The sequence below is a fragment of the Streptomyces canarius genome (assembly GCF_014650735.1).
GTDB lineage: Bacteria > Actinomycetota > Actinomycetes > Streptomycetales > Streptomycetaceae > Streptomyces > Streptomyces olivaceoviridis.
In genome coordinates this window covers 171,459-222,579 of record NZ_BMVN01000003.1, presented here as the reverse complement: position 1 = coordinate 222,579, position 51,121 = coordinate 171,459, and the positions used below count along the sequence as shown (strand labels likewise).

73 protein-coding genes and 4 tRNA genes (2 of these 77 only partly in view) are annotated in these 51,121 nt (G+C 70.1%); 12 read left to right on the top strand and 65 right to left on the bottom strand.

Annotation, left to right across the window (positions count from 1 at the left end; genetic code table 11):
- From IE294_RS05800 to IE294_RS05640, 33 genes are all read right to left on the bottom strand, one after another.
- Positions 1 to 193 carry the 5' portion of a hypothetical protein gene (locus tag IE294_RS05800; protein ID WP_189882915.1) on the bottom strand. Its footprint begins 224 nt before the window's first position, so the window shows 193 of its 417 coding nt (coding positions 1–193); the start codon lies at positions 191 to 193; its stop codon lies beyond the left edge, outside the window.
- A gap of 314 nt (positions 194 to 507) precedes the next feature.
- The gene (locus IE294_RS05795; RefSeq protein WP_189882913.1) at positions 508 to 2,100 is read right to left on the bottom strand and encodes a terminase large subunit domain-containing protein; all 1,593 of its coding nucleotides are present in this window, start codon (positions 2,098 to 2,100) and stop codon (positions 508 to 510) included.
- Between the two features lie 3 nt (positions 2,101 to 2,103).
- On the bottom strand, positions 2,104 to 2,700 hold the full coding sequence (locus IE294_RS05790) for a hypothetical protein (protein ID WP_059261738.1): 597 nt from the start codon (positions 2,698 to 2,700) through the stop codon (positions 2,104 to 2,106).
- Complete coding sequence (locus IE294_RS05785) at positions 2,697 to 3,626, bottom strand: ParB N-terminal domain-containing protein (RefSeq protein ID WP_189882912.1); 930 nt, start codon at positions 3,624 to 3,626, stop codon at positions 2,697 to 2,699. Before IE294_RS05785 ends, IE294_RS05790 begins: the two co-directional genes overlap by 4 nt.
- Positions 3,623 to 4,966, bottom strand: coding sequence for a putative antirestriction adenine methyltransferase (locus IE294_RS05780; RefSeq protein ID WP_189882910.1), 1,344 nt, complete (start codon positions 4,964 to 4,966; stop codon positions 3,623 to 3,625). The genes IE294_RS05785 and IE294_RS05780 overlap by 4 nt, the downstream gene beginning before the upstream one ends.
- A gap of 241 nt (positions 4,967 to 5,207) precedes the next feature.
- Positions 5,208 to 5,810: a hypothetical protein gene (locus tag IE294_RS05775; RefSeq protein ID WP_189882908.1), complete on the bottom strand. Its 603-nt coding sequence runs from the start codon at positions 5,808 to 5,810 to the stop codon at positions 5,208 to 5,210.
- 5 nt (positions 5,811 to 5,815) lie between these two features.
- Positions 5,816 to 6,160, bottom strand: a complete 345-nt coding sequence (locus IE294_RS05770) for a helix-turn-helix transcriptional regulator (RefSeq protein WP_059261733.1) — start codon at positions 6,158 to 6,160, stop codon at positions 5,816 to 5,818.
- Positions 6,161 to 6,324: 164 nt separating this feature from the next.
- A complete protein-coding gene (locus IE294_RS05765; RefSeq protein WP_189882907.1) occupies positions 6,325 to 7,005 on the bottom strand; it encodes a hypothetical protein in 681 nt (226 codons plus the stop codon).
- A 119-nt stretch (positions 7,006 to 7,124) separates the two neighbouring features.
- The gene (locus IE294_RS05760; RefSeq protein WP_189882905.1) at positions 7,125 to 7,646 is read right to left on the bottom strand and encodes a hypothetical protein; all 522 of its coding nucleotides are present in this window, start codon (positions 7,644 to 7,646) and stop codon (positions 7,125 to 7,127) included.
- Between the two features lie 82 nt (positions 7,647 to 7,728).
- Entirely contained in the window at positions 7,729 to 8,493 is a 765-nt protein-coding gene (locus IE294_RS05755) for a magnesium chelatase domain-containing protein (RefSeq protein WP_189882903.1), read from the bottom strand.
- A 138-nt stretch (positions 8,494 to 8,631) separates the two neighbouring features.
- The gene (locus IE294_RS05750) at positions 8,632 to 8,835 is read right to left on the bottom strand and encodes a hypothetical protein (protein WP_059261728.1); all 204 of its coding nucleotides are present in this window, start codon (positions 8,833 to 8,835) and stop codon (positions 8,632 to 8,634) included.
- Between the two features lie 123 nt (positions 8,836 to 8,958).
- Positions 8,959 to 10,707, bottom strand: a complete 1,749-nt coding sequence (locus IE294_RS05745; RefSeq protein ID WP_189882901.1) for a DNA cytosine methyltransferase — start codon at positions 10,705 to 10,707, stop codon at positions 8,959 to 8,961.
- Positions 10,708 to 10,778: 71 nt separating this feature from the next.
- A complete protein-coding gene (locus tag IE294_RS05740) occupies positions 10,779 to 11,300 on the bottom strand; it encodes a hypothetical protein (RefSeq protein ID WP_189882900.1) in 522 nt (173 codons plus the stop codon).
- A 119-nt stretch (positions 11,301 to 11,419) separates the two neighbouring features.
- Complete coding sequence (locus IE294_RS05735; protein ID WP_189882897.1) at positions 11,420 to 12,043, bottom strand: hypothetical protein; 624 nt, start codon at positions 12,041 to 12,043, stop codon at positions 11,420 to 11,422.
- A 68-nt stretch (positions 12,044 to 12,111) separates the two neighbouring features.
- Positions 12,112 to 12,498: a hypothetical protein gene (locus IE294_RS05730; RefSeq protein ID WP_189882895.1), complete on the bottom strand. Its 387-nt coding sequence runs from the start codon at positions 12,496 to 12,498 to the stop codon at positions 12,112 to 12,114.
- Between the two features lie 71 nt (positions 12,499 to 12,569).
- On the bottom strand, positions 12,570 to 12,749 hold the full coding sequence (locus tag IE294_RS05725) for a hypothetical protein (protein WP_189882893.1): 180 nt from the start codon (positions 12,747 to 12,749) through the stop codon (positions 12,570 to 12,572).
- Positions 12,750 to 12,770: 21 nt separating this feature from the next.
- On the bottom strand, positions 12,771 to 13,190 hold the full coding sequence (locus IE294_RS05720) for a hypothetical protein (protein ID WP_189882891.1): 420 nt from the start codon (positions 13,188 to 13,190) through the stop codon (positions 12,771 to 12,773).
- 110 nt (positions 13,191 to 13,300) lie between these two features.
- Positions 13,301 to 14,128: a class I SAM-dependent methyltransferase gene (locus IE294_RS05715; protein WP_189882889.1), complete on the bottom strand. Its 828-nt coding sequence runs from the start codon at positions 14,126 to 14,128 to the stop codon at positions 13,301 to 13,303.
- A 50-nt stretch (positions 14,129 to 14,178) separates the two neighbouring features.
- Complete coding sequence (locus IE294_RS05710) at positions 14,179 to 14,478, bottom strand: hypothetical protein (RefSeq protein ID WP_189882887.1); 300 nt, start codon at positions 14,476 to 14,478, stop codon at positions 14,179 to 14,181.
- A gap of 72 nt (positions 14,479 to 14,550) precedes the next feature.
- Positions 14,551 to 14,880, bottom strand: coding sequence for a hypothetical protein (locus IE294_RS05705; RefSeq protein WP_189882885.1), 330 nt, complete (start codon positions 14,878 to 14,880; stop codon positions 14,551 to 14,553).
- Between the two features lie 54 nt (positions 14,881 to 14,934).
- A complete protein-coding gene (locus tag IE294_RS05700) occupies positions 14,935 to 16,185 on the bottom strand; it encodes a ParB/RepB/Spo0J family partition protein (RefSeq protein ID WP_189882883.1) in 1,251 nt (416 codons plus the stop codon).
- A gap of 140 nt (positions 16,186 to 16,325) precedes the next feature.
- Positions 16,326 to 16,814 (bottom strand): hypothetical protein, encoded by a 489-nt coding sequence (locus IE294_RS05695; protein ID WP_189882881.1) that lies wholly within the window; start codon positions 16,812 to 16,814, stop codon positions 16,326 to 16,328.
- Positions 16,815 to 17,016: 202 nt separating this feature from the next.
- Positions 17,017 to 17,691 (bottom strand): hypothetical protein, encoded by a 675-nt coding sequence (locus IE294_RS05690; RefSeq protein WP_189882879.1) that lies wholly within the window; start codon positions 17,689 to 17,691, stop codon positions 17,017 to 17,019.
- A 122-nt stretch (positions 17,692 to 17,813) separates the two neighbouring features.
- Entirely contained in the window at positions 17,814 to 18,866 is a 1,053-nt protein-coding gene (locus tag IE294_RS05685; protein WP_189882877.1) for an N-6 DNA methylase, read from the bottom strand.
- Between the two features lie 67 nt (positions 18,867 to 18,933).
- Positions 18,934 to 19,191, bottom strand: coding sequence for a hypothetical protein (locus IE294_RS05680; RefSeq protein WP_189882875.1), 258 nt, complete (start codon positions 19,189 to 19,191; stop codon positions 18,934 to 18,936).
- A gap of 145 nt (positions 19,192 to 19,336) precedes the next feature.
- Positions 19,337 to 19,651, bottom strand: a complete 315-nt coding sequence (locus IE294_RS05675; protein ID WP_189882872.1) for a hypothetical protein — start codon at positions 19,649 to 19,651, stop codon at positions 19,337 to 19,339.
- Between the two features lie 68 nt (positions 19,652 to 19,719).
- A complete protein-coding gene (locus IE294_RS05670; RefSeq protein ID WP_189882871.1) occupies positions 19,720 to 19,899 on the bottom strand; it encodes a hypothetical protein in 180 nt (59 codons plus the stop codon).
- Positions 19,900 to 19,926: 27 nt separating this feature from the next.
- Positions 19,927 to 20,808: a hypothetical protein gene (locus IE294_RS05665; RefSeq protein WP_189882869.1), complete on the bottom strand. Its 882-nt coding sequence runs from the start codon at positions 20,806 to 20,808 to the stop codon at positions 19,927 to 19,929.
- A gap of 56 nt (positions 20,809 to 20,864) precedes the next feature.
- The gene (locus IE294_RS05660; RefSeq protein ID WP_189882867.1) at positions 20,865 to 21,389 is read right to left on the bottom strand and encodes a hypothetical protein; all 525 of its coding nucleotides are present in this window, start codon (positions 21,387 to 21,389) and stop codon (positions 20,865 to 20,867) included.
- Positions 21,390 to 21,408: 19 nt separating this feature from the next.
- Entirely contained in the window at positions 21,409 to 21,753 is a 345-nt protein-coding gene (locus IE294_RS05655; protein WP_189882865.1) for a hypothetical protein, read from the bottom strand.
- A gap of 138 nt (positions 21,754 to 21,891) precedes the next feature.
- Positions 21,892 to 22,068, bottom strand: coding sequence for a hypothetical protein (locus IE294_RS05650; RefSeq protein ID WP_189882863.1), 177 nt, complete (start codon positions 22,066 to 22,068; stop codon positions 21,892 to 21,894).
- Between the two features lie 19 nt (positions 22,069 to 22,087).
- On the bottom strand, positions 22,088 to 22,780 hold the full coding sequence (locus IE294_RS05645) for a hypothetical protein (protein WP_189882861.1): 693 nt from the start codon (positions 22,778 to 22,780) through the stop codon (positions 22,088 to 22,090).
- Between the two features lie 66 nt (positions 22,781 to 22,846).
- The gene (locus tag IE294_RS05640; protein WP_189882859.1) at positions 22,847 to 23,068 is read right to left on the bottom strand and encodes a hypothetical protein; all 222 of its coding nucleotides are present in this window, start codon (positions 23,066 to 23,068) and stop codon (positions 22,847 to 22,849) included.
- Positions 23,069 to 23,238: 170 nt separating this feature from the next.
- On the opposite strand from IE294_RS05640, the gene IE294_RS05635 reads away from it, so the two are divergent.
- Positions 23,239 to 23,532 carry a hypothetical protein gene (locus tag IE294_RS05635; RefSeq protein ID WP_189882857.1) on the top strand — a complete coding sequence of 98 codons (294 nt, stop codon included), beginning with the start codon at positions 23,239 to 23,241 and terminating at the stop codon, positions 23,530 to 23,532.
- 70 nt (positions 23,533 to 23,602) lie between these two features.
- Here the strand turns inward: IE294_RS05635 and IE294_RS05630 are convergent, their stop codons facing one another.
- The 7 genes from IE294_RS05630 to IE294_RS05600 all read right to left on the bottom strand — a co-directional run bounded on the left by IE294_RS05630 (position 23,603) and on the right by IE294_RS05600 (position 28,901).
- Positions 23,603 to 23,857 (bottom strand): hypothetical protein, encoded by a 255-nt coding sequence (locus IE294_RS05630; protein WP_189882856.1) that lies wholly within the window; start codon positions 23,855 to 23,857, stop codon positions 23,603 to 23,605.
- A 120-nt stretch (positions 23,858 to 23,977) separates the two neighbouring features.
- A complete protein-coding gene (locus IE294_RS05625; protein ID WP_189882855.1) occupies positions 23,978 to 25,177 on the bottom strand; it encodes a hypothetical protein in 1,200 nt (399 codons plus the stop codon).
- Complete coding sequence (locus tag IE294_RS05620; RefSeq protein WP_189882853.1) at positions 25,174 to 25,599, bottom strand: hypothetical protein; 426 nt, start codon at positions 25,597 to 25,599, stop codon at positions 25,174 to 25,176. Before IE294_RS05620 ends, IE294_RS05625 begins: the two co-directional genes overlap by 4 nt.
- A 32-nt stretch (positions 25,600 to 25,631) precedes the next feature.
- Positions 25,632 to 26,474 carry a hypothetical protein gene (locus IE294_RS05615; protein WP_189882851.1) on the bottom strand — a complete coding sequence of 281 codons (843 nt, stop codon included), beginning with the start codon at positions 26,472 to 26,474 and terminating at the stop codon, positions 25,632 to 25,634.
- Positions 26,471 to 27,775 (bottom strand): conjugal transfer protein, encoded by a 1,305-nt coding sequence (locus IE294_RS05610; protein WP_189882849.1) that lies wholly within the window; start codon positions 27,773 to 27,775, stop codon positions 26,471 to 26,473. Before IE294_RS05610 ends, IE294_RS05615 begins: the two co-directional genes overlap by 4 nt.
- Before the next feature lie 100 nt (positions 27,776 to 27,875).
- On the bottom strand, positions 27,876 to 28,130 hold the full coding sequence (locus IE294_RS05605; protein ID WP_189882847.1) for a hypothetical protein: 255 nt from the start codon (positions 28,128 to 28,130) through the stop codon (positions 27,876 to 27,878).
- A gap of 483 nt (positions 28,131 to 28,613) precedes the next feature.
- Complete coding sequence (locus IE294_RS05600; protein ID WP_189882845.1) at positions 28,614 to 28,901, bottom strand: hypothetical protein; 288 nt, start codon at positions 28,899 to 28,901, stop codon at positions 28,614 to 28,616.
- Between the two features lie 199 nt (positions 28,902 to 29,100).
- Here IE294_RS05600 and IE294_RS05595 point away from each other — a divergent pair, with 199 nt between their 5' ends.
- From IE294_RS05595 to IE294_RS05585, 3 genes are all read left to right on the top strand, one after another.
- A complete protein-coding gene (locus tag IE294_RS05595; RefSeq protein ID WP_229917025.1) occupies positions 29,101 to 29,436 on the top strand; it encodes a hypothetical protein in 336 nt (111 codons plus the stop codon).
- Positions 29,437 to 29,498: 62 nt separating this feature from the next.
- Positions 29,499 to 30,110 carry a helix-turn-helix domain-containing protein gene (locus IE294_RS05590; RefSeq protein ID WP_229917024.1) on the top strand — a complete coding sequence of 204 codons (612 nt, stop codon included), beginning with the start codon at positions 29,499 to 29,501 and terminating at the stop codon, positions 30,108 to 30,110.
- A 74-nt stretch (positions 30,111 to 30,184) separates the two neighbouring features.
- The gene (locus tag IE294_RS05585) at positions 30,185 to 30,736 is read left to right on the top strand and encodes a hypothetical protein (RefSeq protein ID WP_189882841.1); all 552 of its coding nucleotides are present in this window, start codon (positions 30,185 to 30,187) and stop codon (positions 30,734 to 30,736) included.
- 130 nt (positions 30,737 to 30,866) lie between these two features.
- Here the strand turns inward: IE294_RS05585 and IE294_RS05580 are convergent, their stop codons facing one another.
- Entirely contained in the window at positions 30,867 to 33,389 is a 2,523-nt protein-coding gene (locus IE294_RS05580) for a pentapeptide repeat-containing protein (RefSeq protein ID WP_229917023.1), read from the bottom strand.
- Positions 33,390 to 33,700: 311 nt separating this feature from the next.
- On the opposite strand from IE294_RS05580, the gene IE294_RS05575 reads away from it, so the two are divergent.
- A complete protein-coding gene (locus IE294_RS05575; RefSeq protein WP_189882839.1) occupies positions 33,701 to 34,258 on the top strand; it encodes a hypothetical protein in 558 nt (185 codons plus the stop codon).
- A gap of 135 nt (positions 34,259 to 34,393) precedes the next feature.
- Here IE294_RS05575 and IE294_RS05570 read toward each other — a convergent pair whose 3' ends face one another.
- From IE294_RS05570 to IE294_RS05555, 4 genes are all read right to left on the bottom strand, one after another.
- Positions 34,394 to 34,702 (bottom strand): hypothetical protein, encoded by a 309-nt coding sequence (locus tag IE294_RS05570; protein WP_189882837.1) that lies wholly within the window; start codon positions 34,700 to 34,702, stop codon positions 34,394 to 34,396.
- On the bottom strand, positions 34,699 to 35,523 hold the full coding sequence (locus IE294_RS05565) for a hypothetical protein (protein ID WP_189882835.1): 825 nt from the start codon (positions 35,521 to 35,523) through the stop codon (positions 34,699 to 34,701). Before IE294_RS05565 ends, IE294_RS05570 begins: the two co-directional genes overlap by 4 nt.
- A gap of 70 nt (positions 35,524 to 35,593) precedes the next feature.
- Positions 35,594 to 36,352, bottom strand: coding sequence for a hypothetical protein (locus tag IE294_RS05560; RefSeq protein ID WP_189882834.1), 759 nt, complete (start codon positions 36,350 to 36,352; stop codon positions 35,594 to 35,596).
- Positions 36,353 to 36,372: 20 nt separating this feature from the next.
- A complete protein-coding gene (locus tag IE294_RS05555) occupies positions 36,373 to 37,395 on the bottom strand; it encodes a hypothetical protein (protein WP_189882832.1) in 1,023 nt (340 codons plus the stop codon).
- A 127-nt stretch (positions 37,396 to 37,522) separates the two neighbouring features.
- Between IE294_RS05555 and IE294_RS05550 the strand changes: the two genes are divergently transcribed.
- On the top strand, positions 37,523 to 37,723 hold the full coding sequence (locus IE294_RS05550) for a hypothetical protein (RefSeq protein WP_189882830.1): 201 nt from the start codon (positions 37,523 to 37,525) through the stop codon (positions 37,721 to 37,723).
- An 11-nt stretch (positions 37,724 to 37,734) separates the two neighbouring features.
- Here the strand turns inward: IE294_RS05550 and IE294_RS48980 are convergent, their stop codons facing one another.
- The 16 genes from IE294_RS48980 to IE294_RS05480 all read right to left on the bottom strand — a co-directional run bounded on the left by IE294_RS48980 (position 37,735) and on the right by IE294_RS05480 (position 45,056).
- Complete coding sequence (locus IE294_RS48980) at positions 37,735 to 37,857, bottom strand: hypothetical protein (RefSeq protein WP_268252770.1); 123 nt, start codon at positions 37,855 to 37,857, stop codon at positions 37,735 to 37,737.
- Entirely contained in the window at positions 37,854 to 38,429 is a 576-nt protein-coding gene (locus IE294_RS05545; protein WP_189882828.1) for a hypothetical protein, read from the bottom strand. Before IE294_RS05545 ends, IE294_RS48980 begins: the two co-directional genes overlap by 4 nt.
- Positions 38,426 to 38,731, bottom strand: coding sequence for a hypothetical protein (locus tag IE294_RS05540; protein ID WP_189882826.1), 306 nt, complete (start codon positions 38,729 to 38,731; stop codon positions 38,426 to 38,428). Before IE294_RS05540 ends, IE294_RS05545 begins: the two co-directional genes overlap by 4 nt.
- On the bottom strand, positions 38,731 to 39,045 hold the full coding sequence (locus tag IE294_RS05535; RefSeq protein ID WP_189883416.1) for a helix-turn-helix domain-containing protein: 315 nt from the start codon (positions 39,043 to 39,045) through the stop codon (positions 38,731 to 38,733). The genes IE294_RS05540 and IE294_RS05535 overlap by 1 nt, the downstream gene beginning before the upstream one ends.
- Before the next feature lie 70 nt (positions 39,046 to 39,115).
- Positions 39,116 to 39,247: a hypothetical protein gene (locus IE294_RS48975; protein ID WP_268252769.1), complete on the bottom strand. Its 132-nt coding sequence runs from the start codon at positions 39,245 to 39,247 to the stop codon at positions 39,116 to 39,118.
- 200 nt (positions 39,248 to 39,447) lie between these two features.
- On the bottom strand, positions 39,448 to 39,681 hold the full coding sequence (locus IE294_RS05530) for a hypothetical protein (RefSeq protein ID WP_189882824.1): 234 nt from the start codon (positions 39,679 to 39,681) through the stop codon (positions 39,448 to 39,450).
- A gap of 248 nt (positions 39,682 to 39,929) precedes the next feature.
- A complete protein-coding gene (locus IE294_RS05525; RefSeq protein ID WP_189882822.1) occupies positions 39,930 to 40,280 on the bottom strand; it encodes a WhiB family transcriptional regulator in 351 nt (116 codons plus the stop codon).
- Positions 40,280 to 40,510, bottom strand: a complete 231-nt coding sequence (locus IE294_RS05520; RefSeq protein ID WP_189882820.1) for a hypothetical protein — start codon at positions 40,508 to 40,510, stop codon at positions 40,280 to 40,282. The genes IE294_RS05525 and IE294_RS05520 overlap by 1 nt, the downstream gene beginning before the upstream one ends.
- Entirely contained in the window at positions 40,507 to 40,719 is a 213-nt protein-coding gene (locus tag IE294_RS05515) for a hypothetical protein (protein ID WP_189882818.1), read from the bottom strand. The genes IE294_RS05520 and IE294_RS05515 overlap by 4 nt, the downstream gene beginning before the upstream one ends.
- The gene (locus tag IE294_RS05510) at positions 40,716 to 41,162 is read right to left on the bottom strand and encodes a hypothetical protein (protein ID WP_189882816.1); all 447 of its coding nucleotides are present in this window, start codon (positions 41,160 to 41,162) and stop codon (positions 40,716 to 40,718) included. Before IE294_RS05510 ends, IE294_RS05515 begins: the two co-directional genes overlap by 4 nt.
- Positions 41,159 to 41,701, bottom strand: coding sequence for a Holliday junction endonuclease (locus IE294_RS05505; RefSeq protein WP_189882814.1), 543 nt, complete (start codon positions 41,699 to 41,701; stop codon positions 41,159 to 41,161). The genes IE294_RS05510 and IE294_RS05505 overlap by 4 nt, the downstream gene beginning before the upstream one ends.
- Positions 41,698 to 42,420, bottom strand: a complete 723-nt coding sequence (locus IE294_RS05500; RefSeq protein WP_189882812.1) for a hypothetical protein — start codon at positions 42,418 to 42,420, stop codon at positions 41,698 to 41,700. The genes IE294_RS05505 and IE294_RS05500 overlap by 4 nt, the downstream gene beginning before the upstream one ends.
- Positions 42,417 to 42,647, bottom strand: coding sequence for a hypothetical protein (locus tag IE294_RS05495; RefSeq protein ID WP_189882810.1), 231 nt, complete (start codon positions 42,645 to 42,647; stop codon positions 42,417 to 42,419). The genes IE294_RS05500 and IE294_RS05495 overlap by 4 nt, the downstream gene beginning before the upstream one ends.
- A gap of 2 nt (positions 42,648 to 42,649) precedes the next feature.
- Entirely contained in the window at positions 42,650 to 43,594 is a 945-nt protein-coding gene (locus tag IE294_RS05490) for a recombinase RecT (RefSeq protein WP_189882808.1), read from the bottom strand.
- Positions 43,594 to 44,694 carry a YqaJ viral recombinase family nuclease gene (locus tag IE294_RS05485; protein ID WP_189882806.1) on the bottom strand — a complete coding sequence of 367 codons (1,101 nt, stop codon included), beginning with the start codon at positions 44,692 to 44,694 and terminating at the stop codon, positions 43,594 to 43,596. The genes IE294_RS05490 and IE294_RS05485 overlap by 1 nt, the downstream gene beginning before the upstream one ends.
- Before the next feature lie 86 nt (positions 44,695 to 44,780).
- Positions 44,781 to 45,056: a helix-turn-helix domain-containing protein gene (locus tag IE294_RS05480; RefSeq protein WP_189882804.1), complete on the bottom strand. Its 276-nt coding sequence runs from the start codon at positions 45,054 to 45,056 to the stop codon at positions 44,781 to 44,783.
- 242 nt (positions 45,057 to 45,298) lie between these two features.
- Here IE294_RS05480 and IE294_RS05475 point away from each other — a divergent pair, with 242 nt between their 5' ends.
- From IE294_RS05475 to IE294_RS05465, 3 genes are all read left to right on the top strand, one after another.
- Positions 45,299 to 45,670, top strand: a complete 372-nt coding sequence (locus IE294_RS05475; RefSeq protein WP_229917022.1) for a hypothetical protein — start codon at positions 45,299 to 45,301, stop codon at positions 45,668 to 45,670.
- 95 nt (positions 45,671 to 45,765) lie between these two features.
- Positions 45,766 to 46,656: a hypothetical protein gene (locus IE294_RS05470; RefSeq protein WP_189882799.1), complete on the top strand. Its 891-nt coding sequence runs from the start codon at positions 45,766 to 45,768 to the stop codon at positions 46,654 to 46,656.
- A gap of 237 nt (positions 46,657 to 46,893) precedes the next feature.
- On the top strand, positions 46,894 to 47,373 hold the full coding sequence (locus IE294_RS05465; protein ID WP_189882797.1) for a hypothetical protein: 480 nt from the start codon (positions 46,894 to 46,896) through the stop codon (positions 47,371 to 47,373).
- Positions 47,374 to 47,611: 238 nt separating this feature from the next.
- On the opposite strand, the gene IE294_RS05460 is transcribed toward IE294_RS05465, so the two are convergent.
- The 4 genes from IE294_RS05460 to IE294_RS05445 all read right to left on the bottom strand — a co-directional run bounded on the left by IE294_RS05460 (position 47,612) and on the right by IE294_RS05445 (position 48,091).
- Positions 47,612 to 47,685: transfer RNA gene (locus IE294_RS05460), tRNA-Ile, on the bottom strand.
- Between the two features lie 175 nt (positions 47,686 to 47,860).
- Positions 47,861 to 47,933: transfer RNA gene (locus tag IE294_RS05455), tRNA-Asn, on the bottom strand.
- A gap of 6 nt (positions 47,934 to 47,939) precedes the next feature.
- Positions 47,940 to 48,012 (bottom strand) — tRNA-Asn (locus IE294_RS05450).
- Between the two features lie 6 nt (positions 48,013 to 48,018).
- Positions 48,019 to 48,091 (bottom strand) — tRNA-Asn (locus IE294_RS05445).
- Between the two features lie 158 nt (positions 48,092 to 48,249).
- Here IE294_RS05445 and IE294_RS05440 point away from each other — a divergent pair.
- The 3 genes from IE294_RS05440 to IE294_RS05430 all read left to right on the top strand — a co-directional run.
- Positions 48,250 to 48,555 carry a YtxH domain-containing protein gene (locus IE294_RS05440; RefSeq protein WP_189813214.1) on the top strand — a complete coding sequence of 102 codons (306 nt, stop codon included), beginning with the start codon at positions 48,250 to 48,252 and terminating at the stop codon, positions 48,553 to 48,555.
- A gap of 34 nt (positions 48,556 to 48,589) precedes the next feature.
- Positions 48,590 to 50,029, top strand: a complete 1,440-nt coding sequence (locus IE294_RS05435; protein ID WP_189882795.1) for a xylulokinase — start codon at positions 48,590 to 48,592, stop codon at positions 50,027 to 50,029.
- 105 nt (positions 50,030 to 50,134) lie between these two features.
- Positions 50,135 to 51,121 carry the 5' portion of an ABC transporter ATP-binding protein gene (locus IE294_RS05430; protein WP_189882793.1) on the top strand. Its footprint extends 747 nt past the window's final position, so only the first 987 of its 1,734 coding nucleotides appear in the window; it begins with the start codon at positions 50,135 to 50,137; its stop codon lies beyond the right edge, outside the window.

Below are 51,121 nucleotides of genomic sequence, written 5' to 3'. Positions count from 1 at the left end.
GGTCGCTGAGGCGGTGGTAGCGGTCGAGGTCCGTGGTGAGGTCCTTGACGGCGTCCTGTGCCCTGGCCCAGCAGTCCTTCAGGTAGCCCGTCTCGTGGTCCACAGCGAACTGGAGGCAGGCGGCGAAGCCGGCCTTGCGGAGCTGCTGGCGGTCCTCGACGGGGAGGTCAGCGACGGCCTTGATGAATTCCATGTCAGATTCCCATCTGGTTCTTCCCGGCCATTTTGGCCGGGCAAGGCTTTCGGATTCCACTATTCAATTGGCAAGGAACTGGGGGTTGTTGAGTGATGCAAGTACTTTCTATCCAATAAACAACCCTTGATCCAGTGGAATTCTGGAATTTCCGGAAGGGAATTCTGAATCGAATAGGAGGCCCTGTGAGAGTCTGTGCCCCAGGGGTGGGGAGAAGGGGAGGCGGCAGCGGGGGACGGGCTGAGAGCGGCCGTAGACAGCCTTAAACCCCCTGGCGGATGCCGAGGGGGTTCAAGGGGGTCAGCCGGCCGGGATCAGCCGATACGACGCCCGTACGGGGACGCCGGCCGGTTCGGTTGCACGCTGCTCGGTATGCCGGTCCGCGCGCCGCTGGGCTGGGGGGCCTGCGGCAGCGGAGCGTGGACGATCGCGCCCGCGTTGGCCTCGGGGATTAGGCCGTACACCAGGACACAGGAGGCGTCGATCCGGCCGGGGCTGTCGGGGTCGGTCGGCTGCCAGGTCGCCCACTCACGCTCAAGGTCGGTGAACACCCCGCGCAGCCGAACCTTGTCCTGCACCATCTGCTGCGCGATCGGCTCCGCCCTCAACAGCTTCCCTTGCTTCGCGCGCACCGGGAGGACCGCCGGCATCAGGACGTGGTTCGGGATCTCCCCTTCCCGCTGGAGCTTCTCCCACGACGTCTGGATGGCCAGCACGCACATGTCGCGGCCGAAGTTCCACTCCACGTAGATGATCGACGCGTTCGTGCGGTACGCCAGCCTGCACGCGGCCGTGGACCATTCCGCCGACGACATCGGCGCCGACACGTCGTCGGTGATCCACACGCGGCCGTCGTCGCCGAGGAAGCCACCGATGACGCCCGCGGTGTCCCGGCCGCCGCCGGACGGGTCGATGGACACGGCGATCTTCTGCGGCTCCACCGGTGTGGTGGTGTCGCGGAGCAGGCGCAGCAGTTCCTCGGACACGAGCGCTCCTTCACCGGGCTGCGGGTCGCCCTGATAGAGGGCGTGCCAGTCCCGGACGATCGACGTCTGCTTCTTCTGCGCCCACCACGCCTTCAGCCGGGCCACGGCCCGGGTGGGGATCTTCGGGTGAGGCAGCGGCTCCCCCGCCTCCCGGCCAAGCGGGTCCGGCCCGAACTTCGGGTCGGCGACCGCGGGGAGGTGGATCACCTTCCACCGGCCGCCGTCCTCGATCCGGCCCTCTTCCTGGATGCGGCGGCCGGCGAAGTCATCGGGATGCCATCTGGTCTGGATCGCGACCACCGCGCTGCGGTCGGGCTGGAGGCGGGACAGGGCGGCCGAGCTGTACCAGTCGTGCAGCGCGCGCCGGGCCGCTTCGGATTCGGCGTCCGCGCGGTCCTTGTGGGGGTCGTCGATGATCAGCAGGTTCACGTCGAAGCCGGTCAGGCCCTTGCCCACCGAGACGGAGCGACAGCCGCCGCCCTTGGTGACCTCCCAGTCCTGCATCGCCCCGGAGCCGGCCTTCATCCGTAGCTCCCACTCGTCGCCGTACTCCTCGACGTAGCCGCGGATCCTCTTGCCCCGGCGCAGCGCCAGGTCGTCGCCGTACGAGGTGACCGCGACCTTGTCGCCCGGGTACATGCACAGCCACCAGAACGGGAACCACTCCGCGACCGTCGTGCTCTTCCCGACCTGGGGCGGGGTCAGGATCAGCAGCCGGTCCACCTCGCCCCGCCCGACCTCGGCGAGGGCCTCGCCGATGAGCTTCAGGTGCGGGCGCATCCGGAACGACCGGTCGAGGCCGCGGGCGAGCGTCACCGGGTCCCGCAGCAGGTCGGCGCTCATCGCGCGCCGCGCGGCCTGAAGCTGCCGGTAGACCTCTGCGTCGTCCAGGTGCTCCAGCTCGTCCACGGCCGTCGTCACGGGCTACTCCTCCTCGTCCTCGTCGTCGCCACCGTCGACGGCCTTGATCCGCTGGTTCACCGACGCCGCCAGCTCGCCGAGGCGGGCGCGGCGCTGCTCCGGGCTCATCTGCGCGAAGTCGGCGAAGTGCTGCGCCAGCGCGTTGCTGCCCTCGCTGGTGACCGCGATCGTCTCCGTGGGGTCGCCGAACAGGACCCGGCGGTGCCGCATGGCGACGTCCATCAGCCGGATGAAGTCGCCGGCGGACAGCTCGGCCGCGTTCAGCGTGGTGAGGCGCTGTGCCAGCTTGCCGATCGCCGCGCCGAGGATCTTCGCGTCGGTCTCGGCGGCCTTGCGGCGTTCCTCCAGCCACATCGCTTCGTACTGGCGGTCCAGGTGCCGGTCGTACGCCTCGACCCGCTCTCGCCACCGGTACTGGGCGGCGAGGTTCCTCACGTGCCCGTACGCGAGTGTCAGCCTCTGTGCGGCTTCGGTCAGGGTGCGGGTGCGGCCGAGGTCCCGGTAGGTGGCGAACTGTCCGTGTTTGTGGGGGGTCTCGTTGGGCTGACGTTCCCAGGGGTCGAGTTCGGGGCTGAGGGTGATGGGTGGACGGGTGCTCATGCCGGGTCGGTGGGGACGTGGTTCGGGCCGGACAGGTACTCGCCGGCGAGACGTTCGAGGAGGCGCCAGCCCTGCCCCTGCTCTATCTCGCCTCGGCCTTCTGCGGCTGCGATGGCCTTGTTGATGGTGACGGCGGCGGGTGCGGGCAGCGTGCGGGCGCCGAGGACGGTCTCCAGGCCGACGTGCCCTGAGTGGAGGTGGGTGCCGTCGGGGGCGGTGTAGCCCTCCTGAAGCTCGTCCAGGTGGCGCTCGACGATCGCGAGGATGGCGTGGAGGGCGGTGGCGACGTTGCCGACCTTGTGCGCGGCGTGCGTGGAGGCGAGCGTGTCCAGGGTCTGCTGGTAGTCGGCGCGTGCGGCGAGCCAGCTCTCGTTCTGGCCGAGGCGGGCCTGCTCGAAGGCTTCGCGGGCGGCTTCCAGCTCCATGGGCAGGAAGATCAGGGAGACGGTGGCGAAGTCCAAATTCGCTTCGGAGAGCCCTTCGGGGCTGACCTCGGCGAGGAGCTGGAGCTGGGCGTCGTCCAGGCCAGAGTAGGCCCGCCAGTCCACGTCCTCGATCTGGTCGTAGAGCTGCTGGAGGGTGGCCGGGTCGTCCTTGCCGGTGATGGCGTTGTGGGACAGTTGGCGGGCGATGAGCTGGTCCCTGCTCTGCGGGTCATCGATGAGCAGGCAGGTGATCTCGGTCAGGCCGGCTTCCACCGAGGCGTCGCAGCGGTGGTTACCTGAGAGGATCAGTTCCTCGCCCTCGGGGTACTCGCCGGCGCCGTAGATCAGCGGGGTGGAGGTGAGGCAGCCGTCCTCGCGGATGTTCGCGACGAGCCGGTCGTACTCCTCCTTGGTCTGGTAGTGCGCGTTGACCGCGAGGCGGGTGAGCTTGCTCGGGTCGCGCTGGACGAAGCGGACCCGGATGCGGGCGTTCTCGGTCATCGCATGTCCTTGCCGTGCTTGGTCTTCCAGAGGGTGAGGGCTTCGTTCAGGTCGTACTGGCCGAGGGGGCCGCCGTACTGGAGCTGGTAGCGGTGGATGCCGTCGGCGCCGGGCTCGGTGCGTTTCTGGAGCTTCACGCCGGGGATGCCGCGCCCGTATTTCGCGCTGTTCGGTCGGTCCGTGAACGCTGTGGTGGCCCAGCCGTCGATCCGCTTGGACAGGCTGCGCTGGACGAGGAGCTGCGCTTCCTTCGTGGAGGCGGCCATCACGATGAGCTTCGACAGGCGCCGGTACCGAGTCCAGGAGACGGGGAAGTCCGACATGAGGTAGGCGGTGTTCGGGTCGAACTTGGGCGGCAGGTACGCGATCGCGCCGATGAGCTTGCCGTCGACCGCGACACCGCACGCGATGAGCGGGCTGCCGGGCTTGATGGTCTTCGACATGAACTGGGAGCGGATCGCCGCGAACTGGCCGCCGGTGAGGACGTGGAGCGTCATGCGGTCGCCGAGTTCCTCGTCCTGCCCGATCTTCGGCATCGGGATCGGCTCGACGGGCTGCCGGGGCCGGACGATCCGGCGGGGGCCGGCGGCGGCGTACACGTAGATCGGCAGGCCGCGGTTCGCGGTCTGTACGACGCCGGCCAGCTTGTCCCGCAGCTCCGGGCGTTCGATGTGCAGGCCGAGGACCCAGTTCGGCCGGTCCTGGACCTGCTCGATGATGCGTTCCTTGCCGTCCTCGGTCAGTTCGTCGAACGACGGCTCGGGCCACTCGAACGCGGCGTCAATGCTCGCGAACTGCGCCTGGTAGTCCTTCGCGTAGAACGGGGGGAACATCACCACGGGGGCGTCCGGGGGCACCTCGGAGTCGAGGTAGTCACGGACGTCGCCGGCGAAGAACGATCCCAGGCGGGTCTGAAGGCCGCGGAGCTTCGTGGCGGTCTTCTCGTGCATCCGCTCCCACTGGTCGCGGGTGGCGTCCATCATCCGCCGGTAGTAGGCGCCGTCCTTGCCGACGTACTGGAGGAACCGGGTGCCGAGCATCAGGGTGGCGAGGAGGTCGGTGCGGTCCTCCAGATAGGGCTTGAGCCAGCCCAGGGACTCCTCGTACTCCGCGCGCAGTGTGTAGTCGAGCGGGCCGCCGGCGAGGTACCAGCCGAGCGCGCAGCTGTACGCCTGGATGTCGTTGCCGTGGACGCGGCGCGAGTCACCGAACCGGGCGTGCAGCACCCGCTCGATCGTGAAGTTCCCCGAGCAGCCGACGTAGATGTCCTCGCCGGGCCAGGTCCCGGCGTGCTCGTAGATGATCGAGCGGAGGGGCGCGGGTATCGAGCCGTGGAACATGGGCCGCTCCTGAAGTCCGTCTGCGCAGTACGCACCACTGCGGGTTTGTCGGCCCATTGTCAGCGGTTGGACGGAATGCGAAGGCCCCCCACCCGGGGGCTTGGGTGGAGGGCCTTCGTAGAGCGCCGGCCAGGGCTTGCACCTGGACCGCCCAACTGGAAGCCGGGCCGTGCTGCTTACACGCACCAGCGCGAGGACGGTCGCGCCGCTGCTCGAACGACCGTCCGAATTGGAGCTTACATCAGCTGGCTCCGTCCGAGTCGTCGCCGCGGCCCCCCCTGAACTTCACCTGCCAAGACCTCCACCTGAGCCCGATCAACACCGAAGTGGCACACACTGCGGCGATCGCAATCAGTAGCCAGCCCACGTCGAGCGCCTGGACGACGGCCACGATGAGCGTCAAGGTCACGACGATGCCGTCCAACATTCGCCAGCCATCCCGGCCTGGCCGGACCTTGCGGCGGCGCGCGGCGCCCCGGGCGCGACCGACTTTGGCGGTGATGCGGGCTGCACCGACTGCGAGGGGCAGGGCGAACAACAGGCCCTTCAAGGAGCGGAGCAGCCAGTTCTTCGAGGAGTCATCGAGGATGAAGTGCAGCTCGTTCTTCCACGCGCGGGAGAGGTGGGGCCAGTCCTCCTTGGGGGTGCTCAGCCGGGCCGCGTAGAGCACGAGGAACGGGAGCCTTAGCGTGGCCAGTCGCGTCAGGGTCGTGCCCAGCTCCCAGACGATGGGCACGACGACTCCGACGATGAAGGCGACGCGCCAACCGTTGAAGTCCTCGCCGAGGAAGGTTCCTCCCTCGGCCGCCTTGGTGGCCAGGTTGGCGCCGATCGCGTTGTGCATGTCGGTCAGACCCCCTTGGGGCTCGGGTTGAGGCCCCAGCCCGGCGAGGATGCCGGCGGACGCACGCTTTCGCTCAGTTCGACGAGGGCGCAGTGCGCTTCCCGGACGCCTTCGCCGGTCATCCAGTAGTAGCGGCGGGCCCTTCGGTTGTTCTGCCGGGCGGTCTCCTCGTCTTCGTCCTCCTCTTCCACCCAGCCGGCTTTCTGCATGCGGGCGAGGGCGGGGTAGAGGGAGCCGCTGCCGACGCGGGCGGCTTCCATCAGTTCGGTGGCGTAGAAGCGGCGGGTCGGGTCTTCCAGGAAGGTCTGTGCGATCCTCACCGCCGCGGGCGTGAGGTCCTTCTGTTCCATGGCACGAGAGTACCCCCATCTGCCAGCCTTGCATAAGCCTGATTGAGACTTCTGCAAGACTGGCAGATGGGGGGCGTTGTCCGCGCCGTGAGGTCCGGGGTTCCGCCTGTGACGGCCCCGTTGCCTGGTCTGGGAGTGGGGGGAGGCTCGGGGGGTTGGTCTGCTTAGACGTGCGTGTAGCCGCTGAGCAGGTCCAGTTGGACCGCGGTATGGTTCCCGCTCTCCTGGGCTGCGGGTCTGTCGTGGTTGAGGTGAACGGCGACCGTCCATTCCCACCAGGCGGGCCGGTCCTTGCGGGGCCCGCCGGCCAGGATGAGCTGGTCGGCCTTCACGTCGTGCACGGTGCCGTCGAGTGTCAGCCACACCTCGCACCAGGGCAGGCCGGGCCTGGTGACCATGGCGTGCTGGTGGATGTCGCCCCAGCCGGGGTGCAGGGCGCCAGGCTTGACCCAGGTCCAGGTGCCGGGGCGGATGTCGCCGGGGCCGGCCGGGCGGTGCTGGTACGGCGGCTTCTGTCGGCGGACGCGCCGGGGCTTGGACGGGTAGTAGTGGGACGGCGGGTAGTGCGGGTGCGCCTCCCGGTACGCCTTCAGGTCGGCGGCCTGGCGCAGGATGACGTCGGTCGCCGTGTAGCAGCGGGGTCCGAGGTGCCAGTTCCGTGGGCCGCGGGTCTCCCACCAGGTGGTGGCGCCACAGGTGCAGCGGTGCTGCCGTAGGAACTCGCCGGCGGTCTCGCAGGGCCAGGGGGTGGCGCAGGTCCGGCACTGCCAGTCCACTTCGCGCGTGCCGGTGGGCAGGTGCTCGTCGGGCAGGCGTATCGGGCGGATCGTCCATCGTGTGGGCATCTGTGATGTCCCATCTCGTCGGGGTCGGGTGTTGGTGGTCTGCGTCCTGGTGGGTCCGGTAGAACAGGCGTGAGGGCCGGGGAGCGCTGCCTGCTCCCCGGCCCTCACCAGTTGGTGGGTCAGCCGACGGGCTTCATGCCGTCTGCAACGCACGTGGCGCACGGCTTCTTGTGCGTGCAGGCGCCGTGAGGCCGGCCGTCACGATCGGCGCAGTGCATGCAACCGGCAGGGTGCTGGGCGGCGGGGGCGGCGGCGTCCTGCGCCTGGTCCTTGTCGGGGTCCTCGGGGAGGGCGATGCGCAGCGTGCCGAGCAGGTCTGGGACTTGCTTCCAGTCGGCCGCGAGGAGCGATGCCGTGGTGTGGAAACTGCGCATGTCGAGCAGCGTGTCCCGGATGTGCCGCTGTGTGGCGCCGTTCAGCTTGCTGCTCGTCTCGTCGCTGAACCGCCAGATGATGTCCTCGCCGTGGTGCACGGTGGTGAGGACGCTGCCGTTGACGCTGATGGCGGTGGCGGTGGGCAGTTCCTCGCGGATCAGGTGGGCGATGAGGAGCAGGCCGCGGTCGAGGACCTCGCGCCGCTTCTTGGCGGCCTCGCGGTAGGCGTCCTCGAAGTACTCGGTCCAGAAGGCCTTGCTGGGCATGCGGGTGATTCCCTTCGTGTGCTCTGGTTGCTGACCGGGGTAGGGCCGGGGAGCGCTGCCTGCTCCCCGGCCCCGCGGGGTGTTACGCGCGGGCCATCTCCGCCAGGAAGTCGAGGGCGGCGCCCAGGGTGTTGACGCCGACCGTGGTGACGTCGATGCCCTGGCTGGCCTCGTCGAAATTCGCGACGGGCACGATGAACTTCCGGTGGCCGGCGGCCCGGCCTGCACTGATCCGGGCGGTTACGTCGGCCACGGGCCGGATCGAGCCGTCCAGGCCCAGTTCGCCGATGAGGACGACTTGAGTGAGCGCGGCCGGGTCGATGCTGCCGCCGGCGGCGAGGACAGCACAGGCGGCGGCCAGGTCGAAGGCGGGACTGGGGGCCGTGCAGTTCGGACCGATGTAGACGGCGTTCTTTCCGGTAGGCCAGGTGTGGCCCGCGTTGGTGATCGCGGCGCGGATGCGGTCGCGGGTCTCGGCCGCGTAGGCGGGCAGGCCGTCGATGGAGAACGAGGGCGAGGCGGCCTGTGCGCGCGTCGCGGTGACCGCGAGGACGCGGTCGGCGGTGGCGGTGAAGGCGTCCGCGGTGCCTGCCTCGACGGTCACGACCGCGGCCTGGGCCGGGTCGGCGGGCCAGGCGACTCCCCGGCCGCGGCCGTCGGTGTCGAGGATCACGCCGGTTCGGTACAGGGCGTTGCCGACCACGTAGTTCGACGTGGGGAGGTCGTCCAGGACGCCGGCCGGCTGCGCGTCGAGGACGGCGAACTTCAGGTTGTACGGGTTGCCGTTCTCGGTGAGGACGCCGTCGGCGATGACGCCGATCCGGGTGGGGCGGGCGGTGGTGGCCATTCGGTGGCTCCTTCTGGGTGTGGTGGTGTGCCGGCCCCGGGTGGGGGCGGCTGACGGTTCCTGGGCGGGCGGCGCGCACCGGGCCGGGGCCCGTCACGCCGCCTGTTCAGGGGACGGCCCCGGGGGCCGTCCGGCCGGTCAGATGCCGAACTCGCAGTACTCGCAGAACACCGTGCGCACCTGCCCCTTGTCGTTGAGCAGGGGCGTCAGCTCCGCCGTGCACTCCTTGCAGGTGCCGAAGCTGGTCGGCGGGACGGTGGGCGTCGCGGGCTGTATGGGGCGCGGCTCGGGGGTGCGGTTCGCGGTGGTGTTCGCGGTGGTGGGGGTGATGCGGATGCTCATGGCTCGCTGCCCTTCTGTGCAGGTTGGTGTGCTTTTGAACTACTTTCATTCTGCCCGAATCGACTTGCCCTAGCCAGTTAAGACAAGTCGATTCAGTAAAGGAACTTCTAAGAAAACCGCAGGTCAGGCGGCCATCGCGTACCGGTCGATCTCCTCGCCGGTGATGCACTCGACCAGCGCGCAGTACAGGACTTCCGCGACCGCCGGAGTGACCGCATTGCCGAGCTGACGCACCTGGTGCCGCTTGGAGCCCAGGATCTTGTACTTCCCCCTGAACGCCATCGCCTTCTTGATCTCCTCGGGTTGGAGCATCCGGAACAGGACGTCGTCGATCCGGAAGTCCCGGCTGACCAGCGCGTAGCGGTCCCGGGTGGGCAGCGCTCCGATCGGGTCGGTGACCGGGCGGGCCTGCCCGTTGCCGTAGTACGGGACGAGGAGGTGATCCGGGGCGGTCACCAGGCCATGGTGGTTGCCGCCGGCCGAGACGGTGTGGAGCGGGTGGCCTATGTGCCGGGCCTTCTCCTTGTCGCCGCCGCCCCGCATGGGGACCACGAACGGGAGGTAGGCGAGGGCGGTCTCGGCTCGGGCCGTCTGGGTGCGCAGCGGGTCTTCCAGCCGCATGGCCTTCTTTCCTGTGCGGCCCTCGCAGGGGATCAGCAGGGGCGGGAAGGCGATGCCGTCGGTCTCGACCGTCGTCCGGGTCGGCATGGGCTGGCCGAGGTGGATGGCCTTGTCCCGCCAGGTCCCGCCGGCTGGGACGAGGAGCGGGCTGCCGGGGGCCTCAGGCAGCTGCTCCTCGTCGGCGCCGCCGAACAGCGAGTCCTGCCCGTCCAGCTGGTGGAAGTCCGCGCCCCAGCCCCAGTACTTGGAGCCGCCGGCCCGGATGCGGGCGATCGTGGCCGGGGCCAGGCCCTCGGGGCAGTCGTCGGTCTTCTCGCGGTCGCCGATCGGCGTTCCCGGGATCGTGAAGTCGATGGCAGCCGCCGCGGGGAGGACGTACGGCTCAACAACCGCCCGGCAGTCCGAGCGGGGGCAGCGGTAGTCGTAGCTCTGCCGGTAACGGCCCATGTCCTTGCCCGGCTTGCGGAAGACCTGGACTGCGCGGACCTGCTCTTCGCAGTCGTAGCACCAGGCGTCAGGCCGCAGCACCCACTTGTCGAAGTCGGGGTCCCGGCCCAGGCTCTCGTGCCAGTAGACGAAGTACAACCTGTCGCGGGACTGCGGGACACGGTCGAGGGTGCGCGGGGCGACGTGCATCGAGTTGATCGCCAACAGCTTGGTCCGGTACCCCAGCTTGCGGAACTCGCCGACCCACCGGTCCCACTGATCCCAGCCCCGGCAGTCAATGACGTTCTCGACGACCCCGCCGAGGACCAGGCCGCCGCGGTTGATGACGCCCCGCAGGTACATCGGGACTTCTTCCATGAGGGCGCGGCTACGCTCCTCGGCGGCCCGGCGCTCCTTCTCGCTCTTGAACTCGGGCTCGTCGAAGTCGAAGTCGCCTTGCAGGGTGCGGTCGAAGTCGACCTTCACACCCCGGGCCGCCGACCACTTCGGGCACTCGGGCGACGCCCAGAACAGCTGGCAGACCGGCCACTTCTCGACCGGGGCCCGGCGTATGTCGCCCTTCCACAGGTCGCAGTGCGGGTTGTTCCAGGCGTGGGTGGCGAGCGCGACGTCCCAGTGGTTCGCGCCTCTGGTGACCTGCACGCCGGGGACCGCGTCGGCGCCCTGCGTGTCGCCGCCGGCCCCGCAGAACCAGCTCATGGCGGTCAGCACGCTGCCGTCGTGCTTGTACGCGCGGGCGGGGCTGGGGGCTGGGGCGGTGGATGCCGCCGCCATGGCGTGTGTGGTGGCGTCTATGTAGGGCACGTCGTCTCTCCTTGCTGGCATGAGTGGGCGCCGCCCTGGTCGGGGCGGCGCCGGCTGGGTGGGGTGGGAGGTCAGCAGCCGCAGGTGCCGTTGGCGGCGGGCACCTGGAAGCAGCGGTCGCAGGCCTTCGGGCGGGCGGGGACGGTGACCCGGGGCCGGGCGGCCGGGGCGGGGGCCATAACGCGGCGGCTGACGAACCGGGCGGGGTCGTCGAGCGCGTGGGCGGGGATGTGGGGGGTGGAGGCGGCGCGGGCGGTCAGGGTGGCGGCCTGGCCGTCGCTGAGCTTCGCGAACACTGCCTGCTGGGTGCGGTAGTTGTTCCGCTTGCTCTGCCGGGTCCAGCGGGTGGTGATCGTGCCGGTGGTGCCGTCCTGCTCGATCTCGTGCATGGAGGTGAGGAGCTGGGCGCGGACCAGCTTGGCGAGTTCACGGCCGGGGACCAGTTCGGTGCGCTCGGTGGTGGGCTGGCCGGGCTGCCAGATGGTGAGGGTCGAGGTGTAGGTGGCGTTCTCGTCGATCTGGAGCTGGGCGAGAGCGGCGTCCGCGTCGGCGTGGAGGGCGTCGAGGGTGGTGCGGCGGATGTTGGCGCGCATGCGGTCTCCCGGTCGCTGGTGGGTGTGGTGGTTGACTCAAGATCATTCTTTCCAAATCGGCTTGCCTTAGCCAGTTTGGACAAGCCAATTCAATAAAGAGACTTCTAAAAAACCGCAGGTCAGGCGGTCTTGACGGGCTGGGCGTCGCGGGGCAGGTCACAGCTCGGGCACTTCAAGACGTGCCAGTCGTTGTCCCTGCCGCAGGAGCACCACCAGCCGGCGAAGTGCCAGCACCACGAGCCGCCGCCGATGCCGTAGCGGCATTCACCGTCGGGCTGGTAGACGTCGGCGACCCCTTCGGCGCCCCGGCCTTCGTCCCACCACTGCCAGCTCGTGGTGAACACGACCGTGCGGCGCACGCCCACTGCGGCGGGGTCCACGGGCTTCACCTGGGCGCCGGGGCGGCCGGTGAAGAACGACACCGCCCTGTCGGGGTCCTCGTCGAGGAGCGGCCAGCGAATGTGCGCGACGGCCCGCCTTGGGTTGCCCTGGCGGTCGGTGCCGCCCTCGATGAAGTGGACGCTGCTCGGGCTGTCGGAGTAGCCGTCGATGACGTGCACCGTTTCCACGGAGTCGTAGCCGTACTCGTCGGCCAGCTCCAGCGTCCGGGCGGAGAGTCGGCGGACGGTGTCGAGGGTGAAGCGGGGCATCAGAAAGCCGTTCCAGCGGCAGCCAGGGTCCAGCCGCGCGTCGTACGGGCCGAGCGTGTCGTCGATGCAGACTCTGGTCTCGATCTCGCTCATGGTTCGTTCCTTCCGGGCATGGGCGACGGGCGGGACGCCAAGGCGTCCCGCCGGTCGTGGTGGGCTGGTCAGAGGCGGAGCAGGCCGCGGAGCACGTCCATGCCGCTCTGCTCGCGCGGCAGGGTGGGGCGTTCCTCGGCGCGCTCGCGGATGATCACGAGCGTGTCGGCGGGGACGGCGTCGCAGGCTCCGTCCCAGATCGGGCCGTCATACAGGACGACGAGCGGCGTCGCGCGGTCCTCGGCGGTGAGGCTGCGGTGTCCGGCGCAGCCGCAGCCGGTCTTGTCGGGCCGGGGGTCGGCGGTGTACGGGGTGGCGTGGTCGAGCCGGTCGGTGTGCCCGTTCAGCTCGATCGTGGCGGCGAGCACGATGTCGCCCTTGCGGACTTCGCCGGCCGGGATGGCGGTCTCTCCTGGGTTGAGATGCGGGCCCTTGCAGCCCTCGCGGTGTCGCATGGCGTGCCTTCCGGGTGTGGGTCCGGCCGGGACCCCATGGGGTCCCGGCCGGCTGGTCGTGCTGGGCTGTGTCAGTGGCTCTGGGCCGGGTTGATGGCCGTCGTGTGATCGTGGCCGGTCTGCTCGCGGTCGTGCGCCATGCCGCGGGCGCAGGTGGCGAGGTGCCCGGCCCATCCCTTCTGGGGGCCGTCGGGGATGATCCGGTAGACGAAGCAGCGGTGGCGGCAGAACGTGCAGTAGGCGCCGGGCACGGCGTCCTCCTTGTGGGGTGGTCAGAAGAGGGAGGGCGGCGGAGTCGGCCGCTGTGCGCCGAGTTCGGGGATCGTTTCGCCGGTCTGCTCAAGCCACCACTTCGCGAAGTGCAGCCGGTGGCACCAGGCGTCCGCCGGGGGCAGCTTGTCGAGGCGGTCGAAGCAGAGCAGGACCAGGCGGGCACCGCCGTTGCGGCCGGCGAGGCCGGCCAGTTCGGCGTAGATGCGGTCGATGCCGTGGCCGTTCAGGATGCGTCGGTAGCTGAACTCGTAGGCGTCCTGGGGGAGGTTCTGGGCGAGCAGTTCCCGAGTCGGTGTGATGAGCCGGGCGTGGCCGCGCAGTTCGTAGCCGAGCGTGAATCTGGGGTGGCCTGCGGTGGTGCGGATCGGAGCGCCCATCTCGGGCGTGAACTCCTGGTAGGTGCAGGTGGCGAGGTCCATCCTCGTCCTTTCCGGTCTGCGGGTAGTGCTACTTACATTCTTCCCGAATCAGCTTGTGCTAGCCAGATTTCACAAGTCGATTCGGTAAAGAAGTCCAAAAGAGACGCTGGTCAGGTGGTGGTGAACAGGTCGAGCTGGCGGGGCTGGCTGTGGTGCCAGCCGTGAGTGGGCAGTGGGCCGCCGGCCTGGGCGTCGACCACCAGGAGGACGGTGCGCACGTTCGCCCCGGACGGCGCGAACGAGTCGTCGGGCAGCGGGGCGAAGGTGCCCTCGGCGAGGGCGATCAGCTCACGGAACTCGACGGTGGCCCGGTCGCTGTGCCACAGGACCGACTCGGGCATGACCGCGACGAGCGTGCCGTCGTCGTCGAGGAAGCCCAGCGCGTGCTTCACGTGCTGAACGGCCGCCGAGAACGGCGGGTTCATCAGCACTCTGCTGTAGCCGTGGGGGCAGTCGAGCGGGTCCAGGTCGAGGAAGTCCGCGTGGACGATGCGGCGCGCGGCGTCCTGCTCGCGGAGGGCTGCGACGCGCCGCTCGTCGATCTCGACGCAGTCGATGATCGCGCCGCACTCGGCCGCCGGGCCCACGATCGATCCGGTGCCCGCCGAGGGCTCCAGGACACTCATCACCTCGCGGATGCCCGCCTGAGCGAGCATCTCGTCCACCACCCGCGGCGGGGTTGGGTACCAGCCCTGCTCGTACCGGGTGGGGAACTCTCGGCTGGCGAGGCAGGCCCGCATGAACGCCTCCACGTGGAACGGGAAGACGTGGGCGCGGACCGCAGTTCGGCCGTCCCACCGGCCGCCGATCTCCTTCAGGACCTTGTTCACCTGCTCGTAGACGGCGTGGTCCAGCTCGAACGGGATCTGCACCCGGTCGCCGGCGATGACCGTGCGCTCGTCGGTGAGGACGTCGTAGACGCCGCTTGGGATCTCCATCGGACTCCTCCTGGATGGATAGGGGTCTGGCCCCCTGAACGGGGCTTAGATCAGTAGAGGTGGCCTACGGTCTCGTCGACCGCGCGGGCGATGGTGTCGAGGTCGTCGGTCGGCTTGACCGGCAGCGCGAGGGTGTCGCCGAGCTGGTCGTTGCGCAGGAACAGCTCGCCGGTCGGCTGGGCGCCGATGGTGAACGGGGTGCCATCCCAGGCCCGGAGGTGGCCGGTGGTGGCCCAGGGGCCGGGTTCTGCCCCCCACTGGTCGCCGAGGTACGTCAGGGCGGCCTTCGCGATGTCGTACGGAGTGAAGGGGGGCACGTCCAGGTTGTGGAAGCTGACGGGGTCCTTCATGGCTTCTGTCTCCTTGGAGGGGTGGAAGGGGGCGCACCGCAGGGGTGCGGTGCGCCGCGCTGTGGGCGGGTGTCAGGCGTGGGGCTGGCCGGCGGCGGCCCGGATGTGGACTTCGGTGCGGTCGGCGCCGCACTGGGCCACCAGGTAGCGGATCTGGTTGTCCATGCCGCTGTTGTTGAGGTCGGCGGCCTGCCTGCCTGCTTCGTCGTAGGCGGCGTCGGAGTCGACGTCGTCCCACGAGCCGGTGTTGCTCTCGTCGCTGGCGTAGCGGGCGGCGGCGTCGTGTACCGCTTCGTCGAGGTCAAGCGGTTCGAGGCCGAGGGCCTCGGCGAGGGCGATCAGGCGGGCGGCTGCCTCGGTCTCTTCCGAGGTGAGCTGGGGACTGGCTTCGATGTCGATCACTTGCTGCTCCTGGGGGTGGGTCCCGCCCTCGGGGCGGGGCCGCTGGGGTGGGTGTCAGGCGTCGGCTTCGGCGTCGCCGGCGGCGACCGGGGTGGCGGCCTCAGCGTCGTCGTCCTCGGCGACCGTGGCGGCGGCCTCGGCGTCGGGGTTGACGGTCAGGCCGCTCGCGCGGACCTCGGCGACCATCTCGGCCTTCCGCAGGTTGGCCATGGCCTTGGTCGCGATGTCCTGGAGGTGCTTGATCCGCAGGCGGTGGCCGCCGATGCCACCGGGCGTGCCGACGAGCAGCAGGGCGAGTTCCTCCGGGTCCGATGCGGCGAGCAGCGAGAGGATCTCGCCGGCCTGGCCGAGCTTCTCGATCTTCCCGACCAGCTTCGAGCGGTCGGCCAGGATGCGGTCGCGCTCCTCGTCGGGCAGGTCGAGGGAACCGGGCAGCGAGTCCTGCCCCTTGTCCTTGCGGGAGGCGGCGGCCTCGTCGGACAGGACGAAGAAGCTGCCCTGTTCCTGCTGCCGCTTCTCCTCGGTGTGCAGGGCCTGCGCGAAGCTCTCGGCGTCCCGGGCCGACTTGAAGTCGCCTCGGACCCACTTCGACAGGAACCGGACCTGGTTGGCGGTGGCTAGCTTCCCGACGTACCAGGCGAGGCCGACGGGGAGCTGGCCCTTCACCAGGGCTTCGCGGGCCTCGGGGCACAGGTTCAGCAGGTCGATCCGCCACTGGACGTAGGCGGCGGACTTGCCGACCAGCTCGGCGATCTCGTCGACGGTGTAGCCGGCCTCGGCCAGCTTGTGGAAGGCCTTCGCTTCCTCGACGGGGGTCATGTCCGCGCGGCCGACGTTCTCGGCGACGGCCATGGCGAAGGTCTCGCGGCCGTCGCCGACGCCGTGCATGACGACGGCCTTCATCGTGGTGAGGCCGGCCATCTGGGCGGCCCGCCAGCGGCGCTCGCCCATGATGATCGTGTACCGCTTGGCGTCCTCGTTGTAGCGGACGTTGATCGGCTGGAGCTGGCCGAGCTTCTTCATGGACCGGGCGAGGTCGGCGAGGTCGGCCTCGTCGAAGTGCTCGCGGGGCTGGCCCGGGTCGCGGTCGATCTTGCTGGTGGGGAGGGTGCGGAACTGGGTCCGCTTCTCGTTCTCGTCGCCGGCCTGGGCGGGGATCGCCTTCTTCGCGGGGGCCGGCTTCTTCGCGGGCGTCGCCTTCACGGGGGCCCTTTTGGCCGGCTTCTTGGCAGCCGGGGCCCTCTTCGCGGGGGCCTCGGGGGCGGTGGCCGTGGTGGTGGCCTCGGGGGTGGTGGCGGTGGTCATAGCGCGTCCAATCGCTAGGTGGTGGGGTGGTTTGATCTACTTTCATTCTTTCCGAATTGGCTTGCCCTATCCAGTTTTAACAAGCTGATTCGGTAAAGAGACGTCTAAGAAGCCCGCAGGTCAGAGGCGGTTTGCGGCCTCTACTCCCCCTCGCGGGCGTCGGTGATGTGGTCCTCGTCGATGTCGAGGAACCGGGCGAGCTGGGCGGGGCTGTCGAAGCGGCCCTTGAGGGTGGCCAGGACCGTGTCGTTGGTGCCGGTGACCTCCACCAGGTCGTCGTGGAACTCGACGTCGACCTGGCCGTGGCGGATGACGGCCCGCATGAGGGTGGCGAGAGCCTGGTCGCCGGTGGGACCGTCCCCGGCCAGCGGGATGTCCAGGGCGGTGTTGCCCGACAGGTGGGCCAGGCCGGACTGGGTGATCTCGACGGCCTGGCCGTCGTGGAGGCTGCGCGTGGAGTCGACGCGGACCCAGCCTGCCTGGACCAGCTCGTTGACGGTCGGCGGGGAGATCATGCCGCCGGGGCTGTCGATGAAAACCGGGTGAGGTACGGCCGCGAACTGGCGGACGTCGCCGGCCGCGATGATGGCGAGGGCCCTCAGCTGGAGGTCGGTGGGTTCGGTGGTCATGGGGCTGTGTCCCTTCTGGTGGGTCGCGTTTGGCCCTGCCGGGTGGTTGTGGTGGTCGGTTCCGTGAACTGAGCTGAGACGGGCTGTGAGGCGGCCGGATCGGGGCGTTCGGCCTGCGTGGAGAGCGGTCCCGCGCGAGGCCCGACGCGGCCGGGCGGGCGGGGTGGGGCCGGCCGGGCGAGGCCCGGCCGGCGGGCCCGGGTCAGCCGGCCAGGATGGCCTCGCCGAGGGCCGTCAGCTGGACCTTCTGACCGACGTACAGGGAGGTGGAGGTGTCCTTCGTGGCCCAGCCCTGGCTGATGGCGAACTCGACCATGTCCTTGCGCGGCTTGGTGCCGTTGGTGACCTGGACGATCGCCTGCCCGACCTTCATCTCCTGGAGCTTGACGCCGTTGTCCCGGATGGCCTCCAGGGTCCGCTTCTGCGCCTGGGTCGCCTTCGGGACGTCGACCGGGGCGGGCGCGGGAGCCGGCTCGGGCTCGGCCTGCGGGATGGCCTCGGCCGGGGCGTCGGCGAACCGCTCCAGGAGGCCGTCGGTGGTCGCCAGGAAGTGCTGGGCGGCGTCAATCTCCATGCGGGCGGCCTCGTTGCGGATCTGGCAGGTGCTGGAGCCGGGCGAGCGGGTCAGCAGCTGGCGGGTCAGAGTCTTGCGCATGTCGGCCAGCGCCTCGCGGAGGCCGGCCGTCTCGGCGTGCGCGAGGACCTGCCTGAACGGGAGGGCCTCCGCTGCGGCTTCCATGGCGGACCGGACACGGCTGGTGTCGACCGCCTGCCCGAGGTCCGTCAGGCAGTCGGCCAGCTTGGTGCGGGCGACTTCCTCACGGCTCAGGTACGTGCTGGCGATGGACTCGAAGACCTGGGTGAGGCTGGTGGTCATGACTGGCTCCCATTCCGTGCTAGTTGGTGTGTTTTGAACTACTTTCATTCTTTCCGATATGGCTTGCCCTAGCCAGTTTTGACAAGCCGATTCGGCAAAGAATCGGACAAGAAAGTCCCAGTTCAGGCGGCCCGGGAGTCCCCGTTGACCAGCTGCTCTACGCGACCCACCGCGTAGGCGATGGCCATGTGAGCGGCGGCGTCATCCCTGCGTTCGACCATGATGCGGCGGTGCTCGACGGCGCGGGGCCAGAGGTCACCTTCGGCCAAGGTGTCACCGCAGGCCACCAAGGCATTCGGGCCCATCCCCCACACGATCATGTTGACGGCGCACCCGGCTGCGGCCAGAGGGTCGATCTCCTGCGCGAACCAGGTGAAGCGGGCGGGGTCCAGGCCCATGCCCCGCAGGTGCTGGGCGGCGGAGCGGACCATGCCGCCTGTGCCGGCGCACGGGTCGAGGATCGAGTAGCCCTCGCGGATCGCCTCACGGTCGTCGCCGATGACCTGCGCGGCCATCATGTCGCACACCTCGGGCGGCGTGTGGTACTCGCCGAGGCCCTGCCGAGCCGTGTTGTGGCGCAGGCTGGTGACCGTCCACGACATCAGGTCGATCCAACTGTTTGCCTCCGGGTCCGCGTGCCCGGTGTGGTCGAGGGCGTTGTGGTCCAGCGCTGCGCGGAACGTGGCCCGGATCGCTGCCAGCTCGTTCGGCGTGTGCCGGTCCTCCTCCGCCCAGCGGAACAGGACCGAGGCGGTGTCGATCAGGTCGGGTCGCCGCATCCACCAGTAGGCGGCGACCTCCCGGACGCAGGCGAGGAGCTGCTGGGCGTCCAGCCCCTTCAGGAACTCGGCCAGGGTCCGCGGGTGTCCCTTCAGCGGCCACAGGACGAGGGTCGCGACGATGCCGAGCGGGATCTCCATGCGGTTCCCGCCGTGAGCCCGATGCCAGGCCGTGGAGACGGCCTCACCGAATGTGGGGCCGTCGGCGGGGCGGATGCTGAACTCCGGCCGGGGGCGGGACGGGGCCTGCGGGATGAGGGCCGGCTGCTGCGGCTGCGGCGGCATGGCCACTGTGGTGGCGTACTGGCCGGCGGTCGGCCTGGGCAGGCTGATCGTCTTCTCGGGCTTCGGTGCTTCGGGCTCGCCAAGGTGGGCGAACAGGTCCAGCTGTTCCATGAGGTGCCTCCGTGCAGGCATGAGGCGGCCCGGCACCCTTTCTGGTGCCGGGCCGGGGTGAGAGGGTTCAGATGCGGGTGGCGGCCATGGCGGCCTCGACGATCGGGAAGGTCTCGCCCCAGGTGGCCTCGATGTCGAAGAACTCGTCGCCGCCGTATCCGTCGCGGCCCGCGATGTACGCCTTGCCGCTGCCCTTGGGGAGCCGGACCGTGTACCGGTAGCCGTCCTCGACGCTGACCTCGGTGGTGAGGCCGAGGTTCGAGCGCGTCCAGTACGTGGCGGTGGCGGCTGCGGCGAAGACGGCGGTGATCGTGGCGGCGTCCATGGCGGGCTCCCTTTCCTGTCAGGGTGGGGTGATTTGAACTACTTTCATTCTTCCCGAATCGACTCACCCTAGCCAGTTTTAACAAGTCGATTCGGTAAAAGAACTTCTAAGAAACCCACAGGTCAAGCGCCTGCCGCTGGAGGACTCACGCAGTCCGCAGGTCGGTCCACTCCTTCCCCCAGTCGGCGCCCGGGGTGCCCTCGAACGACTCGCCGGCCACCACGTAGCAGTCGAGCATCCCGGTGTCCGTCAGGTGCCAGGCGAGGGCCTTCGCCCACGCGGACTCCGTGTCGTGCCCGTTCACCACGTACGTGGTGGGCTTCTCTCCGTCGTGCCGCTCGACGCCCGCGATGGTCACGGTGAACGGGCGGGGCTGCTCGCTCCAGTCGTCCCGGAAGCCGCGGTACAGGGGCTCGCTACCGAACCGCTGCGGGGTCCCGATGTGCTGCTGCTTGTTCATGCTCGTCTTCCTGTTCTCGTGAGGCGCCGCCCCGGTGCGGGGCGGCTTGGGGCTGTGGGGTGGCGCTGTCACCAGCCGGGCGCCACGGGCTCCTCGTACGGGGACGGCGCTTCCGGGCCGGTCTCGTACAGGTCGTCCTCGTAGTGCTCGCACCACGGCTTGCACGGCTCGTGCTCGTGAGCCTCGCAGCCGTCGCACTGGAGGCACTCACCGCCGGTGGAGCAGATCGGGCAGGTCTTCTCGGTCATGTCGTCTTCCTTCCTGGTCGGGATCGGTCAGCGGGTGAGGTGCGTCCGGAGCGCTTCGCCGGCGGCTCGTACACGGTCGGCGGTCCAGCCCGAGCCGGTCAGCGTCAGCCGGGCCAGCTCGTGCCTCGGGCCGTCGACGGCGACGATCTTCACGCTCATGGTCCGCACGTCGACGCCGAAGCGGAGGTCCCCGGCGGCCGGGGGTGTCATCTCCGCCGCCTGCCGCCAGTGGACCGACACCCGGTGCTCGTCGGCGCCTTCCGGGCCGGGGCAGGCGTGGGAGATCGCGTTCAGCAGCTCCTCGCCGTGCGCGCACCCGTCGTGGTGGTGCAGGATGGCGACCCGGGTTCCGTTCATCCGGAACGAGTGCCGGGTGAACGACGGCCACGTGCGGCTCGTGATGTCGCAGCCCCACGCGGGAACGCGGGCCGTGCGCTCCAGCCAGAAGCCCTCACCGTGCTCGTCGACGTAGAAGCGGCCGAGGTCCCAGCCGGGCACGCGCGCGGCCTCGTCCCACGACCAGGGCCGCCGGTTGCGATAGTCACGCTCGTCGGGGCCGGTCGTGACCCACAGGCGCCATCCGTCCGGGCCGGTGAACCCCGGGCCGTCCGAGTAGAGCGGCTCGACGCGGACCAGCACCCGGGGGGCGTTCACCTCGACCACGGTGGGCTGCTTGCGCAGCGCCGCACGCACCGGGCAGTCCCCGCACGCGCCGTTGCGAATGCAGGACCCGTGGCCGCCCCAGCGGGCGCGGCGGGTGTCGTACGCCTCCAGCAGTGCAGCCCATCTGCGGGGCCGCAGGGCGCACTGCGCGCCTGTGCCTCCGTGGGCGTTGAGGCTCAGCCGGTTCCACCCCTTCCCGTCGGGGCCGCCGGCCGGGGCCTGGGGTTCGGGCAAGTAGATCGGCACGTCCGTTCCTTTCTGTGGTCGGGGTCCGGCCCTGGGCGGGGCCGGACGCGGGGCGGTCAGTGGCCGAGGTAGGCCGGGGCCTTGCCGCGGTTGCAGGGCCGCTCGTTGTCGACGGTGACGGCGGCGGCCAGGCGCTCGTGCTTGCGGTGCAGGGCGATCAGCCCCGTCAGGGCCGCGTTCAGCACCTCGTCGTCGCGGGAGTTCAGGTGGCCGTGCTCGATGATCGCGAGGCGGCGGGCGCGCAGGTCGATGTCCTGCCGGGCGAGCTGGACGCTGACCGCGTTCAGCGGCTCCATCGTCGGCAGGACTCCAGTGATCGGGGCGGTGGCGTAGCCGAGGACCGCGGCCGGGATCATGAAGTCGTGCTGGGCGAGCAGGTCGGTGGCCTCCCGCACGGCGTCGGCCGCCGGCTGGGGGATCTGACCGGGCTCGTCCACGGGGGACGTCTGGAGGGCTATCGCGGCGTCCTCGATGGCCCCGGCGAGCGTCTCGATCATGTAGCGCTGCGGGTGGTAGGCCCGGCCGCGCACGACGGCGGCGAGGGCCATCAGGCGGCGAGCGCTTGCGAGGTAGACGGACATGGTCGGTTCTCCTTCGCGATCAGGCCGCGGCGACATAGCGGGCGGCCACGGCGTGGTAGCAGCGGACGGAGCGCAGACCGGCCGGGCAGTTGCACTGGCCGGTGGCTGCGGTCCGGTAGACCTCGGAGCCGTCATCGGAGACGACGAGGAAGATCCGGTTCTGGCGGAGCGGGACGACCGCACCCAGCTCCAGCAGTTCGAGTGCCTTCGTGATCTGCCACTTCGGGTGGGTGGTGTCGGTGCGCGCGCTGCGGCGGACCCTCAGGCGGCACTTCGGGCCGTAGCCGTCGGGTGACGGCTTGCGGAGCGGGCGGCGGCACTTCAGGCACCTGCCGTGCTCGGTTGTGGCCGTGGTGCCGCGCATGTCCGCTCCTGTCGTGTGGTGGTGGTTTGAACTACTTTCATTCTTTCCGAATCAGCTTGCCCTAGCCAGTTTTAACAAGTCGATTCAATAAAGAAGGGGCAAAGAAAACCGCAGGTCACAGCCCTGCGGCTCCCTCGCCTACTGGCCCGCCGACCGCTTACAGCGGTCGTGCCGGTGGCAGTTGCACAGCCCGCAGGCGGCGCACATCCAGTCGGCCTCCAGGCCACACAGTCCGCACCCTCCGGTCAGCTCCAGCTCCAGGTCGTCGAGGAAGCTCGCACGGGCGATGACCGCTTCGCGCTGTTCGCGGTTCATGGGTGTCCTCCGGGTTCGGTCAGGCGGCCGGGGTCGGCAGGACCCGCTCAACGGTCACGACGTCCCACGCGGCAGTCTCGACGGGCACCGCGAACGCCCACTGGCCGCGGTAGGTGCGCCGGCCGTCCTCCTCGGTGGCGCCCCGGACGAGCGCCCACCACTCGGCCTGGCCGGCGTCCGCGATCCGCGTGCCGGTGCCGACGATCCGCAGACGGGCGCCGAACGCGTGCAGGACGTCGCCGGGCTCGACGAGCATGCGCGGGACCTCGATAGGGGCGGGCTCGCCGGCGGCGATCCGGGCGGCCTGGGCGGCGGCCGGGTCGGCGAGCGTGCAGTCCGCCTCGATGGCGGCCTGCTCGGCCCGCTCGACGCTGGGGATGTAGAGGCCCCGGGCGTACTCGCGAGCCGGCCTCCCGAGCTTCGCGTACGCATGGAAGGTGCCGTGCTCCTGGGTGATCGCGACCGGCCAGACGCCGACGACGAACGCGACGGCGCGCTCGGAAGCGACGACCAAGACATCGCCGTCGGCGACCTGGTCCTGCTCGATGGCCGCACGGGCGTCGGCGGTGCTGGCGAAGTGCCACACCGTCGGCTTGGCCGCCTCGTCGACCTCCCGGGCGGTGTCGACGGCGTCGACGATCTGGGGGAGCTGGAGGGCGGCGCCGGCCTGGGGGGTGCCCTGGGCGAGGCGCTCGGCGTAGCTGCTGCTCATGGTCGGTCTGTTCCTCTCTGGGGTGGGTGCCGCCCGCCGGGTGGTGGGCGGCACCGTCGGTGGTGGCTACTGGGCGCGCTCGATGATCTGGATCGTGTCGGTGTCGACCATGTGGACGCCACGCCCGTCGCTCAGGACGGTCCGGTCGCGGCCGTCGCTGCTGACCCCTCCGGGCCAGGGCTCACGGTCGACACGGACGCGGATGACGCTCCCGTGGGTGCTGCCGGACGCGACGCCTTCCACGAGGTCGCCGACCTGGATGTCGAGGGGGGTGCCGTGGTTGCTCACGGGCGATTCCTTCCTGTCTGGGGCTGTTTGTGGTGCCACATTCATTCTTGCCAAATCAGCTTGCCCTAGCCAGTTTTCCCTAAGAGATTTGACAAAGAAACGGCAAAGAATCGATGCTGGCCGTCACCCTCACTCGGTTTGACCAAATCAGCTCGTGAAAGACTGACGCCATGGCCAAGCCCTACTTCGGCAAGCAGCCGCTGCCCGACTACCAGCCCAGCGATACAGTCCGTGCCGCCCTCAAGGCATGGGAAGAGGCGCTCAAGCGGGAAGAGGAGACGCGCCACGCAGCCCGCAAGGCGCTCGCCGACGAGCTGAAGGCCGACACCGACCTCCCGTACGCCGCCGTGGCCGCGCACCCGCTCGTGCCGTGGACGGAGGCGACGCTGCGCATCATCGGCCAGGAGTACAAGGTGCCGCCCCGGCAGCCGAACAAGGCCAAGCAGGCAGCCAAGGACGACTAGCCCCCGACAACACCAAGGGCCGCACCGGAGCACCAGTGCGGCCCTTCGTCGTTCCCTGCGCGGCGGGAAGTCAGCCGGCCTTGACCCAGAGCCCGATCAGCAGCGCCAGGACGATCCCGACCGACGCGACCTTCTCCCAGGTCTCCATATCGCGCCACCCCTTCGGCGTGTACTGCACCCGGATGACCTCCTCGCCGTCCGGGTGGTGACCGCCGTGGAACTTACGCCGGTGGACGTGGCCCTCGGCTTGCGCTGCCGCTTTCGTCTCGACCGGCAACGACGTCGTCCGGCACAGCGGACAGCGGTACGCGTACGGCCCGCCCACGGGCGCCCTCCTCACTCGCGCGTCGTCACCGCTCATGATGGAGGACGTGCCGCCCGGCTGGCTCATGATTGCCTCGCTTTCACTATTCGTACGGTCCGTTCGATTCCCTGCGTCTGCGGGTCAGCCCGCGTCTTCGAGGCGCTCCATCACCCACGCGGTTGGGCCCCGCGAGGCGTCGTTCACCAATCGGTATCCGCGTGCAGCGTCTTCGGCCGTCCATCCGTCCGGGGGCGTCTCAACTCCTCTCCGACCACTCTCCGCGCTCTCCGCCTCCGGAGATTTCCACAGGTCAGCGGCACTCTTCGGCCTGCTCTCCGCCTCCGGAGAGTGCTCCTGACCGCTTCCAGGGGAGGGGGGCGGGGGCAGCTGGTCGCGGTGGATGCCGGCCCGCCCGGCGACCCCCCTCGCGCGGAAGGTGCGGGAGGGGTCGAAGCTGGCGTCGATGAGCACCTTCCGGAGCTGCTTGTCGTCGGCCTCCGCCAGGCCGGGGAGACGCTCCCGCATGGCCGGTCGGAGGGTCGCCAGATGCACCCCGTTATCGTCGCCGGTCAGCTCCCGTATCAGGGCCGTCAGCGGGGGCTCAGCGGGGGCCTGGTCGGCGGTCTCGGCGGGGGCCTCTGCGGGGGCCTTGCTGGGGGTGCGGCGCAGCAGTCGGACGAGGCCCTTGCGGCGGCTCACCGGGGCGGTGTCCTGGCCCTTCTCCGGGGCCTTCTCTGCGGGCTTCGGCTGCTCGGGCTTGGCCTTGCCCAGGAGCCGGTCGAACAGGCCCCGACCGGTCATGACCGCCGCCTGGACCCACGCCCAGGCCATGCCCGTCAGCGCGAGAGTGCCGAACTGCTGGACGGTGTGGACGGCGACGAGGAGGACCAGGACCACTCCCCCGAGCCGGGCGGGGATCGACCACTTCTCGCCGTAGCTGCCGTTGAGCCACCCGTAGAGCAGGCCGACGAGTGTCCGCGTCCCGGCCCAGAACCACCGCGCGACGGCCGCGATGCCCGCCGCGGTGCGACGCGCAACGCTGGCCGCCGGCTTGCGGCTCGCTGCGATGCCCTGCCGTGCAACGCCTGCAACGGCTTTCGGGTCGGCGTACGGGCGCAGGTCCGGCATCGCGAGCGCGCGCAGCCGCGCGGGCCTCTCCCCCGGCTCGGGCTCATCGTCGGGGTCGAAGTCGTCGACCGGCTCAGGATCAGCGGGCGGCTCATGCTCGCGGGCGGGCTCAGGCTCACGGGGGGTGTGAGCCGGGGCGTGGTCGGCCGTGAGCCCGGCGGTGAGCTGAGCCGTCTCACCGTCCGGGCCGGGAGCCTGCGTCCTGGTCGTCATGAGCCGGCGAAGTGCATCGCGATGGCGTGGATCCGCTGGGCGAGGATCCCGAAGCCTCCGCCGGCGCCCGCCATGATGTGGACCAGGATGATGCCGACCACGGCGACCTGCCTGCGGGTGAGCCCCACCCAGATCAGGAACACGATGAACAGCAGGGCGAGGCCCGGCAGCGTGACCCCCGGCACGATGGCGTGGGCCAGGCCGACGAAGTCTCCCATGACGAGCTGCGGGACCACGGTGAACGGCCAGCCGGCGGCCGTGTAGCTAGCCCCGGCCAGCATGCTGAGGCCGAGTGTCCACCACCAGCTGAGCGGCTTGCCCTTGGCGTTCGGGGCCTTCTGCTCCCTGGTGCCGAAGATCAGGATGGCGGTGAGCACCAGAGCGAAGGAGACGATCCCGATCGCAGGGATCACGGTCTTCACAGTCTGTCCTTTATGTACGAGGGGTGGCGGGGTCAGATCTCGATGGGGTTGCCGTACAGGAACGCGCCGACGACGAGGCAGACGGTCAGGGCCCGGGTGGTCCAGGCGATGAGGAACCAGGACCGGCGGGTCGCGCGGTCAAGGGAGACGGCGACGATCGCGATGACGCCCCAGAAGTAGACGTCGGGGTTGTCCTGCAACCGGCCGGGGTGGTGCGCAACGCTGGCCGTTGCTGCCTCCACGAACTGGGGGATGCCGAAGTACCAGCCGGCCACGAAGCCACTGCCGGCGAACAGCAGCCACTTGCGGTGCGGCTTGATCTCGCGGACCAGCTCGCCGAGGGACTTCTTCTCCCTCTGGTGGTACAGCGGGACGGGCGTCGCGAACGGCGGCCGGGTGGGCTCGCGGTCCGGGCGGCGCACCCTCGCGATCCACTTCCCGCGCCGCCTCTCCCCCACTGGCTCGTCGTAGTCGCTGGGCTCGTCTTTGTCTTCTTCACCAGGTTCGTCGTCGGGGGCGGCCTGCTTCTCGACGGGGCGCGGGCGGGGCCGGGGCGGCGGGGCGGGCTGCTCGGCGGGCTCTTCCTGGTCCGGCTGGTCGTCGGTGGCGGGCTCCTCGGCGGCCAGGGCCGGTGGGGCGGGCTCGTCGCCGAGCTGCGGCTTGTCTTTCGCCCACCAGTCGGGCAGGCGGCCACTCCCCCGGCGCGGGGCGGGTGCCGGGACGTCGGGGGCGTAGTCGGGGCGGGGCGGGATCACGACGGCGGGCGCGGGCTGCGGCTCCTCCTCGGCGGCGTGGCCGGCGGGGCGGACGCCGCGCGCGCGCAGCGTGGCCCGGACGGCGCTTTCGTTCTGGTCGGGTTGCGTCTGGTCGGTCATGCGTAGGACCCCTGTCCTTCTCCGTTCAGCTGGTGTGCTTCGGTCAGCCGCGCGCCCGCGGTGACCTCGTCGACGTCGAGCAGCAGGGCCGCGCTCGACGGGGTGAGCCGGTCGCCGGCCTTGAGCCAGTCGGCGAGCTTTACGACACGTCGCGCATGCGCCAGTCGACGGCCAGCCGTGGCCGGGCTCACGCCCAGCAGTGGCGCTGTGTTGGTCTTCGTGAGCCGCTCCCCGTTCCGAATGCGGGTCGCAAGCTCGATGATCTGGATCTGCTCGATGTCGAGCGGCGGCTCAGGCTCACGCTCGCCGCTCGGCTCAGACTCAGGCTCGTCGTCCGCTTCCCGCTCGTCATCGGGCTCTCGCTGCTGGTCGCCGACGGGCTCACGGTCGCTGTGAGCCGGGCTCGCGCCGGGCGCACCGGTCTGCTGCTCGCCGGCGCGCAGGGCCGGCGGCTTCGTCAGCGACAAGGCAAGCCGCGCAGGCTCGCCGGGGTCCGGCTCAGGCTCACGCTGGTGAGGCTCAGGCTCACCCGGCTCAGGATCGGGCTCGTCGTCGGTGAACCAGTGGATCGCGGGCGGCGCGGAGGGCTCACGGGCGGGCTCACGCTCGACGCGCTGGGCGGGCTCAACCGTGGGAAGAGCCGGAACCGGCGGGCCGACGGCGAGCATGTCGCCGAGCGCCAGATCCGCGCCTGCGGTGAGCCGGACCCGCTGCACCCCGATCAGCTCGACGCCGAGCTGCGCGTCACCCTCCCCCGCCCGACGCATGAGCCACCAGGCAACTAGCGCGGACCAGCTCTGTACCCACTTCCAGGGGTGCCGCTCGGCGCGCGCACGGTGGTACGCGATCCGCCGCATGATCGCGGCGTTGCGGCGCTGCGCCTCAACGTCGACACGCGTGCGGTAGACGACCATCCGCCGCGCGACCAGACCGAAGCCTTCGGCCGCGATGCACATAGCCATGGGCGTGATCCCGTACACGACCGCCTCGGTCGTGGTGTCGGCGAGCATGACGCCGGTGGCCGAAGCGGTGGCGGGCACCGCCCACAGCCCGGCCCTGACCGGCCAAGGCGCGGCCTGCCCGAACATGATGAGCAGCACCATCACCAGGGCGAGGACAAGCGTCGCGCCCTCGCCGGCCGCGACGACGCCAAGCGCCGTCGCACGGCGGGCCGGCCCGAACTCGCTCTCGACATTCGTGAACGTGCCCCAGGCGCCGAGCCCGGCGAAGCCGACCATCGGGACTGTCGCGGCGATCAGAACGGCGCGCTGCCCTCCGGAGAGCTTGCGCGTCTCGGTCATGGCTCTGCCCTTCACGAGTGGTCGAGACGGTCACAGGAAGGCCGGGCCCTGCGGAACAAGGGGACGGACGCATGGCCCGGCCGGTCTGGGTGCCGGTCCGTCAGTCGGCGATGGCGTCGGGGCCAAGGCTGTCGGGGATCTCGCCCGCGCGGAGAGTCTCGGCAATCGCGCGGTACTCCACCGCCCTGCCTCGGGCGATCGCGGCGGCCCGACTAGCGCAGGCGCGCGTGTGGTCGCTGCCGGTCAGGGCGGCGGCGCGCTCTCCGTCCTTCGCTGCGGCCTCGGCGCGCGCCGCGGCGACCTTCTCGAAGTAGTCGGCTTCCTCATTGAGGCGTTCTTGAGTGATCTCTGACATGGGCCTCACCCTTCTCGGTCGGTTGTGGGAGGCCGGCCGGACCCTCCCTGGGAAGGTCGAGGGCCCGGCCGGTAGGTGACGGTCAGCGGCGCCGGCCAACGTCGACCGGGATCCCGGCGGCGTCGCCCAAGCGCGCGACCCGCGACCTGTGCCGCGCGCGCCAGCCAGCCGCCAGCTCGGCCTCACCGACGTGCCGCTTCGCGGCCTTCTCCTGCTCCCGCGTAGGCGCTGACACCGGGCGAGTAGCGCGGACCCCCGGTCAGCGCCTCCCGCAGTCGACCGAAGGCGCTCACGCGGTCCGCCTCTCCCCGGGCGACTCGGCACTCGCCTTCGCGTGAAACCGAGCCGACTCCCTCTGCCCGAGCGCGGCGTCCGCGCGGGCGGCCCGGTCCTTCGGCGTACCCCGGTCCTCGCGGCATGCGCGCACCGTGGCCGGCTGCGCGACAGTCTGGTTCGGCGTCCTGATGCTGATCCGGCGGGGGCTCATCCGCGCACCTTCCTCAGCACGCGCTCGCCGTACTCGCCCTCCGTCTCACCCGGCTCGGGGTCCGGGAAGACCGCGAGGACCGCACGGGAGAACTCGACACCGGCGCCCTTCGTCCGCAACGCGATGAACATGAACAGGGCCTTCTCCGACGCCGGGTCGGTGGGCGTCACGGTGCACAGCACCTCGGCGATCTCGACCACCTTCGCGCGGACGGCGTCGCTGACCTGCCCGGCTCCCGCCGGTTCTTCTGCATGGGCGCCAGGCGCCCGGATAACCTTGCTCACGTTCGCACTCCTGGTAGCTCAGGCGGGCGACCGGCGCCGGGCGGGCCTTCCACAACACCGCCCGGCGCCGATTCATTTGACGGAACGAAGTCGAAGGAGCCGACCTCGCAGAGCCAAACCCTAGGGCTTGTACTCGTAGAGATGCAAGCCCTAGGGTTTGCCCTGCCTCGGTTGCGCTCTCGCAAGGAAGGGAGCCGGCGTGTCGCACGAGCCCGAGGCCACAGGACAGGACTCCGAGGAGGTGAGCCGGTTGGTGGACGCCATCGAGGCGTTCAGAGCCATTGAGGACCCGGCCGAGCGAACGAAGGTCGCTTCCGAGGCTCTGCGTCGGTGGCCTGACCTGCATTCGGAGCTACGAAGCATCCGGCAGGACAGCGTCCTGCAACTACGGGACCAGGGGCTCACTTGGCCGCAGATCGCCACGATCATCGGCGGTGGCATCAAGCCCGAGCGTGCGCAGCAGATCGGCAAGGGGCTGAGCGGCGCGCAGCGGAAGAAGAACGAGCGGGCCGCCAAGGCAGAGAGGGAGGAATGACCGCTTCACAGACGTTCCCCGTCAGTGTGCTTCCGCCGGCCGAGACCGGCGGGCGCTCAGCTGTGTACCGCGTCTTCGACACCGGCGGACGGCTGCTGTATGTGGGCAGCAGCGAGCGCCCACGGCAGCGGTGGCACGAGCACAGGAGTCGCACGGTCTGGTGGCCCCTGGCACGGGCGTACTCGCTGGACTGGTTCGAGGATCGGGCGGCGGCGTACACCGCTGAAGCACGGGCCATCGTTGCTGAGCAGCCCGAACTGAACCAGGTATGGCGCCCGCGCCCCGTACCATCGCCCGAGGCGACCCCCGAGGCATGGCGGGTGCTAGACGCGCTGCGAGCCATCGAGCAGATGGACGATCCCGCGCGACAGGCGCGGGCGATCACCGAGGTACTGAAGGTGCAGTCGGACAGCGGGCCGAAGCTGAAGGAAGCACGGCGGGCCTGGGTGCTCGGGCAGCGCGCGAAGAAGGTCACGTACCGCGAGATCGCTGAGACGCTCGGCGTCTCGATCAGCACGGTGCAGGACGTCGAGCGCGGCTACTCCGGGTCGGGCAAGAACCGACCGCGAACGGGACGGCGCATGAAGTCGGCAACTGGCGAACCAGGCGGGACCGTTGGGACGTCCGTGAAGAGTGAGTCAGTGAGCGGTGGCGAGGCATCGTCGAGCGACTGAAGCGTTCATCGGTCGTTTATCCGTACCGGAGGGGCACGGCGGTCGTGCTCTCTCACGTCAAGGAGCGAGGAATCATGAGCAAGGTCCGTTTAGCCGTGGGTGCTGCTGCCGTTGTGCTGGCGGTGGGCGCGCTGGCCGGGTGTGGGGGGTCGGACGATTCGTCGAAGCCGGCGGCCAGGGGCGGTAGCGCCGCGTCGGCGTCGGCCGATGGGGATTCGAGGCCGTCGCCGTCTCAGCCGGCGACGGCCCGGCAGGTGTTCACGAAGCTGTCGGGCGAGGTCACTGCGGCGAAGCTGAACACTGTGGTCACGGCCGAGAACGACCCGAACAAGTTGCTCGGCCGTCCGGGTCAGTACACGTCGAAGGTCACGTTCACTGACTCGCGGATCGCGGCGGCGGACGTCGAGGGCCTGGACAAGGACGACTCGCTGCGCGGCGGGGCCGTCGAGGTTTTCGGAAGCGCGGGGGACGCGAAGGCGCGAGCCGACTACATCGAGTCGGTGACGAAGTCGATGCCGGCGCTCGCCGAGTACCACTACCTGGACGGGCCGGTGCTGGTACGGGTCTCCCACTACCTGACGCCGCAGCAGGCGACCGAGTACAGGTCGGCACTCGGACAGCACTGAAGATCCCGACGCGTTGTCGGTAACCCCGTACGCTGGTGGGGCGCGTCCACGCAACAAGGCCCCCGGCTGCTGCCGGGGGTTTTGCTTGAGCCCGGGTCAGTCGATGGCGGGCGGGCTGTCCTGAGGCATGTCAGCGTTTGATGCGTCCGCGGATGGCGAGGACTCCGAGAGCTAGGAGGGTGGGTTCGAGGAGGCGGGAGGTCATCTCGATATAGGTGCCGGCGGTGGTGAGGTTCTGTCCGCTGGAGCGGAAGACGACCGAGTTGATGGCGACGCGGGTGGCTTTCTCCGCGCGCGCCCAGGTGATGCGTTTGGGCCAACCGCCGCGCAGGGCGGGGTCCGGGGTGCTGGTGTTAAGGCTGATCCTGCTGCCGTTCAGGGTTCCGGTGGTCGCCGGGTCGGGATCGTGGGTGGGAAGGCCGACGCCCATGAGGAACAGCACGGTCAAGGTCATGGCGGCGAGCAGCCAGGTGAAGGCACGGGAGGCGCGCAGGCCGTAGCCGGACAGCAGCCAGTACCCCCACAGCAGGCGGCGTTCACCCTTCGAGGTGCCGCTCGTGTCGTGGCGGCGCATCTCGCATTCGCCGTAGTAGAAGTCAGCAGCGCCAGGTTCGTTCTTGCCGTCCTCGAACGCTTTGCGCAGGTGCCGGTACAGCGCGGCGGCGTCTTCTGGGCCGGGGGTGCCGGCCGGGTCGGCATGGTGCGGTCCCGGACGCCACAGACGGGGGTCCGATGCCTCGCCTGCGGGAAGAGCGGGCTGGCCGGCGGTGCGGGCGCGCCAGTGGTGTTCCTCAGCGAGTACCCGCCGGCGGGTGAAGCGGATGGGGCGGATGCCGCGGCGGTGCCAGCCGGTGGGGGCGTCGGCGAAGATGGTGCGGCCTTCGAGGCGGATCTGGTCGAGGTGGAAAGCCCCGGAGAACAGGCAGTCAGATAGGTCGGCGTCGGTCAGCACCAGATGCGCAGCGTCCACACCCTGCACCGATGCGACCCGGACGTCGGCAGATCCAGTCAACGCCTGCTCGTCCAGAGCGCCTCCGTCGGGCTTGATGAAACGGGCTGCGGCAGCGGTGACCGCCACGGGAGCGGACAGCACCGCGTGACTGAGGTCCACGGTCGCGTACCGCAGGCGAATGGTCGCCGTTGACTCCCACCGTGTCCGCTCGGCCACCACCTCCCGCGCAGCCATCTCCAGCGTCACCGGCAGCACGAACACTGCCCCGGACAGCACCACCATTCCCGCACACACCAACGGCCCGAACACCGACGCGCCCTCAAACCGCGCCTCCCCGAACCAGGCGTCGCCGGAGAACTGCGCCCCGCCGAACGAGGCCTGGCCGGAGAACTGCGCCCCAGGGAACACGGCTTCGCCGGAGAACTGCGCCTCGACGAACCGGGCGTGGCCGGAGAACTGCGCCCCGACGAACCCGGCTTCGCCGGAGAACTGCGCCTCGTTGAACTGGGCCTCGCTGGAGAACTGCGCTCTGTCGAACCCGGCGTGGCCGGAGAACTGCGCCCTGCCGAACTCGGCGTTGCTGGAAAACTGCGCATCGGTGTACCAGGCGTGGTCGGAGAACTGCGCCCCGACGAACCAAGCGTGGCCGTCGAACTGCGCACTGTCGAAATCGGCGTGGCCGGCGAACTGTGCCCTGTCGAACTGGGTGCGGCTGAAGAACTGCGCCCTGCCGAACGCGGCCTTGCTGGAAAACTGCGCTCCGTCGAACTCGGCGTCGCCGGCGAACTGCGCCCTGCCGAACGCGGCGTCGCCGGCGAACTGCGCCCCGTCGAACGCGGCGTCGCCGGCGAACTGCGCCCCGTCGAAATCGGCGTCACCGGAGAACTGCGCCCCCCTGAACCCGACGCGGCCAGAGAACTGCGCATCGTCGAAGTTAGCGTCGCCGGAGAACTGCGCATCGTCGAAGTTGGCGCCGCTGGAGAACTGCGCCCCGGTGAACCCGGCGTCGCTGGAGAACTGCGCCTCGACGAACCCAGCGCGGCCGGAGAACTGCGCCCTGCCGAACTCGGCGCGGCCGGCGAACTGCGCCCTGCCGAACTGGGTGCGGTTGAAGAACTGCGCTCTGCCGAACTCGACTCGGCTGGAGAACTGCGCCCCACCGAACCAGGCGTCGCCGGAGAACTGCGCCCCAGGGAACACGGCGCGGCTGGAGAACTGCGCCCTGCCGAACTCGGCGCGGCTGGAGAACTGCGCCCCGAGGAACTGGGCGTCGCCGGAGAACTGCGCCCCCCTGAACCCGGCGCGGACGGAGAACTGCGCCCCGACGAAGTTGGCGCCGCTGGAGAACTGCGCCCCGGTGAACCCGGCATCGTCGTAGAACTGCGCCCCGGCGAACCCGGCGTCGCCGGAAAACTGCGCCCCGGTGAACGCGGCGCGGCCGAGGTGGGGGTTGCCGGTGGTGGGGTCGCGGAGGGCGTTGAGGAGGTCGTTGAGCAGTTGTTCGGTGAAGGGGGTGCCGCGATGGTCGATGTCATTGCCGGGCGTGAGACCGGACAGGTAAGTGGTCCGTTCGGCGTCGCCGAGGTGCGCGAGGCATGCGGTCTGGCCGGGGACGTGGATGCCGGTACAGCCGACCGGGTCGGTGGCCGGGTCCGCGCCGTGCCCGCAGTACGTCCAGGAAGGCAGTGAGGGTGCGCTCATGGTGGGGCAGCTCCACAGAAGTGTGTCGTAGTTCTGGAGAGGACGCCATGAGGCTAGGGCCGGTTCAGGCCGGCCGGTCGGTGGGCCGTCGGCGGTGGTTGGCGCAGTCGTCGGATCGGATGGTCTGGCGCCGGCCTGCCGTAGGTGGCCGAGCGTGGACCCTGCCTTCCGCAGGGTTACCCGGCACGGGATCCCTGTAGGCCCCTATGCATCTACCGCTCCAACGCTAGGATTTCCGTGCGATCACAGGGGAGGTACGGGTGACGGTTACTAGCGTGATTGCCTGGGCACATGAGCCAGTCAAGATGCGCATGAGCAACGACTACGGAGCGATCGCGGCATCGATACTAGCCGCAATTCTAGTGGCCGGGCTAGTTGAAATTGCGAACACCCTCAGAACCCTTGGCACCGAAGAACATAAACTCGACCTCATGTTCGCCGAGGAATTGAAAGAGAGCGCCATAGCACTCAGGTCAGGCATCGCACTCCCGCCGGAAATACGACTGATCGTGAACAGCAGGGTACGCATCTACAAGAAGCTGCGCTCCGCAGTACGCCGGAAGCTCGCCATGATCTATTTCCTCTGGGGATTGATCATTACTACCACAACTGGCCTCTTGGTGTCTATCCTATCCTGGGCCGCAGACGCAAACAGTGGAACTGCTCCTCGTCGAGCTACTTTAATATTCCACGGCACCTACTCAGTACTGATGCTCACCTTCTTCACATTCCTATTGCGGGTAACTTTCTTACGGGCACTGAGAGTCTGGGAGCGGAGAGTGGAGCTCGCCGGGCGCATGGGTCTCAATCCAGCCGAAATGAGAAGTTTGATGAAATCCTGGGCTCGCGCCAACGGGATTAAGCGGTAACCCAGAATTGGCGACAAGCTATAGGCCCTGAAGGCAAGCAAGGGGCGTTCGGTCATCAGGGTCTTCTCCGGGGTCATACTGGGGGCGGGGCGCCGGCCGGCGCGGGGACGGCCGGCGCGGGGACGGTGTGGTGGCTTACCGGTCGCGGAGCTGGTGGAGCCGGACGGGTATCTGCGCGGCTCGGGCGCGGCGCCGGTCGCGTTCGCGGGCCGCCCGCCAGTTCCGCAGGGAACGTCGGGGCCGGAAGACGATCAGCCCGGCGACCGCGGTGACGACGATCGGCACGGCGATCCAGAACCAGGGCGAGCGGCGGGAGGCGTAGCAGAACTGCCAGTCGGCCCAGCTGGTGAGTTCGCGGATCGGGCGGCCTCGGCCGGTGGCGTAGCCGCCGATCCACATACAGGCCAGGGCGAGGGCGGCCCAGTCCCAGGTCTTGCCGCTCACCGCTGCTCCCCCGCGTGCTCGGCCAGGTGCGGTTCGAGCTCGACGATCGAGGGGAGACGCTCACCGCAGTCGGAGCACTTGCGGAGCTTGGTCCAGGTCTCCAGCCCGTTCCGGTACTCGTGGGTGACCTCCCAGGCGACGTGCGCGCACTGCGGTTCTCCCTCGGGGGCTTCAAGCACCGCGAGGGCGGCGCGCTGCCCGTCCTCGCACATCTCCGCGAGCCGCATGCCGGGCCAGCAGGTGCCGCACTTCGCGGCGTGCGTCACCGCGGCGTCGTGCGCTGCTGTGGCCACTTCCAGCAGCGGCATCGACCTGCGCGCCGGTGCCGGGGCCGGCTGCGGCTCGTCGGGTTCCACGTACAGGTGGCCCTTGGCCCACGCGATGTGATCCGGGGCGAGGGCGTCGCACTTCACGCACGGCCGCCCCTGGGTGGCAAGGAGCGCATCCCGCACCTGGCGGCAGTGCGCCTCGGTCGCGTTCTCCACGATCAGGCGCTGTTCCTGCCGGTCGTACAGGGTGGCGAAGACGCCGTCCCGGCCGATCACGTACCGCTCGTCGACCGGCTTCGGCTCCTCACCGTGGATCCACGCGGTGAGCGCGTCGGCGTACTCATGCTTCGCCGCCTGGTGCTGGTCGGCGAGCGCGTCGACACGGTCCCGCATCGCGCGCAGATGCGGGGCGTGCCGGATCACCGCGTCGTGCATCTGCGGCGGCAGCACCTCCAGCAACTGGCCCGGGGTGCGCTTCTCGCGGCCGGGGCCGGGGTCCAGGCAGAGACGCAGGAAGTCACGCGTGACGTCCGGGGTCTGGAACTGCTGCACTGGGGGTTCTCCTTCGTAGAGTGGTGGCGGGTCGCCCGCTGCTACCGACAGCGGGCGGCCTCCTGCCTGGTCAGGCGGCGGGCTCGTCGTGGCGGGCATCGCCGCACCCCTCGGGGTCCGCGGCCGGCTCCGTGGAGCGTTCGGCCGCAGCCTGGGCAGTCAGGTGATTGACCTGTGCGAGCAGCGCGGCGATCAGCTCACGGGCATGGTTGACGGTCCCCGCCGCAGACACGGCCGGGTGCATCCGCGGGGCCGCGAGGAACGCGCCGACCTGCGCGCGGATCTCGGCGCCCTGTTGCTCGCTCCAGCCGCCGGCATGTGCGCTGCTGGTCAGCGCCTCCAGCTCATGGACCCGGCGGCGCAGCTTCTCGTTCGCCTCCCGCAGCTTCAGCGCCTCGGCGCTCGACTCCGCCCAGAACCGCGTCGCCGTCTCGGCGGCAGCGTTCGCGATCTCGACGAACTCGTGCAGCCGCTTGGCCTCCCGCTCCAGGTGGAAGATCAGCCCCTCACGCTCGTGAGGCTGCCGACGCGCCGCGCGGCGCTTCGCCGAGGCCAGGGCGGTCCGCAGTCGGCCGGTCTTGTGGACGAGGTCCTCCAACTGCTCGGCGGCGGCGAGGCAGGCGGCCACGATGACCTCGGCCGGGGTGTCGCTGGGGAACTCGATCGTCTCCCCGGCGGCGGGCTCGGTCAGGCTGGAGTCGCCGCCGTCGCTGGTCACGCCCCACATGGCGCCGTTGCAGCGGAGCAGGCCGAGCGGGTTCTCCTCGTCGCCGACCCAGCCGGCGGCCTCCAGTAGCTCGACGACGTCTAGCCGCGGGTTCCATGTCATGTCAGTTCTCCTTCGTGTGATCAGGCGCCGAAGCGGCGGAGGCGGGTGGCCTCGGCGTGCTCGGCGTACAGGCAGTCGGGGCAGCGGGCGGCCGGGTCGCGGTCACGGAAGTCGCGACCACAACCGCAGGTCCGCAGGGGTGCCAGAGGGTCTGGCTGGGGCGCCTGGAAGGGCGCTGGGGCGGCCTGGTGCGGCTCGTCGGGGGTACGGGGGACCGGCATCAGCAGCGGGGCCTGGACGGGCTTGCTGCGCCCGTCACGGGGCTTGCGGCGGGCCCGGGTCTCCCGGTGGGTGGAGCAGCGCTTCCCAGGACGCACCAGCGGAACCCCGCACACCTCGCACCGGTCGAGCGGCTGGCCGCCCTGGTCGTCGTCCTGGTTCGCGGATTGCTCGCTCTGCGCTGACGAGCCCCCAACCACCTGAGGTTGAGGAACTACATCAGCCACCTCCTGGGAAGCCCCATGGGAACTACCTGGGTTGTTCGGGCCTCCGTGGCCCGAACCGGTCGTGCCACTGTGGTCCGAACCCATACGTGCCTCTGTGGACCGAACCGATTCCTCGTCCGCAGCCGCAAGTTCCTGCCTCTGCGGCCCGAACTGGTTCGTGCCACTGTGGCCCGAACCTCCTTCCGGGCCCTCATCCTGGGCGCGCCGTCGAGCGGTGGCCTTCAGGTAGTCCTCGGCAGCCTTCCAGTCCGGCCAGGGCGTCGTACCGTTCGGGATGGCGTAGCGCGTAGGCGTTCCACGACGCCGCTGGCCGATGACCAGCACCACGCCCGCCCGTATGCCCGCGTCCAGGTACCGGCGCGCATCGTGCTCGCGGCATCCGGCGGCCCTCGCCAGGTCCTGGATCCGGATCGGCTTGCCGTCCTTGAAGCGCAGCTCACCCGAGGGCGCCGCCATCGCGCGCAGGGCGTACAGCATCGTCAGGAAGCCGCCCTTGAGACTGCGGGGCATCTCCCGCGTCCAGCGCCAGGCCAGCGCGTTGCCGAAGGAGTTCGGCACAGCGCCTTCCTTGCGCTCGTCCTGCTCGTCCACGCTCACGGGCTGTCTTTCTGGTCGTACGGGGGAGGCCAGGTCAGAGAGGGAGCACAACCGGGTGGGTCGGGCGCCCCTTGATCACTAATGTGTACTCTAGAGCACTCCAAAGTACATCGATTACTCTTGCGGCATGGCAGAGAACACAAGCGCCGAATACGGCCTGCGGGAGCTCCGGGCATCGCTGGGCAACGTCGTCCTGGACGTGATCGCCGAGCGGAAGATCGCCTACGTGATGCAGCGCGGGAAGCGGGTCGCGGCGATCGTCCCGCTGGACCTCGCGCAGGCCGCAGAGCACATGCTGGCCAAGCCCGGTGGTGAACCCTCGGCGTGACCGCGCGGCCATCACAGGCCACCTCGCAGCCGTGCGCGGACGCTGCGCGCGATGGAGCCCACGGCCGCCGCGTGTCCGAAGAGGCCGGCCGTCCAGGTCACGACGATGAACAGGTAGAGGCCGAGGAAGATCATGCGGCGGCTCCCGGGTGCGGGGGCAGGCCGGGCGCGGGCGGCTCGATCGGCGTCCGGGCGTAGACGAGCTGGGTGGCGGGCCCCAGGCCGTGCAGGTCCCGCAGCGGGGCCGGGGCCGGCCAGTCGTAGGCTTCGACCGTGCGGCAGTAGCCCACGGCGTACGCCTGACGGTCGTCCGCGTCCTTCAGCGGCCACACGTCTGTGTCCCACTCGTGCCGCCACCAGGGGACGAGGGTGTACCACCGGAAGCCCGGGTCGGCTTGGGCCCACCACTCGACCGCGGCACCGATGCGGCGCCGCTGCCAGATGCTCTCCGCGACGGCTTGTACGTCGGCGCGCAGCCACGGCCCTCTGTCGGCGACCAGGCCGACGGCCAGGCGCAGGCCCAGCGCGTTCGCCAGCAGCCCGAACGCCCACTGGGGTTCCAGGGTGCCGACGCCGACCTGCACCGGCTCGTCGAGGTGGAAGGTCATCGCCCACGGGTGGTTCGGTCTGCCGGTCTCATTGAGCGGTGTGACCCGCAGGACCGTCGCATCCATGTACCGGACGCCGGTGATCTGGTCATCCCTCACCGGCGGCCTCCCCGAGCGCTGCGGCGCTCGTCGAGGCTGATGACGCCGAGACAGCGGGCCGCCGGCTCGCTGCTCTGTCGGCCCGTGCAGGTGGCCACGTGGGGCATGTGGAGCTTCTCGAAGGGGGCGAGGGGCAGTTCCTCCGTCGGCCGACGTGAGAGCCAGGTGCCGCGCCCGTCTCGGGAAACGGCCGTGTTGCCGTCCGGGTGCGGCTGGGCGTCGACGGCGAGCCGCTTCCTGCCTTCGGTGATGGTCCACCGGATCGGAGCGCCGCAGATACCGCAGTACGAGGGGCTGGGCATCAGACGACCGCCTTCCGGGGCCGGCCGTGGCGGTCGCGCAGCTCGACGCCGGCGGCGAGGAGTCGCGTCCGTATGACCCAGTACCGGTAGCCGGTGCGGGCCTCGATGGCGCGCAGGCTCAGGCCGCGCCGGTACAGGCCCGCGAGGTAGTCGGCGACCGGGTCGGCCTGGAGCGGTCGGCCGCCGCTCGGGCGGAGTTTCACCCCGGCGGCCAGCAGCTGCCGCCTGGCAGTCGTGTAGCTGCGGCCGATCTCCTCCGCCACGCTGCGGATTCCGAAGCCTTCTTCGTAGAGGGCAGCGACGTCCACGGACACGAACGAACCTTTCTGCGCTGGTGGTGGGGCCGGGGCCTCCTGGTTGGGGGCCCCGGCGAGGGGTGAGGGGTCAGACCCAGAGGATGAGGGCGACGGCCAGGCCGAAGACGGGTGACCACGGGCCGATGACCGGTGTGAACGCGGTGACGGCCCAGGTGGCGAGGCCGGCGGACAGGCCGATCATGAACTTCCGGAAGGTCATCGCAGGACACCCGCCAAGTTCGCCTGCGTGGTGTCGGCCTGGGGCCTGGGCTTGAACAACATGGGTTCGCTCCTTCAGCGATCTGGGGCTGTGAGTTGGCCGGGGCCCGCCCTGTGTGTGGGGGCTGGGCGGGCCCCGGCACGGGCCGTGGCGTGGGGGCGCCGGACTCAGCCCGCGGGAGGTGGCCAGCGGTACGACGGTCAGTCGCAGTCGTCGTGGTCGTGGTGGCCGTGGCTGGTCCGGCGAGGACTGCCGGGGCGGCTGGACGGCTTGCTCAGGCGGGACTTGCGTCCGCCGCTCTTCCCGGCGTGCATGGCGGTCAGCGCCACCTCGGTGCCTCGGGCGTCGCAGTCGCCGTCTGCCGGTTCACAGCCGGCCGCGACCAGGGCGCCGACGAGCACCAGGGCCCCGGCCGCTCCGATCAGCGTCTTCATCAATCCGCTCCTGTCGTGTGTGCGCGTCGAGTTCGCGCTGGTCTGCGCGCCGGGCCCGTTGCTCGTACGCCTGCTCGGCGTGCGCCTGCTTGCGGGCCCGGTGCGCTTCCGCGCAGGTCTTGTGGGATGGGCGGCCTCCCTCATCGCGGAGGCAGGTCGGCCCCTTGCAGAACCGGCACGGCCGGGGCCGCTGGGCCCAGTGCCGCTTGGGGTCGGTCCAGTCCAGGACCCCGCTGGCCGGGAGGTAGTCATCCGGTCCCGGCCCGCGCTGCCGTGCCATCGCCACCCCCCTGCGTCCGGTTGCGCCGGCGGCGGCGCCTCTGCTGCCGCCGCCGGAGCGCCCGCCGCTCGTCCTTGTCCAGGCCGCCCCACACCCCGTTCGGCTCCGGTCGTTCGAGCGCGGCTTGCAGGCACGCCTCGATCACCGGGCACCGGGCACAGACCGCCTTCGCTTCCCTGGTGACGAGCAGCACCAGCCCCCTGGGGGAGTCCTCGGGGAAGAAGATCGAGCGGTCGTCCGTCTCGCGGCAGGCCGCCTGGTCGGACCAGTGCGGGGCCCGCGAGAGGGTGTCGGGCGCGTGGCGGCTTGGACGAGGCATCAGCTGTCGGCCTCCACGGCCGGGTACGTCACCCGCTGGAACGTCAGCGTGTCCTCGTCGACGGCGGGCCTGGCGGCCTCGGCCGGCTGGTCGGGCTGCGTCCGGCGGTGCTTGCCCGTCGGCCGCAGCCACAGCCAGCCGCCCCCGAGCACGCCCGGAGCGAGAATGAGCAGCCACCACCAGCTGAGGTTTTTGGCGATCCAGATCAGGACGTCCAAGGCCGTGTTCACGCTTGGGTCTCCCGCCAGCTCGTGACGGTCTTCTCGCTGACCCCGAGGACCTTCGCGACGCTGCGCGCCGACGCCTTCGAGTGCCGGGCCGCGTACCGCAGCTCTTCCGGTTCCAGCACCGTGTGCGGCAACGACCCCTTCAGGACCCTTTCAACGGCGACCACGTCGACACCGCGGTCCCAGGTGTTGAACTCGCGCAGGGTGTTCACTCGGCCTCACCGGCCTTCTGCGCCTCGCGTATGACCCGGTCCTGCTGGTGCTCACCGGCGACGCAGCCCGGGATCTGGCACGACCGGGTCAGGTTCCCTTCCGGCTCACGCCCGTGGTGCAGCCGGAACGCCACCCGGTACGCGGTCTGAATACTCGCCCTGAACCGAACCACGGGCGTCCCGCGCTTCTCCCGCGTGCCGGTCCAGCGCCGGTGACCGCCCTCCACGGGCTCCGACTGCTCGGTGAAGGCCTCAGCCCACGAGCTGTAGATCGGGCGCCGGCCACGCATGTACGGGGGCAACCCGACCCGCTTACGCACCAGGTCGACCCGCCGGTCACTGATGCCGAACTTCTGGGCGACGGCCCGGTTCGACACGTCCTCCCCGGCAAGCAGCGCCTTCACGATCTGCTCGTCGCTGACCTCGACGGTCATGGTGGTCATCGCTTCGCCTCCGGCCACTCGGCCTTCTTCAGGGCGTCCCGCTGGACGACGGGCAGGGAGAACTCGGGGCAGCCGAGCCAGTCCAGGCCGGCCCAGCGCAGCCAGGCCGCGTCGCACTGGTTGTCGTCCTCGAACTCGCGGCCGGCCCGCTTGTACGCGGCGAGAGCCATCGGGACCTTGTCGCCAGAGCCCTTGCCGGTCGCGTATGTCTTGAGCGTCGCGGGGGTGACGAGGGCGTACGGGATGCCCTGCTTGTTCAGCAGGTTCCGGACGACCCCGTGGACCATCGCGATCGGTTTCGCCGCGTGGCTGTTCTGCGGGATGTCCTCCATGACGACCAGGTCGGCCGCGGGGCCGAGGCCGAGGTGCTCGCCGCCGATGGCGATCTGCACGGCCTCTTCGATCTGCGTCAGCCGGTGGTCGCCGTCCTTCTGCTTCGTCTTCACCGTATGGGTCGACCCGTCCCGGTAGGCGATGCCCGACGCGGTGAGCGACAGGTCGAGGCCGACCACGGTGAACTTCCGCTGCACGTCGGTCATCGGGCACCGCCGTCCCGCAGCCACAGCGGGCGCACCGCGACGTAGTCCTCGGTGATCGGTGCGGGCAGTTGGATACGGGTCAGCACCAGGTCGTCCGGGTCGGCCGCGCCGAGGTTGACCTTCGCGTCCAGGTAGCGGCCCGGCAGCTCGTCCAACTCCAGCTCGGCGGCGTTGGCGAGCTGGTCGGCGAGCACGGTCACTTCCCGTTCCATGTGCCAGCCGAGGACGACGACCTGTGCCGTCCGCGTCGGCTTGTCGACCGACGTCACGTACACCGCGCTGGTGTGGCGGGGTTCTTCGAGCGCCAGCAGGTACCGACGGCCGAGCAGCGTGATCCGCCACGCGTCGGCGTCCCCGTCGACGTAGCGGCGGGCGCGCAGCCCACGCAGCTCGTCGGTGGGATCCTCGAAGCTCTCGCCACCGGCGAGGGCGTGCAGCACGTACTCCGCCGGCTTCGGCAGCGGCTGTTCGGTGGCGTGCTTCACCACGCGGATCTGGGCCAGCCGCCAGGCGTGGGTGCCGCGGGTCGTCTCCGCCGAGCACGGGCACGACGAGACGGTGGTCATCAGCGCGGGGTCGGAGACGTGGCCGTGGCACTGCATCGCGCTCCTCGCGCCCTTCTCACACAGGGCGGCCGAGCAGCAGGGGCAGTTGGGGCAGGGAGGCTGAGCCGGCCGCAGGTACATCGGGCCGAACGGCTCGTTGTAGGTGATGGTCATGAGTCCTGTCCTGGGGTCTCGTGTCCGCAGCGGAAGCAGCGCCGGGAGCCGTCCGCGCGCATCGCGTGCGGGGTCCGGCGGTTCTCGCGCGGGCAGTCAGAGAAGTCGGCGATGTCGAGGTGGCCGGCCGCCCACAGGGCGGGCAGCGGCGAGGGCGGCTGGGGGGCCGGGGCGGGGGCCGGGCCCGCGAACAGTGCGCGGGCCCGGCACAGCAAGGCGGCCAGCACGGCTACCGCCTCTTCTTCCTGTCCCGGCGGCGGGCCCTCGGCTTGACCCGGCCGCGGTTCTTCACCGGCAGTCGGGGCGCCGGGACGTCCTGCGATGCCTCGGCCGCCCGCGCGGCTCGTCGGGCCTCCGCCTCCAACGCGGCCGTCTCCGGGTCGATCGTCGCGAGGATCTGCGGATGCCCCTCTTCGGCGGCCTGCTCGACCGCGACCAGGGCCCGCAGCTCCGCGCTCTTGGGGACGAGCTTCGCCAGGCGCCGGATCGCCGTCTTCAGGTGCATCCGGTCGAACCGGGTGTGCCACAGCGAGTTCTTCTCGCCGTTCGCCTCAGCCCGCTGGTACGCCTTGGAGTGCTCGTCGCGGATCTCCTCCGCTTCCTCCAGCGTCACCACCGCCACGTTCGACCGGGCGCCGCCCTCCAGCCACGCGAACGCGTACGCGAACAGCGGCCTCCGGTCCTTCTTCGACGTCAGCACGTCCGGCCGGTGCACGAAGTCCTCACCGACGCGGGCCGTCGGCACGAACTCGTACTCGTCGCCCTCGTACACCAGGTTCGCGACCACGGACTTCACCAGGCCCGAGCGGTACATCAGCTCGACGTAGCCCTCGTAGGTGGCGAGGAAGGTCGCGATCCGGTCGTCGGCGGTGATGACCGCCTGCTGGCCGTCCGGGATCAGCCCGAACCGGGCGGCTGTGATGACGGCCTGGAGCACGCTCGCCGGCGTGCAGTTCCGCAGCTTCGGCAGGACGGGGCGGAGCGAGGCCAGGAACAGGTCGACGCTGACGTGCTTCGGTAGCGCGGCCTCGATGTCGGCCCGGAACCGCTCGACGTCGTGACCGTGGCCGGCGGGCGTCTCCTCGCCCTCGTCCGCCCGGTCGTGCCGGATGTCCTCACTGTCGGCGACCGCCGCCGCCCGTGCCACGCGTTCCTTCAAGGTGGTCAGGGCCATCACAGCTCCTTCTTGGGCACGCGCAGCACCCGGGCGCAGCACGCCTCGTACTCGACGGGGTACTTCTCCTTGAGCAGGTCCACGTCCAGGACCTCGACCGTCTTGCGGCACTCGGCGGCGATGGCCGGGTACTTCTCCTCGAACCGCTTCGGCGCGAACGTGCCGTTCTGGACGTACGACCAGGCCTTCTTGCCCTCGACCTCCGCGATGCTGGCCTTGTCGCCGCAGATCAGGCGCATCTCGTTCTCGACGGTGGTCTTCTGCTTGTCCAGTTCCTCGATCTGGGCGAGCAGCGCCGCGCGCCGCTTCCGCAGCTTCTCCGCCTTCATGCGGGGCACCTCGATGACGTCCTTCGGCTTGACGTGCCAGAGGCGGCCGAGGAGGTCCTTCGTGGCGTCCAGGCCGTCAGCGGGCGGCGGGTAGCCCTCGATGACGTGCCGCTGGAACCAGCGCCCGCACGTGTCGATGAGGAGCCCGATCAGTTCCTCATCCCGCTCGATGCGGTGGTAGCGGAGGGTGTTGCCGCCGACGAGGGCGACGGCCCAGCCGTACTCCCAGCCGCCGACCGCGAGGTTCCAGTGGACCTGGAGCGCGGGCCCGTCCGGGACACCGTCCTCCCAGTCGTCCAGCTGGTAGGCGCTGCGGTTCTTCAGCTCGATCGGGGCGACGACGGCGCCGCTGGCCGGGTCGAGGGCGTACCTGTCGACGTTGGAGCGCATCCAGGGCCGCTCGACGTTCGCGAGCGTTCCCGGTGTCGGCACGGCCGGGATTCCGGTCCGCTTTGAGAACAGGTGCGCGATGAAGGTCTCGATTTCCTGCCCCACCTCGGCGTACTCGCTGAGCTGGGCATCCATCGGCACGGGCCGGCCGTGCTTCTCCTCGTACACGTGGCGAGGGCCCGCGTACTTGTTGAGGCCGAGGATCTTCGCGACCTCGGAGCCGCCGATGCCGGTCCGGCGGGCCTCGTCCCACAGCGCCTTGTAGGCAGGGTCGTTGAGGTCGCCGGCCGGGAGGATGAGCCGTGCGGTCGGGGCCCCGTACGCGAGGTCATCCGGTGTGGACTCTGGCGGGGTCCACGGGTGGGTAGCCTGTTGGGACAACGTTCCTTCTCCTACGTGGGTTCGTTCGGGGGATGGAGGCCGCTGAGCCCGGCACGGCTCGGCGGCCTCTTCACATGCGGGCGGCTTCACGACGCCTGCCGTTCGATGGCCGCAGGCGGTTCGTCCTTGCGCGGTTGCAGGTCTGCGACCTCGCAGCCCAGTACGCGGGCCATCGCGCGCAGCCGGTTCGGCGTCGCGTTCCGGCGGCCGGCCTCGATGTCACAGAGGAGCTGCGCGCTGATCCCGCACTTCTCCGCCAAGGCCTTTTGACTGAGCGCCGCGTTCTCGCGGGCGCTCCTCACCGCCTCCGGGGAGTGCTGGAAGGGCGCGCCATTTCGGCGTCGCATGCGGGTAGTGGACATACGCACACTCTATGCGTAGTACTGCGTAGTGTGCGCAGTACGCAGGAAATGTGACGTCGATCACGCAGTGCGCAGCACTTTTCTGGCCAGTGCGCGAGTTCATGTGGCGAAGTTGTGCGTACTTATGCGAACCTGCGGACATGGACGCGCATACACCGAACCCGCCCCCCGAGGCGGCATTGATCAAGGAGGCTCTCCGTAGATCCCGCCTATCAGGACGTGAGGCGGCACGGAGAGCCGGCATGAGTGAGACCCGATGGCGGCAGATCGTCAACGGCTACCAGGACATCAAGGGCGTACGCGTCGCTGTGCAAGCGCCCGACGAGACCCTGGCCCGCGTGGCGCAAGCCGTAGGCATCACCTCAGACCAGCTCCGCCAAGTCGATCGCAACACCGCCGCCGACCTCCTGGACGAACTCGCCGCGCCGCCGACACCGGCGAGCACGCCAGGATCAGCCGCGATCAACCCACAGATCGACGCAATCGCCACCCTCCTTGCGACCCTCCCCCCAGAGGCGCAAGACGAGGTACTGCGACGCGTCGGCCTCGCCCAGCAGCCCGCACCACAGAAGGAGACGGGAGAAGGGGACCGCTGGCGTCGACGCGCCGGCTGACGACTTGATCAACTTGTGATCAGAAAACCTGTTGTGCGCGGCAGTTAACGGTGTGTCACATAGCTCTGTTTATGTTTACGTGACAGGGAGCATGAGTGACAGACATACTGCTGGCCGCCGTCCTCGGCTGCGCAGTGCTGGGGATCATCGTCGTCTACCGGGGACACCGGAGGAACGCTGCGAAGATCGCCCAGCTGCAAGCCGAGGTCACGGCGGCGAAAATCCTCGCGCTTCAGCAGGCCGCACAGCAAACAGCGGACCTCGAACTGGACGAGACCGACGAAACGGGCTTAGCTGACGAGCCAGAGCCGGTCCGCCGCAAACGCCACCTCGCGCTGTACCTGGGCGGGCTCGCCGCCGCTTTCACCTGGCTTGGCAGTCGGCTGCGGGACACATGGCGACACCACCACGTGGCCACCGCCTCGGCCGTCGTCGTCGTCACGGCCGCGACCGCCGCCGCCGCGTATCACGTCACCGCCTCGGACGGCGGCGCACAGACAGCGCCCCGCGCTCAGTCCCCTGCCAGCGCCCCGCGGGTACCCGGCGCAACCGCCAGCAGCAGCCCCGCGCCATCGGACAGCGCGAGCGGCGACACCACCGACGCCGAGACCCAGTCCCGCGACGGCATCGTGCGCGTCGACGAGCCCATGCCGGGAGAGAGCGGAACGCCCGCCCGGGGCGGAGCCGCCCCGACGATCGCGAACATCGGTGACGAGCACACTCCTGGCAGCGGCACACCAACGGGTGATCAGACGCCGCGCGAGAGCACCCCGAGCGCGCCTGCGACAACGATGCCAAGCACGCCGACGTCGCCGACCCCGCCCGCGCCGCCGACGGACGCGCCGACCACCCCACCGCCCGCACCGCCATCCACGCCCCCGGCGACTCCACCGACTCCACCGACTCCACCGACGCCGCCCGGCGGCGGTCCGGACCCGGGCTGCACCATCCACATCCACCTGCCGCCCATCGACATCTGCATTTGACGCAGCTGCTCGCGGAGATGGCCGGAAGAGACCCAGACGCGGTCCGTTCCGCCGCCAGTTGACTACCAGTCACGCGGTCGCGCCATCTGATGATGTCTCATACATGGTGGCGCGCCATGCGTGTTCGGCTGATTACTCCTGTCACGAAAGGGCAACAAACCCTTGCCGAACTAGCTTTCGATGCCTACGGCAATCAACGATGAGAACGACTGTTGACCTGAGCCTTAGGGGGCAGACGTGATCGACATCGTCCTAGCGGGCGTACTGGGAGCCGCGCTCCTCGCGGTGGTGCTTCTCTTCCAGGGATACCGGAGAAACAGGGCGCTGATCACGCAGCTCCAGGCCGAACTGGCAGCCCAGAGGGTCGCACTTTCCGGCCCCAGGTCCGTCGCCGCCGACCCGGGCAGCGACGGGCGGCCAGACCAACAGCGGCGGCACCGCAACCCGTTCCGGCGCTGTCGACTCGCCGCCCGTGCCCTCATCCACGGCGTCGAGCGCGTCCGCCGGGTCGCCGCGCCGCGCCACCCCGGCTCAGCCGCGCTGCACCGCACCGTCGGCGCCCAGCAGGAGACGGAGGCGCCGAAGCGCTCGTACGACCGGGCCGCCATCCCGCCGGCCTCGAAGACCACCGAGCCGGCCGCGGACGAACAGACGATTGAGTCCGCCGGCAGTGGTTCCCAGGTCGCCGACCAGCGTTTCCTCACCGTCGTGGAGTAGCGCGCCGGGAGCGGCGGCGACAGCCCGCGGAGCGGGACAGCCGCTCAGCCTCAGGCCCGCGCCCTGCGCGCCCGGCACACCGGCCGGGCGGTCAGGTCGCGGGCCTTTCCACGCCCTGACGCTTCGGGCGAGCAGCGGGCGAGCAAGCGATCTTGAACCGCTCGGGTGACGCCTCAGCGTGCCTACAGTTCGGCGCTCCGCCGCAGGTGGGAAGGTTTCTGCGGCGAAGCGCCAGGGGTGGGGCGGGTGGGACTCGAACCCACGGCCGACGGATTATGAGTCCGCTGCTCTAACCGGCTGAGCTACCGCCCCATAGCGGCGTGTCGCGTACAAGTGTGCGCGCCGTCTGCCGCAGCATAGCCGCTCATACGATCTCCTGCTTCGGATGGTCGGCTTCTGCGCTGCTCATGACCATGAGGACAGCGCCGCAGGCCGCGGCGGTTCCCGGGGACATGAAAAAGGACCCCGGAGGGGTCCTCGTTCAGCGCTCCCCCGACTGGACTCGAACCAGTAACCTGCCGGTTAACAGCCGGCTGCTCTGCCAATTGAGCTACGGAGGACCGAAGCTCCCCCGACTGGACTCGAACCAGTAACCTGCCGGTTAACAGCCGGCTGCTCTGCCAATTGAGCTACGGAGGACCGAAGCTCCCCCGACTGGACTCGAACCAGTAACCTGCCGGTTAACAGCCGGCTGCTCTGCCAATTGAGCTACGGAGGATCGCCTCGTTGCATCGAACGTACCTACCTGGGTATTCGCCAGGGGGCGGGCGCTCGCTGCGACACATACATTAGCGCAAGCAGGGGGGTGCTCCGCCAATCGGTATCCCCCGGCGCCAGCGCGACTCCAGAAACCTACGCACGGGAAGGGTGGCAGCCATGCGCTACCGGCTCACGTTCCTCGCCGGACTGGCCCTCGGTTACGTACTCGGCACGAGGGCCGGTCGAGAGCGCTACGAGCAGCTGAAGAAGTCGGCCCGCCGGATCGCGCAGAACCCCGCGGTGCGCAACACCGCCGAGACGGCCGCCCAGCAGGGCCGCGTCTACGCGGGCAAGGCCTTCCACACGGTCAGCGACAAGGTCGGCGACCGGGTCCCGGAGTCGGTGGCCCACCGGGTGCGCTCCCTGCGCGACCGCAACGGCGACGGCAGGACCGAGGACGACTGGGGCACGAGCAACACGTAAGGGCCACTCCCGGGAATGCGGCAAAATTCTCCGCATGGGGATAGTCGCCGGCTTGGACAGCTCACCGGACTTCACACGCATCGTGGTCTGCGACACGGACACCGGTGCCGTACTACGGCAGGGGTATGCCCCGCACCCGGTCGAGGGCCGGCCCAGCGACGTCGACCCGCAGGCCTGGCTGCTCTCGCTCGGTGAGGCAGCCGGCGGCGGCCTGCTGGAAGGCGTGCAGGCCATCGGCGTGTCGGCCCAGCAGAACGCGGTGATCCCGCTGGACGCGCAGGGCAACACCGTCCGCCCCGCGATGGTCGGCGGCGACAAGCGCGCCCAGGTCGCGGCCGCCGACCTCGTGGACGCGCTCGGCGGCCGGGAGGCCTGGGCGCAGGCGGTCGGATCCGTCCCGCAGGCGGCCCAGCCGGTGACCAAGCTGCGCTGGCTCGCGAAGAACGAACCCGAGAACGCGCTGCGCACGGCCGTCCTGCTCCAGGCCCACGACTGGCTGGTGTGGCAGCTCCTCGGGCGGCCCGTGCGGCGGACCACCGACCGCGGCGGGGCCTCCGGCACCGGGTACTGGTCGGCGGCCACCGGCGCCTACCGGCCCGACCTGGTCGAACTGGCCCTCGGTCACCAGGCGGTGCTGCCGGAGGTGATCGGCCCCTCCGACGCGGCCGGTACGACCCCGGAGGGCCTGCTGATCTCCGCCGGCACCGGGGAGACCATGGCCGCCGCGTTCGGGCTCGGGATCGGGCTGGGGGACGCGGTCGTCTCCCTCGGGGCCTCCGGCTCCGTGATGGCCGTGCACCCGGAGGCGCTCACCGACCAGTCCGGGATGATCACCTCCCTCGCCGACGCCACCGGCATGCACCTGCCGGTCGTCACCACCCTGAACGCCGTACGCGCCCTGCGCGGCGCCGCCGAGCTGCTCGGCCTGCCCGACCTGGAGAGCCTGTCCGAGCTGGCGATGAAGTCCACGCCGGGCTCGCACGGGCTGGTGCTGCTGCCGTACCTGGAGGGCGAGCGGACGCCGAACCTGCCGCACACCGCGGGGACCCTCGCGGGGCTGCGGCGCGAGTCGATGAAGCCCGAGCACCTGGCGCGGGCCGCGTTCGAGGGCATGCTGTGCGGCCTGGCCGACGCGCTGGACGTGCTGCGCGGGCGCGGCGTGGACGTGCGCCGGATCTTCCTGCTCGGCCCGGCCGCCGAGCTGCCCGCCGTACAGGCCTCGGCGCCCTCGCTGTTCGGCGCGCAGGTCGTCGTACCGCAGCCCGCGGACTACACGGCGATCGGCGCGGCCCGGCAGGCGGCCTGGGCGCTCGGTGTGTCGCAGGGCACACTCGACCCGCGCACCCCGCCGGCCTGGCAGGGCGCGGCGGCGCAGGTGCTGGAGCCCGGCGAGGAGCTGGCCGTGGGGCAGGCGGTGCGGCAGCAGTTCACGGCGGTGCGGGAGCAGACCCACCCGGGGGCGTTCCGTCCCTGAAGACCGGCGGGGGATTAATCAGTTGAGGTAACGCCGGTGGAGTGTTCGACGATAGGGGCCAAGGGCAACCGACCAGCCCCTGTCGCCGACTCCGAGAGACGTAGCGTGCTCATACGACTTCTGCGGACCTATCTCAGGCCCTACAAGAAACCCATCGCCCTGCTGGTGGTGCTCCAGTTCCTGCAAACCTGCGCCACCCTCTACCTGCCCACTCTGAACGCGGACATCATCGACAACGGTGTCGTGAAGGGTGACACCGGTTACATCCTGTCCTTCGGTGCCCTGATGATCGGCATCTCGCTGGTGCAGGTGGTGTGCAACATCGGTGCCGTGTACTACGGCGCCCGGACCGCCTCCGCGCTCGGCAGGGATGTGCGCGGCGCCGTCTTCGACCGGGTCCAGTCCTTCTCCGCGCGTGAGCTGGGTCACTTCGGGTCGCCCTCGCTCATCACCCGTACGACGAACGACGTGCAGCAGGTCCAGATGCTGGCCCTGCTGACGTTCACCCTGATGGTGTCGGCGCCCATCATGTGCGTGGGCGGCATCGTGCTGGCCCTCGGTCTGGACGTTCCGCTGTCCGGGGTACTGGTCGCGGTGGTACCGGTGCTCGGCATCTCGGTGACGCTCATCGTGCGCCGGCTGCGCCCGCTGTTCCGCTCGATGCAGGTCCGGCTGGACACGGTGAACCGCGTGCTGCGCGAGCAGATCAGCGGCAACCGGGTGATCCGCGCCTTCGTCCGGGACGAGTACGAGCAGGGCCGGTTCGGGACGGCCAACGGCGAGCTGACCGACATGCAGCTGGCCACCGGCCGGCTGCTGGCCCTGATGTTCCCGATCGTCATGACGGTGGTGAACCTGTCGTCCATCGCGGTCGTGTGGTTCGGCGCCCACCGGATCGACAGCGGCGGGATGGCCATCGGTGACCTCACCGCGTTCCTCGCCTATCTGATGCAGATCGTCATGTCCGTGATGATGGCCACCTTCATGTTCATGATGGTGCCGCGCGCGGAGGTGTGCGCAGAGCGCATCCAGGACGTCCTGGGGACCGATTCGAGCGTCGTACCGCCGACGGCCCCCGTCACCGAGCTGCGG

Excerpts from the sequence above, each read along its gene's own strand:
- IE294_RS05750 (WP_059261728.1), bottom strand. The coding sequence starts at position 8,835 with ATGAGCATCCGCATCACCCCCACCACCGCGAACACCACCGCGAACCGC.
- IE294_RS05560 (WP_189882834.1), bottom strand. The coding sequence starts at position 36,352 with ATGACATGGAACCCGCGGCTAGACGTCGTCGAGCTACTGGAGGCCGCC.
- IE294_RS05710 (WP_189882887.1), bottom strand. The coding sequence starts at position 14,478 with ATGAAGGACCCCGTCAGCTTCCACAACCTGGACGTGCCCCCCTTCACT.
- IE294_RS05730 (WP_189882895.1), bottom strand. The coding sequence starts at position 12,498 with ATGCGACACCGCGAGGGCTGCAAGGGCCCGCATCTCAACCCAGGAGAG.
- IE294_RS05655 (WP_189882865.1), bottom strand. The coding sequence starts at position 21,753 with ATGCGCGGCACCACGGCCACAACCGAGCACGGCAGGTGCCTGAAGTGC.
- IE294_RS05635 (WP_189882857.1), top strand. The coding sequence starts at position 23,239 with ATGGCCAAGCCCTACTTCGGCAAGCAGCCGCTGCCCGACTACCAGCCC.
- IE294_RS05770 (WP_059261733.1), bottom strand. The coding sequence starts at position 6,160 with ATGGAACAGAAGGACCTCACGCCCGCGGCGGTGAGGATCGCACAGACC.
- IE294_RS05760 (WP_189882905.1), bottom strand. The coding sequence starts at position 7,646 with ATGCCCAGCAAGGCCTTCTGGACCGAGTACTTCGAGGACGCCTACCGC.
- IE294_RS05670 (WP_189882871.1), bottom strand. The coding sequence starts at position 19,899 with ATGACCGAGAAGACCTGCCCGATCTGCTCCACCGGCGGTGAGTGCCTC.
- IE294_RS05720 (WP_189882891.1), bottom strand. The coding sequence starts at position 13,190 with ATGGACCTCGCCACCTGCACCTACCAGGAGTTCACGCCCGAGATGGGC.
- IE294_RS05505 (WP_189882814.1), bottom strand. The coding sequence starts at position 41,701 with ATGACCGACGTGCAGCGGAAGTTCACCGTGGTCGGCCTCGACCTGTCG.
- IE294_RS05480 (WP_189882804.1), bottom strand. The coding sequence starts at position 45,056 with ATGTCCACTACCCGCATGCGACGCCGAAATGGCGCGCCCTTCCAGCAC.
- IE294_RS05650 (WP_189882863.1), bottom strand. The coding sequence starts at position 22,068 with ATGAACCGCGAACAGCGCGAAGCGGTCATCGCCCGTGCGAGCTTCCTC.
- IE294_RS05615 (WP_189882851.1), bottom strand. The coding sequence starts at position 26,474 with ATGACCGACCAGACGCAACCCGACCAGAACGAAAGCGCCGTCCGGGCC.
- IE294_RS05775 (WP_189882908.1), bottom strand. The coding sequence starts at position 5,810 with ATGCACAACGCGATCGGCGCCAACCTGGCCACCAAGGCGGCCGAGGGA.
- IE294_RS05690 (WP_189882879.1), bottom strand. The coding sequence starts at position 17,691 with ATGACCACCAGCCTCACCCAGGTCTTCGAGTCCATCGCCAGCACGTAC.
- IE294_RS05435 (WP_189882795.1), top strand. The coding sequence starts at position 48,590 with ATGGGGATAGTCGCCGGCTTGGACAGCTCACCGGACTTCACACGCATC.
- IE294_RS05695 (WP_189882881.1), bottom strand. The coding sequence starts at position 16,814 with ATGACCACCGAACCCACCGACCTCCAGCTGAGGGCCCTCGCCATCATC.
- IE294_RS05790 (WP_059261738.1), bottom strand. The coding sequence starts at position 2,700 with ATGAGCACCCGTCCACCCATCACCCTCAGCCCCGAACTCGACCCCTGG.
- IE294_RS05500 (WP_189882812.1), bottom strand. The coding sequence starts at position 42,420 with ATGACCATCACCTACAACGAGCCGTTCGGCCCGATGTACCTGCGGCCG.
- IE294_RS05475 (WP_229917022.1), top strand. The coding sequence starts at position 45,299 with ATGAGTGAGACCCGATGGCGGCAGATCGTCAACGGCTACCAGGACATC.
- IE294_RS05525 (WP_189882822.1), bottom strand. The coding sequence starts at position 40,280 with ATGCCTCGTCCAAGCCGCCACGCGCCCGACACCCTCTCGCGGGCCCCG.
- IE294_RS48980 (WP_268252770.1), bottom strand. The coding sequence starts at position 37,857 with ATGATCTTCCTCGGCCTCTACCTGTTCATCGTCGTGACCTGGACGGCC.
- IE294_RS05490 (WP_189882808.1), bottom strand. The coding sequence starts at position 43,594 with ATGGCCCTGACCACCTTGAAGGAACGCGTGGCACGGGCGGCGGCGGTC.
- IE294_RS05680 (WP_189882875.1), bottom strand. The coding sequence starts at position 19,191 with ATGGACGCCGCCACGATCACCGCCGTCTTCGCCGCAGCCGCCACCGCC.
- IE294_RS48975 (WP_268252769.1), bottom strand. The coding sequence starts at position 39,247 with ATGACCTTCCGGAAGTTCATGATCGGCCTGTCCGCCGGCCTCGCCACC.
- IE294_RS05675 (WP_189882872.1), bottom strand. The coding sequence starts at position 19,651 with ATGAACAAGCAGCAGCACATCGGGACCCCGCAGCGGTTCGGTAGCGAG.
- IE294_RS05780 (WP_189882910.1), bottom strand. The coding sequence starts at position 4,966 with ATGTTCCACGGCTCGATACCCGCGCCCCTCCGCTCGATCATCTACGAG.
- IE294_RS05580 (WP_229917023.1), bottom strand. The coding sequence starts at position 33,389 with ATGAGCGCACCCTCACTGCCTTCCTGGACGTACTGCGGGCACGGCGCG.
- IE294_RS05440 (WP_189813214.1), top strand. The coding sequence starts at position 48,250 with ATGCGCTACCGGCTCACGTTCCTCGCCGGACTGGCCCTCGGTTACGTA.
- IE294_RS05550 (WP_189882830.1), top strand. The coding sequence starts at position 37,523 with ATGGCAGAGAACACAAGCGCCGAATACGGCCTGCGGGAGCTCCGGGCA.
- IE294_RS05510 (WP_189882816.1), bottom strand. The coding sequence starts at position 41,162 with ATGACCACCATGACCGTCGAGGTCAGCGACGAGCAGATCGTGAAGGCG.
- IE294_RS05685 (WP_189882877.1), bottom strand. The coding sequence starts at position 18,866 with ATGGAACAGCTGGACCTGTTCGCCCACCTTGGCGAGCCCGAAGCACCG.
- IE294_RS05575 (WP_189882839.1), top strand. The coding sequence starts at position 33,701 with ATGAGCAACGACTACGGAGCGATCGCGGCATCGATACTAGCCGCAATT.
- IE294_RS05715 (WP_189882889.1), bottom strand. The coding sequence starts at position 14,128 with ATGGAGATCCCAAGCGGCGTCTACGACGTCCTCACCGACGAGCGCACG.
- IE294_RS05585 (WP_189882841.1), top strand. The coding sequence starts at position 30,185 with ATGAGCAAGGTCCGTTTAGCCGTGGGTGCTGCTGCCGTTGTGCTGGCG.
- IE294_RS05785 (WP_189882912.1), bottom strand. The coding sequence starts at position 3,626 with ATGACCGAGAACGCCCGCATCCGGGTCCGCTTCGTCCAGCGCGACCCG.
- IE294_RS05610 (WP_189882849.1), bottom strand. The coding sequence starts at position 27,775 with ATGACCGAGACGCGCAAGCTCTCCGGAGGGCAGCGCGCCGTTCTGATC.
- IE294_RS05530 (WP_189882824.1), bottom strand. The coding sequence starts at position 39,681 with ATGAAGACGCTGATCGGAGCGGCCGGGGCCCTGGTGCTCGTCGGCGCC.
- IE294_RS05700 (WP_189882883.1), bottom strand. The coding sequence starts at position 16,185 with ATGACCACCGCCACCACCCCCGAGGCCACCACCACGGCCACCGCCCCC.
- IE294_RS05540 (WP_189882826.1), bottom strand. The coding sequence starts at position 38,731 with ATGCCCAGCCCCTCGTACTGCGGTATCTGCGGCGCTCCGATCCGGTGG.
- IE294_RS05740 (WP_189882900.1), bottom strand. The coding sequence starts at position 11,300 with ATGCGCGCCAACATCCGCCGCACCACCCTCGACGCCCTCCACGCCGAC.
- IE294_RS05605 (WP_189882847.1), bottom strand. The coding sequence starts at position 28,130 with ATGTCAGAGATCACTCAAGAACGCCTCAATGAGGAAGCCGACTACTTC.
- IE294_RS05625 (WP_189882855.1), bottom strand. The coding sequence starts at position 25,177 with ATGACGACCAGGACGCAGGCTCCCGGCCCGGACGGTGAGACGGCTCAG.
- IE294_RS05765 (WP_189882907.1), bottom strand. The coding sequence starts at position 7,005 with ATGCCCACACGATGGACGATCCGCCCGATACGCCTGCCCGACGAGCAC.
- IE294_RS05735 (WP_189882897.1), bottom strand. The coding sequence starts at position 12,043 with ATGAGCGAGATCGAGACCAGAGTCTGCATCGACGACACGCTCGGCCCG.
- IE294_RS05755 (WP_189882903.1), bottom strand. The coding sequence starts at position 8,493 with ATGGCCACCACCGCCCGCCCCACCCGGATCGGCGTCATCGCCGACGGC.
- IE294_RS05645 (WP_189882861.1), bottom strand. The coding sequence starts at position 22,780 with ATGAGCAGCAGCTACGCCGAGCGCCTCGCCCAGGGCACCCCCCAGGCC.
- IE294_RS05660 (WP_189882867.1), bottom strand. The coding sequence starts at position 21,389 with ATGTCCGTCTACCTCGCAAGCGCTCGCCGCCTGATGGCCCTCGCCGCC.